The sequence below is a fragment of the Agrobacterium genomosp. 13 str. CFBP 6927 genome (assembly GCA_900012615.1).
GTDB lineage: Bacteria > Pseudomonadota > Alphaproteobacteria > Rhizobiales > Rhizobiaceae > Agrobacterium.
This window is the reverse complement of sequence record LT009756.1, coordinates 2,286,499-2,342,433: the sequence shown is the minus strand read 5'-3', so window position 1 is coordinate 2,342,433 and position 55,935 is coordinate 2,286,499. Positions and strand designations below refer to the sequence as shown.

Annotated in this window: 56 protein-coding genes and 1 tRNA gene (1 of these 57 only partly in view); 27 read left to right on the top strand and 30 right to left on the bottom strand. The window is 59.5% G+C overall.

The features are described from left to right. Both uppI and uppG read left to right on the top strand, forming a co-directional pair. Window positions 1-557, top strand: partial view of a polysaccharide biosynthesis UDP-hexose transferase UppI gene (gene uppI / locus AGR13A_RS11670; protein WP_080835711.1) — the 3' portion only. 511 nt of this gene lie to the left of the window's left edge; only the last 557 of its 1,068 coding nucleotides appear in the window; its start codon lies beyond the left edge, outside the window; it ends in the stop codon at window positions 555-557. 2 nt (window positions 558-559) lie between these two features. Beyond that, window positions 560-1,639 (top strand): polysaccharide biosynthesis glycosyltransferase UppG, encoded by a 1,080-nt coding sequence (gene uppG, locus AGR13A_RS11665; RefSeq protein ID WP_035220031.1) that lies wholly within the window; start codon window positions 560-562, stop codon window positions 1,637-1,639. Between the two features lie 36 nt (window positions 1,640-1,675). On the opposite strand, the gene AGR13A_RS11660 is transcribed toward uppG, so the two are convergent. Further along, window positions 1,676-2,746, bottom strand: coding sequence for a GNAT family N-acetyltransferase (locus tag AGR13A_RS11660; protein WP_167377539.1), 1,071 nt, complete (start codon window positions 2,744-2,746; stop codon window positions 1,676-1,678). A 526-nt stretch (window positions 2,747-3,272) separates the two neighbouring features. On the opposite strand from AGR13A_RS11660, the gene uppW reads away from it, so the two are divergent. Further along, window positions 3,273-4,643 (top strand): Wzy-type polysaccharide biosynthesis protein UppW, encoded by a 1,371-nt coding sequence (gene uppW, locus AGR13A_RS11655; protein ID WP_167377476.1) that lies wholly within the window; start codon window positions 3,273-3,275, stop codon window positions 4,641-4,643. A 36-nt stretch (window positions 4,644-4,679) separates the two neighbouring features. Here uppW and AGR13A_RS25065 read toward each other — a convergent pair whose 3' ends face one another. After that, complete coding sequence (locus tag AGR13A_RS25065; RefSeq protein WP_208612395.1) at window positions 4,680-5,105, bottom strand: hypothetical protein; 426 nt, start codon at window positions 5,103-5,105, stop codon at window positions 4,680-4,682. A gap of 65 nt (window positions 5,106-5,170) precedes the next feature. Here AGR13A_RS25065 and AGR13A_RS11650 point away from each other — a divergent pair, with 65 nt between their 5' ends. Then, complete coding sequence (locus AGR13A_RS11650) at window positions 5,171-7,120, top strand: methyl-accepting chemotaxis protein (RefSeq protein ID WP_080836788.1); 1,950 nt, start codon at window positions 5,171-5,173, stop codon at window positions 7,118-7,120. A gap of 167 nt (window positions 7,121-7,287) precedes the next feature. Here the strand turns inward: AGR13A_RS11650 and AGR13A_RS11645 are convergent, their stop codons facing one another. From AGR13A_RS11645 to AGR13A_RS11585, 13 genes are all read right to left on the bottom strand, one after another. Continuing rightward, window positions 7,288-7,593, bottom strand: a complete 306-nt coding sequence (locus AGR13A_RS11645) for a hypothetical protein (protein WP_080835704.1) — start codon at window positions 7,591-7,593, stop codon at window positions 7,288-7,290. A 154-nt stretch (window positions 7,594-7,747) separates the two neighbouring features. Beyond that, entirely contained in the window at window positions 7,748-8,371 is a 624-nt protein-coding gene (locus AGR13A_RS11640; protein ID WP_080835701.1) for a stage II sporulation protein M, read from the bottom strand. A gap of 349 nt (window positions 8,372-8,720) precedes the next feature. Continuing rightward, window positions 8,721-9,278 carry a TetR/AcrR family transcriptional regulator gene (locus tag AGR13A_RS11635; protein ID WP_080835698.1) on the bottom strand — a complete coding sequence of 186 codons (558 nt, stop codon included), beginning with the start codon at window positions 9,276-9,278 and terminating at the stop codon, window positions 8,721-8,723. A gap of 254 nt (window positions 9,279-9,532) precedes the next feature. After that, a complete protein-coding gene (locus AGR13A_RS11630) occupies window positions 9,533-11,170 on the bottom strand; it encodes an FGGY-family carbohydrate kinase (protein ID WP_080835695.1) in 1,638 nt (545 codons plus the stop codon). Between the two features lie 57 nt (window positions 11,171-11,227). Continuing rightward, window positions 11,228-11,956 carry an SDR family oxidoreductase gene (locus tag AGR13A_RS11625; protein ID WP_080835691.1) on the bottom strand — a complete coding sequence of 243 codons (729 nt, stop codon included), beginning with the start codon at window positions 11,954-11,956 and terminating at the stop codon, window positions 11,228-11,230. Window positions 11,957-11,984: 28 nt separating this feature from the next. Beyond that, a complete protein-coding gene (locus AGR13A_RS11620) occupies window positions 11,985-13,016 on the bottom strand; it encodes an NAD(P)-dependent alcohol dehydrogenase (RefSeq protein WP_080836786.1) in 1,032 nt (343 codons plus the stop codon). Window positions 13,017-13,042: 26 nt separating this feature from the next. Beyond that, window positions 13,043-14,119 (bottom strand): ABC transporter ATP-binding protein, encoded by a 1,077-nt coding sequence (locus AGR13A_RS11615; protein WP_080835683.1) that lies wholly within the window; start codon window positions 14,117-14,119, stop codon window positions 13,043-13,045. A 27-nt stretch (window positions 14,120-14,146) separates the two neighbouring features. Beyond that, window positions 14,147-15,163 (bottom strand): sugar-binding transcriptional regulator, encoded by a 1,017-nt coding sequence (locus AGR13A_RS11610; RefSeq protein ID WP_080835677.1) that lies wholly within the window; start codon window positions 15,161-15,163, stop codon window positions 14,147-14,149. Window positions 15,164-15,177: 14 nt separating this feature from the next. Further along, complete coding sequence (locus tag AGR13A_RS11605) at window positions 15,178-16,083, bottom strand: sugar phosphate isomerase/epimerase family protein (protein ID WP_080835674.1); 906 nt, start codon at window positions 16,081-16,083, stop codon at window positions 15,178-15,180. Then, window positions 16,080-16,898, bottom strand: a complete 819-nt coding sequence (locus AGR13A_RS11600) for a carbohydrate ABC transporter permease (protein ID WP_035220041.1) — start codon at window positions 16,896-16,898, stop codon at window positions 16,080-16,082. Before AGR13A_RS11600 ends, AGR13A_RS11605 begins: the two co-directional genes overlap by 4 nt. Further along, on the bottom strand, window positions 16,898-17,794 hold the full coding sequence (locus AGR13A_RS11595; RefSeq protein WP_080835670.1) for a carbohydrate ABC transporter permease: 897 nt from the start codon (window positions 17,792-17,794) through the stop codon (window positions 16,898-16,900). The genes AGR13A_RS11600 and AGR13A_RS11595 overlap by 1 nt, the downstream gene beginning before the upstream one ends. Window positions 17,795-17,834: 40 nt before the next feature. Then, entirely contained in the window at window positions 17,835-18,386 is a 552-nt protein-coding gene (locus AGR13A_RS11590; protein WP_080835668.1) for an SIS domain-containing protein, read from the bottom strand. Between the two features lie 80 nt (window positions 18,387-18,466). Beyond that, window positions 18,467-19,819 (bottom strand): ABC transporter substrate-binding protein, encoded by a 1,353-nt coding sequence (locus AGR13A_RS11585; protein ID WP_035220046.1) that lies wholly within the window; start codon window positions 19,817-19,819, stop codon window positions 18,467-18,469. Window positions 19,820-20,145: 326 nt separating this feature from the next. Between AGR13A_RS11585 and AGR13A_RS11580 the strand changes: the two genes are divergently transcribed. Next, window positions 20,146-20,967, top strand: a complete 822-nt coding sequence (locus tag AGR13A_RS11580) for an inositol monophosphatase family protein (RefSeq protein WP_080835664.1) — start codon at window positions 20,146-20,148, stop codon at window positions 20,965-20,967. A 444-nt stretch (window positions 20,968-21,411) separates the two neighbouring features. Here AGR13A_RS11580 and AGR13A_RS11575 read toward each other — a convergent pair. Both AGR13A_RS11575 and AGR13A_RS24635 read right to left on the bottom strand, forming a co-directional pair. Next, window positions 21,412-21,488 (bottom strand) — tRNA-Arg (locus tag AGR13A_RS11575). A 72-nt stretch (window positions 21,489-21,560) separates the two neighbouring features. Further along, window positions 21,561-21,803 (bottom strand): hypothetical protein, encoded by a 243-nt coding sequence (locus AGR13A_RS24635; protein ID WP_139786049.1) that lies wholly within the window; start codon window positions 21,801-21,803, stop codon window positions 21,561-21,563. A gap of 205 nt (window positions 21,804-22,008) precedes the next feature. Between AGR13A_RS24635 and AGR13A_RS11570 the strand changes: the two genes are divergently transcribed. Further along, on the top strand, window positions 22,009-22,515 hold the full coding sequence (locus AGR13A_RS11570; protein ID WP_035220049.1) for a MarR family winged helix-turn-helix transcriptional regulator: 507 nt from the start codon (window positions 22,009-22,011) through the stop codon (window positions 22,513-22,515). A gap of 256 nt (window positions 22,516-22,771) precedes the next feature. Beyond that, window positions 22,772-23,047, top strand: a complete 276-nt coding sequence (locus AGR13A_RS11565; RefSeq protein ID WP_080835661.1) for a hypothetical protein — start codon at window positions 22,772-22,774, stop codon at window positions 23,045-23,047. Between the two features lie 52 nt (window positions 23,048-23,099). On the opposite strand, the gene AGR13A_RS11560 is transcribed toward AGR13A_RS11565, so the two are convergent. Together AGR13A_RS11560 and AGR13A_RS11555 are read right to left on the bottom strand one after the other, a co-directional pair. After that, window positions 23,100-23,576, bottom strand: a complete 477-nt coding sequence (locus AGR13A_RS11560) for a hypothetical protein (protein ID WP_080835658.1) — start codon at window positions 23,574-23,576, stop codon at window positions 23,100-23,102. A gap of 72 nt (window positions 23,577-23,648) precedes the next feature. Further along, complete coding sequence (locus AGR13A_RS11555) at window positions 23,649-24,653, bottom strand: LysR family transcriptional regulator (protein ID WP_139786048.1); 1,005 nt, start codon at window positions 24,651-24,653, stop codon at window positions 23,649-23,651. 254 nt (window positions 24,654-24,907) lie between these two features. Between AGR13A_RS11555 and chvE the strand changes: the two genes are divergently transcribed. The 4 genes from chvE to araD1 all read left to right on the top strand — a co-directional run bounded on the left by chvE (window position 24,908) and on the right by araD1 (window position 29,904). Beyond that, window positions 24,908-25,972, top strand: coding sequence for a sugar ABC transporter substrate-binding protein ChvE (gene chvE / locus AGR13A_RS11545; protein WP_035220054.1), 1,065 nt, complete (start codon window positions 24,908-24,910; stop codon window positions 25,970-25,972). A 91-nt stretch (window positions 25,973-26,063) separates the two neighbouring features. Then, window positions 26,064-27,602, top strand: a complete 1,539-nt coding sequence (gene gguA, locus AGR13A_RS11540; protein WP_035220055.1) for a sugar ABC transporter ATP-binding protein GguA — start codon at window positions 26,064-26,066, stop codon at window positions 27,600-27,602. After that, window positions 27,599-28,795 carry a sugar ABC transporter permease GguB gene (gene gguB, locus AGR13A_RS11535; RefSeq protein ID WP_035220056.1) on the top strand — a complete coding sequence of 399 codons (1,197 nt, stop codon included), beginning with the start codon at window positions 27,599-27,601 and terminating at the stop codon, window positions 28,793-28,795. The genes gguA and gguB overlap by 4 nt, the downstream gene beginning before the upstream one ends. A gap of 113 nt (window positions 28,796-28,908) precedes the next feature. Further along, window positions 28,909-29,904, top strand: a complete 996-nt coding sequence (araD1, locus tag AGR13A_RS11530; protein WP_035220680.1) for a 2-keto-3-deoxy-L-arabinonate dehydratase AraD1 — start codon at window positions 28,909-28,911, stop codon at window positions 29,902-29,904. 180 nt (window positions 29,905-30,084) lie between these two features. On the opposite strand, the gene AGR13A_RS11525 is transcribed toward araD1, so the two are convergent. The 6 genes from AGR13A_RS11525 to AGR13A_RS11500 form a co-directional block, all read right to left on the bottom strand. Then, window positions 30,085-30,492: a VOC family protein gene (locus AGR13A_RS11525; RefSeq protein WP_080835653.1), complete on the bottom strand. Its 408-nt coding sequence runs from the start codon at window positions 30,490-30,492 to the stop codon at window positions 30,085-30,087. A gap of 47 nt (window positions 30,493-30,539) precedes the next feature. Continuing rightward, window positions 30,540-31,004, bottom strand: coding sequence for a GNAT family N-acetyltransferase (locus tag AGR13A_RS11520; RefSeq protein ID WP_080835650.1), 465 nt, complete (start codon window positions 31,002-31,004; stop codon window positions 30,540-30,542). Between the two features lie 119 nt (window positions 31,005-31,123). Then, entirely contained in the window at window positions 31,124-31,720 is a 597-nt protein-coding gene (locus AGR13A_RS11515; RefSeq protein ID WP_080835647.1) for a class I SAM-dependent methyltransferase, read from the bottom strand. A gap of 4 nt (window positions 31,721-31,724) precedes the next feature. Then, a complete protein-coding gene (locus AGR13A_RS11510; RefSeq protein WP_080835644.1) occupies window positions 31,725-32,546 on the bottom strand; it encodes a transglutaminase family protein in 822 nt (273 codons plus the stop codon). 21 nt (window positions 32,547-32,567) lie between these two features. Then, complete coding sequence (locus tag AGR13A_RS11505; RefSeq protein WP_080835641.1) at window positions 32,568-33,509, bottom strand: alpha-E domain-containing protein; 942 nt, start codon at window positions 33,507-33,509, stop codon at window positions 32,568-32,570. 3 nt (window positions 33,510-33,512) lie between these two features. Beyond that, the gene (locus AGR13A_RS11500) at window positions 33,513-34,922 is read right to left on the bottom strand and encodes a circularly permuted type 2 ATP-grasp protein (RefSeq protein WP_035220068.1); all 1,410 of its coding nucleotides are present in this window, start codon (window positions 34,920-34,922) and stop codon (window positions 33,513-33,515) included. Between the two features lie 481 nt (window positions 34,923-35,403). Between AGR13A_RS11500 and AGR13A_RS11495 the strand changes: the two genes are divergently transcribed. The 4 genes from AGR13A_RS11495 to AGR13A_RS11480 all read left to right on the top strand — a co-directional run bounded on the left by AGR13A_RS11495 (window position 35,404) and on the right by AGR13A_RS11480 (window position 38,702). Continuing rightward, window positions 35,404-36,300: a DMT family transporter gene (locus AGR13A_RS11495; protein WP_035220070.1), complete on the top strand. Its 897-nt coding sequence runs from the start codon at window positions 35,404-35,406 to the stop codon at window positions 36,298-36,300. Between the two features lie 78 nt (window positions 36,301-36,378). Next, window positions 36,379-36,996 (top strand): L,D-transpeptidase, encoded by a 618-nt coding sequence (locus tag AGR13A_RS11490; protein WP_035220071.1) that lies wholly within the window; start codon window positions 36,379-36,381, stop codon window positions 36,994-36,996. A 241-nt stretch (window positions 36,997-37,237) separates the two neighbouring features. After that, a complete protein-coding gene (locus tag AGR13A_RS11485; protein ID WP_035220073.1) occupies window positions 37,238-37,627 on the top strand; it encodes a DoxX family protein in 390 nt (129 codons plus the stop codon). A 166-nt stretch (window positions 37,628-37,793) separates the two neighbouring features. Beyond that, window positions 37,794-38,702, top strand: coding sequence for a DMT family transporter (locus tag AGR13A_RS11480; RefSeq protein WP_080835637.1), 909 nt, complete (start codon window positions 37,794-37,796; stop codon window positions 38,700-38,702). Window positions 38,703-38,931: 229 nt separating this feature from the next. Here the strand turns inward: AGR13A_RS11480 and AGR13A_RS11475 are convergent, their stop codons facing one another. After that, window positions 38,932-40,404, bottom strand: coding sequence for a DEAD/DEAH box helicase (locus AGR13A_RS11475; protein ID WP_035220075.1), 1,473 nt, complete (start codon window positions 40,402-40,404; stop codon window positions 38,932-38,934). A gap of 462 nt (window positions 40,405-40,866) precedes the next feature. On the opposite strand from AGR13A_RS11475, the gene AGR13A_RS11470 reads away from it, so the two are divergent. Continuing rightward, window positions 40,867-44,571 (top strand): PAS domain-containing hybrid sensor histidine kinase/response regulator, encoded by a 3,705-nt coding sequence (locus AGR13A_RS11470; protein WP_080835635.1) that lies wholly within the window; start codon window positions 40,867-40,869, stop codon window positions 44,569-44,571. 21 nt (window positions 44,572-44,592) lie between these two features. Here the strand turns inward: AGR13A_RS11470 and mnmD are convergent, their stop codons facing one another. After that, window positions 44,593-45,360: a tRNA (5-methylaminomethyl-2-thiouridine)(34)-methyltransferase MnmD gene (gene mnmD / locus AGR13A_RS11465; RefSeq protein ID WP_080835633.1), complete on the bottom strand. Its 768-nt coding sequence runs from the start codon at window positions 45,358-45,360 to the stop codon at window positions 44,593-44,595. On the opposite strand from mnmD, the gene AGR13A_RS11460 reads away from it, so the two are divergent. The 9 genes from AGR13A_RS11460 to AGR13A_RS11420 all read left to right on the top strand — a co-directional run bounded on the left by AGR13A_RS11460 (window position 45,359) and on the right by AGR13A_RS11420 (window position 51,304). After that, the gene (locus AGR13A_RS11460) at window positions 45,359-46,567 is read left to right on the top strand and encodes an NAD(P)/FAD-dependent oxidoreductase (RefSeq protein ID WP_080835630.1); all 1,209 of its coding nucleotides are present in this window, start codon (window positions 45,359-45,361) and stop codon (window positions 46,565-46,567) included. The genes mnmD and AGR13A_RS11460 overlap by 2 nt on opposite strands. 95 nt (window positions 46,568-46,662) lie before the next feature. Beyond that, window positions 46,663-47,370: a DUF1045 domain-containing protein gene (locus tag AGR13A_RS11455; protein WP_080835628.1), complete on the top strand. Its 708-nt coding sequence runs from the start codon at window positions 46,663-46,665 to the stop codon at window positions 47,368-47,370. 204 nt (window positions 47,371-47,574) lie between these two features. Beyond that, entirely contained in the window at window positions 47,575-48,498 is a 924-nt protein-coding gene (gene puuE / locus AGR13A_RS11450) for an allantoinase PuuE (protein WP_080835625.1), read from the top strand. Next, window positions 48,495-48,992: a 2-oxo-4-hydroxy-4-carboxy-5-ureidoimidazoline decarboxylase gene (gene uraD, locus AGR13A_RS11445; RefSeq protein ID WP_080835621.1), complete on the top strand. Its 498-nt coding sequence runs from the start codon at window positions 48,495-48,497 to the stop codon at window positions 48,990-48,992. The genes puuE and uraD overlap by 4 nt, the downstream gene beginning before the upstream one ends. Before the next feature lie 53 nt (window positions 48,993-49,045). Then, window positions 49,046-49,339 (top strand): nucleotidyltransferase family protein, encoded by a 294-nt coding sequence (locus tag AGR13A_RS11440; RefSeq protein WP_080836783.1) that lies wholly within the window; start codon window positions 49,046-49,048, stop codon window positions 49,337-49,339. After that, window positions 49,336-49,698 (top strand): HepT-like ribonuclease domain-containing protein, encoded by a 363-nt coding sequence (locus tag AGR13A_RS11435; RefSeq protein WP_080835619.1) that lies wholly within the window; start codon window positions 49,336-49,338, stop codon window positions 49,696-49,698. Before AGR13A_RS11440 ends, AGR13A_RS11435 begins: the two co-directional genes overlap by 4 nt. Window positions 49,699-49,701: 3 nt before the next feature. Beyond that, window positions 49,702-50,202, top strand: coding sequence for an ureidoglycolate lyase (locus tag AGR13A_RS11430; RefSeq protein WP_080835616.1), 501 nt, complete (start codon window positions 49,702-49,704; stop codon window positions 50,200-50,202). Then, window positions 50,199-50,555: a hydroxyisourate hydrolase gene (gene uraH, locus AGR13A_RS11425; RefSeq protein WP_080835613.1), complete on the top strand. Its 357-nt coding sequence runs from the start codon at window positions 50,199-50,201 to the stop codon at window positions 50,553-50,555. Before AGR13A_RS11430 ends, uraH begins: the two co-directional genes overlap by 4 nt. A gap of 5 nt (window positions 50,556-50,560) precedes the next feature. After that, a complete protein-coding gene (locus AGR13A_RS11420; protein WP_080835607.1) occupies window positions 50,561-51,304 on the top strand; it encodes a metallophosphoesterase family protein in 744 nt (247 codons plus the stop codon). Window positions 51,305-51,307: 3 nt separating this feature from the next. Here the strand turns inward: AGR13A_RS11420 and AGR13A_RS11415 are convergent, their stop codons facing one another. Beyond that, window positions 51,308-52,576 carry a D-alanyl-D-alanine carboxypeptidase gene (locus AGR13A_RS11415; protein ID WP_167377537.1) on the bottom strand — a complete coding sequence of 423 codons (1,269 nt, stop codon included), beginning with the start codon at window positions 52,574-52,576 and terminating at the stop codon, window positions 51,308-51,310. 189 nt (window positions 52,577-52,765) lie between these two features. On the opposite strand from AGR13A_RS11415, the gene AGR13A_RS11410 reads away from it, so the two are divergent. Both AGR13A_RS11410 and AGR13A_RS11405 read left to right on the top strand, forming a co-directional pair. Continuing rightward, window positions 52,766-53,350: a TetR/AcrR family transcriptional regulator gene (locus tag AGR13A_RS11410; protein WP_080835604.1), complete on the top strand. Its 585-nt coding sequence runs from the start codon at window positions 52,766-52,768 to the stop codon at window positions 53,348-53,350. Beyond that, entirely contained in the window at window positions 53,347-53,691 is a 345-nt protein-coding gene (locus AGR13A_RS11405; protein WP_035220097.1) for a DMT family transporter, read from the top strand. Before AGR13A_RS11410 ends, AGR13A_RS11405 begins: the two co-directional genes overlap by 4 nt. Before the next feature lie 210 nt (window positions 53,692-53,901). On the opposite strand, the gene AGR13A_RS11400 is transcribed toward AGR13A_RS11405, so the two are convergent. Next, window positions 53,902-55,035, bottom strand: a complete 1,134-nt coding sequence (locus AGR13A_RS11400; protein WP_167377475.1) for an alpha-hydroxy acid oxidase — start codon at window positions 55,033-55,035, stop codon at window positions 53,902-53,904. A gap of 79 nt (window positions 55,036-55,114) precedes the next feature. Next, window positions 55,115-55,834 carry a sulfite exporter TauE/SafE family protein gene (locus tag AGR13A_RS11395; protein WP_080836779.1) on the bottom strand — a complete coding sequence of 240 codons (720 nt, stop codon included), beginning with the start codon at window positions 55,832-55,834 and terminating at the stop codon, window positions 55,115-55,117. Between the last annotated feature and the right edge of the window lie 101 nt (window positions 55,835-55,935).

The following is a 55,935-nucleotide window of genomic DNA, read 5'->3' as shown; positions in this document are numbered from 1 at the left end:
GCGCGGGTCCGGACGCGATCAAAAAGGCCTTCGAGATCGCCCATGCCGTCGATCCGAAAGCCCAGCTGGTCCTCAACGAATATGATGTGGAATTTTCGGTCGAAAAATCGCCGGCCAAGCGGGGGGCCTTCCGTAACCTCATTCTCGAACTGCTCGAGAAGGGCGCGCCCATCAACGCCGTTGGCCTGCAGGGGCATCTGCGCGGCGGCTGGCCCATCGCCAAGGACGAGCTTGCCGCCTTTACCAAGGAAATGCGCAGTTACGGTCTTGCCGTTCTGGTGACGGAACTGGATGTGATGGACCAGACGCTGCCCGCGCCGGAAGCCGAACGTGACATGCTGATAAACCAACAGGTCCGTGATTTTCTCGAAGCGGCTTCAGAAGGCGGGCCGCTTTCCTCCATCACCACATGGGGCATTTCGGACCAATATACTTGGATCCGCTGGGCTTACCCGCGCCGGGACGGCACCGTGAACCGGCCGCTGCCGCTGGACTGGAGCTTCAACGAAAAGCCGATGATGGCCGTCATCAATGAATTCCGGAACCGTGGTGCATGACTATGAGTGCTGAAATGCCGCTTCCTCCCGTACAAAAGGCGCTGCAAATCAATCTTCATCCCTTCGATGCGCCGCATGCCGCCCTTACCCTTCCGCATCAGCTGCGGGTCTGGGGCGGGCAGGTGGATCGCATTCTCCTGACGGTCGATACCGGCCAGGTGGGGGCAGGGCGTTACAAGGGCAATGGCTTTGCGGCGGCGAGCAAACGTCTGTTCGACATGCTGGAGGAAATGCAGACCAATTATCCGCATCTCCATGTGGATGTCGTCGACTACAGCGATGCTGCGCGACATGCCGTGACGGAGACGTTCTTTTCGCGCTCGCCGATCCCCTATCCCGCCAAGGCCTTCGACGGCGGCCCTTTCCATGTCTATTTCCACGGTCTGAAACGCGCCAATGCCCGTTATGTGATGCATATGGACAGCGACATGATGTTTGGTGGCGGCAGCCAGAGCTGGTTCGATGAAGCCATTGCGCTTCAGAAAGCCAATCCGGACGCGCTCTGCATCACGCCCTTTTCCGGGCCGCCGACCGTGCGCGGCGATCTCGATGTTTCGCGCCATGTCGGCATGCCGGGGGTGCGGAACATTCCCGAACCGCGCAAGCTGCCGTCACGCATTCCCACATGGCGCTTTGCCACCGTTTCCACCCGTCTTTTCATGATCGACATGGACCGTTTCGCAAAGCGTATCGGTTCGCTCGAATTGCTGAGGCCGGATGTCAAACGGCGTATCCGTTCCTATGCCTATAACCAGCAACCGGTCTCGATGCCCGCCGAAGAGGTGCTGAGCACCAATATGATGCGCGTCGGCGTTCACCGGCTGGATTTTCTCGGCACCACAAAGGGCATGTATTCGCTGCACCCGCCCTATCGCTCGCCTGAATTTTACGCGGCGCTGGGCTCCATTGTCGAGCGTATCGAAAAGGGCGATATTCCCGAAGGCCAGCTTGGCGATTTCGACATCAACGGATCGATGGTGGACTGGACGAGCGCGCTTGCCGCCAAGACGCGCTCCAAACGTTATGCGAAGGCGCTGCGCCATCTGTTCTCGGCGAATGTGCAGCGTTTTACCAAGGCCTAAACCGGGCACTTCATCATCGGCGCGGAGGCGCAGGCCTCAATAGTCGGTGATGAGCTTGCTCCAGCTCTCCGAACTCAGCCCGCCAATATAGATATCGCCGGCAAGCGCCCTTTCCCTCAGCGCTTCGTCCCGGGTGGCCATGCAGAAATAACCGCGATGACGGAACGTCATGTGGTTCTGGCGGTAAAGCGCGTTCATGAGAAAGGGCTGTGACATGCCCGTGACATGGGCATAGCCCTGATCGTCGAAATGCCGGAACAGGGCGTTGAGCACGTCGTTTTCGCGGCCGGCGTCGCAGACAAGGTTCAGCACATAGGCGGTCCGTCCCGCCTGTCCGAAGAACAGGGCAGCGCCGATGGCCTGGCCTTCGGCGTTTTCAATCGCGACGCTGCTCAATTCGCCGAGCGTGTCGTTGGCTCTGCTCATTTCTATCAGCCAGTGGAATTCCCCGTGGGACCATTCCGGGCGAACGGAAAAGCGCTCGATCATCGTCAGCGCCGTGCAGCGGAACGTTTCGAAATCCACCGGTCTCACTTTGGTGCCGGCGACCTCCTGCGGTCTGATGCCTTTTTTCCATGTGCGCAGGATGCGGTCGGCAAAGCCAAGCACCATCAGAGCGGGCGTGGATTTGGCCAGCTGCGAACGACGGGGCATGCCCAGCGCTATGGCGCAGAAAGGCTTCAGCGCCTTGTGCCATTGCAGACTTTCCATCGGCAGCATATTGCCGCCGATCGCGATCCAATGATCGGCACTGACGGGGGAAGCGGTGTCCGAAAACAGCATATCGTGTTTCGTCGCCCGCATGCCGCGGGACAGGCGCGCGGCTCCAAGCGCCCCGAGTTTTCCTTTCGACGCGAAAGCGCACAGCAATCTCGCCGTTATGGTTTCTCCGTTCGCGACAAATCGCATGGGTATGGCAAGGATGACGCTTGTGACCCCGTTTTCGCCCGCGTCGTAGACGACGCTGCCGTGATCAGGGTGAAAGGCGGGGCTGCCAAAAAACAATGTCTCGATGTAAGAACGGAAGTCGAAGCTTCCTTCACGTCCGGTCTTCTTGAAAGCGCTATCGAGCACGACCTCGACGGCCGGGACGTCCTCCCTGAGCATGGGGCGAACACCGGTTGCACCCGTCTGAACCGGGCGTTGTGTTGACTGATCGTTGTTGCTATCGTCCATATTGGTGTGTATCGGAACGTCCACCTTAGGTTTCCAGCCCTTTGCGTTTATGAAATCAACAAGCCAAAGATATATCGTTAGTTGTTAATATACGCTAAACAGAGTTTCGGATTATTACTTTAGTATATTCGTAATACAGCAAAATGTCGTCGCCGTTAAACAGAGGCAGGCGACCTCTTTCAGTGGCCTGTGTTTATCAAACAATAGGGAAATCAGCAACTTAAATTTGGAAGATGAAGATGGATCACGATGGAAATTCTATGTATTTCCATATGATTACTTTCAAGTATCGTCTTCGGCTCCGTTCTTTCGGGGCAGGGACAGATCGCGTAAATACTATTCTTCCGTGTATTATGTATAACTAAAAAATAGGATTTTGGCGGGATATTCATATTATCGAAATGACGCATCGGTCACGATGCGGGCAGGCATGGAAAAAGGAAGAGAAAAACCCCTTATGGATGCAGCGCACGAACAGCAGGGGCGTGGCTACTGGCGGGACGTCCTGTTTTATGTGACGTTCCTTTATTTCACGGTCGGCTTTTTGCCCTATGTCTCGCTCTCGTCGACCTATATGGGGTCCGCAATGGCGGCCGGATCCAACCTGCTCAACCAGCTCACCGCCATCATTCTGCTGTTCAGTTTCGTGGCGTTCATGGCAAAGGAACGCTCTTTCTCCATCATCTTCACGCCGCGTCTGCTCATGGTGGCGATTTTCGGCTGGTATGTATTCACCTCGCTGGTGGGCGAAGCGCCGATGTTTTCGCTGCGGCGGCTGTTCATGTGCGCGATCATCTGCGTGCTCGCCGACTGCTTTTTACAGCTGCCGCGCACGGAACGCCACTTCGCCACGCTGCTTGCCACCTGCACGATCATCATCCTGTTCCTGTGCTATTTCGGCGTCGTTGTCCTGCCTTCACGGTCTATCCATCAGGCGAGCGACGCGCTGGAGCCGCTTCTGGCGGGTAACTGGCGCGGGGTTTTCCGGCACAAGAACGAGGCCGCCTCCGTCATGACGGTGCTGATCATCGTTGCGATTTATCTCTGCAAGCGCTGGTCCTTTGTCGGCGGCTTGGCCCTGTTGCTGCTATCGCTGGTCTTTCTGGTCAAGTCGGGCGGCAAGACAGCGCTCGGCCTGTTGCCGATCATTATCGCGACGGGCTGGTTCATCATGCGCTGGCCCCGCTGGCGCTACGCGGTGGTGACCCTGCTTCTCGCCGTCTTCGCCGTGATTATCGTCGGCACCACGGTCGATCCGGTCTTTTCGCAGATGCTGACGAAAATGAAGATCGACGCAACCTTCACCGGGAGAACCGACATCTGGACCGTCGCCATCGATTATATCCGCCAAAGCCCGTTCATCGGTTATGGCTACCAGGCGTTCTGGCGAAGCGACGCGTTGATGACGAGTTTCACCGAGAACAATACCTGGGCGACGACGGCGCCGGATTCGCACAATGGCTATTTCGACCTTCTGCTTGCGGGCGGTGTGCCGGGCCTGGTGCTGGTGCTGATGTGGCTTTATCTGCTGCCGCTCCACTATCTCGGCAAAATGGATGACGCCACGCGCAACAGTCCTTTGACGAGGCTTTATGTCGGTGTGTGGCTCTATGTGCTGCTCTTCGGTTTTCTGGAAACGATTTTTTTCCTCAGTACGGGTTTCGTCTGGTTTTTCCTCGTCGTTGCCGTGATGGGTCTGCGTTTGCAGGCGAATGCCAGCCTCGTCGAGGATGAGGCGGAGCTGGAGCCGGCCCCGACTGCTGCGGGGGCGGATATGGTGCCCGAACATATTCGGCACCAGCCATCCCAGGCCATCCACCCCAGATGATATTTCGACGGCGCGGCTGCATCTGAAGCCGGTGCTTCATTTCCCATGGCTGGATTTCGGGCTGCCTGCACATTGCGCGCGGCTTCGCCAGCCTTTGCAGAATGGCATGCCGTGACGATCCGCAATGCTTCGGGACGGGGAAGCAGCCTCTGTTTTCCATTTTGCTGGGTCATATTTTTTCCGCCCGCCGGGGCATGAAGGAATTATAAAGTTTTTAATCATAATGATTTTGCAGGGCAATGAATTGAGGCGTGGGTGGAAACCCGTTGCTGCACTCTTTTCCCTGAAAACTTGGCTCGGCATTTCAGCTTGCTGGCGATAGTGCCGCACGGCCGGGGGAGAGTGGTCCGCCATTATTTGGAGGGCGGGGCAGGTTGTCTTCGGCGCATGTTTGATGCGGCCGCGACCAAAGCCGATGAGCGGCTTACCGAAGCCTTGATGATCGAGGTGTTCGACGTGCAATGTAAGTCTTGCCGAACACCTCCGGCACGGGGAAGGAGCGGTTTTTCATTGACGTGAGGTTTTCCGTGTCTTTTCTTCAAAATGCCAGCATCCGCACCAAGATCCTGTCGCTCATTCTGCCGCTCTGTATTGTCGGCCTCGGCGCCACCGCGTTCATGTCCAGCCGCTTCAAGGAAGCGGACACGGCCTATTCGTTCTTCATCGCCAATGATAATGCCGGTCTGGTGGAGCTTTCGCGTGCCAACCGAAACCTCGCTGCGGTGGCTTATGGCGCCTATCAGGTGATGGCCTATGATGCGAACGGCCCGGATATAAAGGTTGCCAGGGAATTCTACACCGAAAGCAAACGGCTTTTGGCGGTGCGTCTGAACAATGTCAAAGCGGCTTTCCCGAAAGAAGCGGCGACCATTGACGGTTTCATCGCCAAATCGCAGGAGATCGTCGCAGTCACCGACAAGGCCGTGGAATTCGGCGTCGCCGATCGCAATGCGGAAGCGGCGGCGGAGATGCTGAAGGCCGATAACTCCATTCGTCCGACAGCCAATGATATGGCGGCGTTTCTGGACAAGCTGGCCAAGGGCGTCATCAAGGGAAGTGACGATCTGACGGACAAGACCAATTCGACGATCCTGACGTCACTGGCAGTGATTGGGGTTGTTTTCTCAATCGGCATTATTCTTACGCTGTTCGTCGCATCCCGCGGCATTACGGCGCCCATCGCCCGCCTGCGCGGACGCATGGTGTCGCTCGCCGCCGGCGAGACGTCAGCCGAGATCGACGGCACCAGCCGCAAGGACGAAGTTGGCCAGATGGCAAAAGCCGTTCAGGTGTTCCGCGAAAGCGCCATCGAGCGCATTCGTCTGGAACAGGAAACCGAAGCCAATCGCAGCCTGTCGGAAAAAGAGCGCATCGAGCGCGAGCAACAGAAGGCAAGGGAAGCGGCCGACGTCAAATTCGCCGTCGACAATCTGGCCGCCGGTCTCTCGAAGCTTTCGAAAGGCGATGTTTCCTACCGCATCGGCCAGCCGTTTACCGCGACGCTCGATGCCGTTCGCAATGATTTCAACATGTCCGCTGAAAAGCTGCAGGCCGCATTGACCAAGGTTGCGCAGAATGCCGGCGGCATTGGTGCTGGTGCCAATGAGATCAAGTCGGCCGCCGACGATCTGGCCAAGCGCACGGAACAGCAGGCTGCGGCCGTGGAAGAAACTGCCGCCGCCCTGGAGGAGATCACCACGACGGTGAGGGATTCCACCAAGCGCGCGCAGGAGGCCGGCCAGATCGTGAGCCGCGCAAAGGCGGGCGCCGAACAGTCGGGCGAAGTGGTGCGCCGCGCCGTGGTCGCCATGGAGCAGATCTCCAAATCAGCCAATGAGATCAGCAACATCATCGGCGTGATCGACGAGATCGCCTTCCAGACCAACCTTCTGGCGCTGAATGCAGGTGTGGAAGCCGCCCGCGCCGGTGAGGCCGGCAAGGGTTTTGCCGTCGTCGCCCAGGAAGTGCGCGAGCTTGCCCAGCGCTCCGCCAATGCGGCCAAGGAAATCAAGGCGCTGATTACCACCTCCAACGATCAGGTACAGCAGGGCGTTCAGCTGGTGGGCGATACCGGCAAGGCGCTGGAAACCATCGTGCTCGAAGTGCAGGAAATCAACCGCCATGTCGTCTCGATCGTGGAATCCGCGCAGGAGCAATCCTCGGGTCTCCAGCAGATTAATACGGCCGTCAACCAGATGGATCAGGACACCCAGAAAAATGCGGCGATGGTGGAGGAAACCAATGCCGCAAGCCACAACCTCGCCAAGGAGGTGGCTTCGCTCAACCAGCTGCTCTCGCAGTTCAGGCTTGCCGATACCGCCTATCAGCAGAGAAGCCAGCCCGCGCCGGTTCGCAGTGCCGGTGGCAACGACAAATATGTGGCATCGCCCGTGCGCGCCCTTGGCCGCAAGATCGCCTCGGCATTCTCGGGCAGTGCCGCGGTCGATACGTCGAAGGACGACTGGCAGGAATTTTAAGACCGTCTGCCAGGATTATAAGATGCCGGTGGAGCTGATCTCTGGCCGGTAACCAGCAAGATGCCGCACAAGACCTGATCTCTTGTGCGGCATGTTGGCATTTTCATGCCTTCCGGCAAGTCTGACCGCTGCATGCGATTGCTTGCCGGCATGGCAGTTTTCGCAGGTCACCTCTTATTACCCTCACGCAGCCTCCGCATCATTTCCATGTTGTTGAGTGACGTCTCCGACGTGGCGCGCATGGTTTCCATGGCGATCAAACCTTGCTGGTCCCGGCGCTGCTGCTGCTGGAGCATGCATTGGGTATAAGACTGCGAACCATAATGCGAACCGAAATTGGCGCATGTGTTTCCGTCCTGGTACAGATTTGCCCGTCGCTGCTCTTCGGGCGACATGCATCCGGTGAGCGCGAGGGTGAGGGCGAGCAGGCCGAGTGTCGTCCGGGTAAGCGTCTTCATTTCAAGATTGGCCATTTGGTTTTTGATCCTTGGTTGTGATTGTTGCTGAAGCCCGCCGCAGGTCGATGACGATGTGGAAGGCGCAGGTGATCGGCAGCGCACCGGGAGTGCGACTTCGTTTTCGTCGAGGGAATGATCAGTGGGTAATGTGGCCGCGACGGCCGCCCGCTCAGATGATGCGGGGAATGATGTATATTGCTTCCAGAACCTCGTAGATCGCGGCAACCGCAAGGGCGAGGATGACAAGGCAATATATATTGGCAAGGGGAACAAGCCCGGCTTTCCAGGCTTCCCAGCGGGTGCTGACCCGATATTCGCTTATCCGTAGAAATGTGCGTCCATGCACATAGGCGCCGAAAGCGGCCAGCACATAGGCCTGCCCCTCGATCAGAAGGGTTATGGAATGGGGTATGAGCATGGCCGTATGGGGGCCGAGGGGTGCGAACATGATGCCCCACAGGATACCGCGATGTAACGTCGCCAATATGCCGATGAAGGGGATGATCAGCGACGGCAAAGTCGTCATGACAAAGGCGACCAACAGGTTGATGATGAAGGTCATGCCCATCGCCTTGGGAAGATTCTGGGTGCCATAGGCTTCGGCGACGGTATTGAAGACACCTGGGCGCAGGTAAGCCTCATCAATACCGGTTTTCAGATAGGCCTGTATCTCAGGCAGCAGCATCGTCATCAGCATCGAGACGGCGAATAGGCCGTAAAAAGCTATATTGAGTGTGAGAAAAGCTCTCCTGTGCTTTCTGATGACGGCGACGGGACCATGTAAGACGTCCATTGGAGGTTCCATTGATTTTCAAGCGAGAGACCGGAACGGCCGTTACGGCCATATGATAGGGCCCATACAGACTATATTGGTCTGTAATGGACCATTTTGGTCTATATGGGATTTTTTTGCCCGTCAAGTCTGGCGCGCTGGCGCTTTTTTCCGGGAGGAAAGCCGCGGTTTTCTCTTTGTGGTGGGATTTTTCCGGTAAGGGGCAACGCCATTCCTTCCGCAAAACCGGTGTGGGACAGGCGGATAGTGTCGGCCGCGCACAGCAAGGTTGCGTGGTTTCGCACACGCAGAATCCCGCTGCAGACAGGGAATGGTCAGCGGTCAGGCAGGGTGGCCGGTAGGTCTGGGCTTATGCGGCGCGGTGGCCCAAGGCATCCATTGCCGCAGTGACGATCAGCCCGCGCCATTCCTGGGTCAGCTTTGTGCCAACCGCCAGGCTGGCACAGACGCCCAGGCCAGAAAATGCGCTGGTGACCCGGATCAACCGCTCCATGTCGAGCTTGCCCATATCGATGCCCAGCGCCTCATACATCATGAACCCGATTTCGTTCATCTGTACGTCTTCCGGATTGGGATCCAGCGCTATGCGGTTGGAAAGTGCCGACACTCCCGGTTGGCGAAAGGCAAAATCGACAGCCGCTTCCACGACGGCGAGATCGCGTTCCCGGCCGACAGGCAGGGATTTGACGTTGTCACGGACTTCCTGCGCATGTTCCCGGAGCGCTTTGACAACGGCGTCATACATCGCCTGCTTGCTGGGAAAATGGTGCAATAACCCCGTCTTGGAATAGCCGACCGTGTCCGCGATTTGTTGAACCGAAGTATGCGCGAAGCCATGCTTCGCAAACAGTCCGGCAGCACAGTCGATAATCTCGGCTTCAATCTGGGATTTCGTCGGTCGGAGCATGTCTTGAACGTTTTATTCGATGATTGAGCATGTGACGGACACGTCGTCCGCATGCGCAGCATAGGAGAGTGGGCGGTGTTTGTCTTTCGATTATTCTTCGCAGACAAACGACGGTTCGCTTCGCGATAGGCTTAAGTGATGAGGAGCGTTGCGGACATTGGCATCGCGTGGCGAGCAACGTCTCCAGATAGTTTTGTGAAACGTCCGGCAGTCTCCGCCATCGCCAAAGCCGCTACTCTCTCGCTGGCCCCCATTCACGGCACGCTGGAACGGTAAAGGTTCTGAAAACCCTCGAACATGGCGAAGCGTCTGTCGTGCCAGGCGGCGGACGGTGCGGAAGGATTGTAGGCGTTGCCGAGCACCGACATCCTTCGCATTGCGGTAACGAGATCCGGCTGGTGGCCGCTTGCAACGGCAGCGAGGATGGCGGAGCCCAGCAGTACCGGCTCGGCGGTGCCCGCAGCGCGGATGCGCAGGCCGCAGGAATCTGCCAGGACCTGCCGGACGAGATCGCTTTCCCCGGCGCCACCGCTGATGACGATGGTATCGACCGTCAGGCCTGCTTCCGCCTGTGCCCTGAGAATCTGGCGAAGGCCGTAGCCGAGGCCGCAAAGCCCGGCAACATAAAGCCCGATCAGGCTCTCAAGACCGTCGTTGAGGTCAAGACCGGCAATAATCGCACGTGCATCGGGATCGGCATGTGGGGCGCGATTGCCGAGGAACTCCGGCACTACCATGATCTCACCCGCCAGCAGGGGGGCTTCGGAAAGGTTATCGACCCTTTCCAGGATGCGGTCGATCAGCCAGGCTGGCAGTGACTTTCCGGCCGTGCGGGCCTCGGCATTCGCTTCGGCTGACATCGGATGCATTTTCAGGAGGTGAGCGATCGCCGCACCGGCGGCAGACTGGCCGCCTTCATTCAACCAGAGGCCCGGCACCATTGCGGAGGCATAGGGGCCCCAGACACCCGGAACGAAACTGGGTTCGACGGAGGAGCTGAGGGTACAGGCCGAGGTGCCAAAGACATAGGCCATGCGTTGGGCCGGACCTGCGCCCTCGGCCTCTGCCCCAACGGTGCCAATCCCGCCGGCATGGGCGTCGATCAATCCAGCGCCCACGGGGATGCCTGCCCGCAATCCGAGTTCTGCGGCGGCCTTTTCGCTCAGCCCGTCGCCGACCGGAGCGCCGGCGTCCAGGATCGTCGTGCCGATGCGGCTGAAATCCTCGTCCGCCAGTTCACCGAGACCGATGGCCCTGAAATAACTGGCATCCCAGCGCTTCTCATGGGCCAGATAGGTCCATTTGCAGGTCACGGTGCAGACGGAGCGCGCGTCGTTGCCGGTTGCGCGCCAGGTCAGGAAGTCGGTGAGGTCGAAAAACGCACCGGCGCCCTTGAAAATTCCGGGTCGATTTTCCTTCAGCCATAGAAGTTTGGGCGTCTGCATTTCGGGCGAGATATGGCCGCCGACATAATCGAGCACCGGATGTTTGAGGCTGTTGATATGCGCCGCCTGTGGAATGGCGCGATGATCCATCCAAACGATAACATCGCGGTCGGGGTCTTCCGACGGGCCGACCGGAAGCGGATTGCCGGCCTGATCGAGCACGACGAGCGAGCAGGTGGCGTCGAAACCGATGCCGCCGATATGATCCGCGCTCAGGCCGGCTGCCTGCAATGCTCCTTGAACCGATCGGCACACGGCATGCCAGATTTTTGCGCTCGATTGTTCTACGATGTGGCTGCCCTCGCGATAGAGGGGAATGTCGTGCTTCGCCGTGCCGAGGAGGACGCCGGCCGTATCGAAAATACCGGCGCGCGCGCTGCCCGTACCCACATCCACACCGATAAAGCAGGGGGCGCCGGTGGCGCTGTCCGTCGTTCCTGTCACCATAATCCTGCCCGACCCTGCCTTGACGGCGGCACGCAGCCGCCGAAACCTCCATTTCGTCTATAAATCTACATTATTGGGCAGGATGACAAGATCGCGGATGACGACATTGCGCGGACGCGACAGCATGAACAGCACGGCCTCCGCGACTTCTACGGGCTGCATCAGGCTGCCATTGGCCAGAGCCTCGGCCATTTTTTCCTTCGGCCAGTCGTCCAGAAGAGCCGTTACCACCGGGCCCGGCAATATTGCCCCGACCCGCACGCCATGGGGTGAGACCTGTCGGCGCGTGGTGTGGACGAAGGCCTGCACCGCGAATTTCGAAGCGGTATAGACAGGCTCCCAGACGACAGGGACCACCCCCGCCACCGAACTGGTGAAAAGGATGTCCCCTGATTTCTGCTCCACCATGTAAGGCAGAACCGCGTGCACGGAACGGAAGGCGGCGTTGATGTTGAGGTTCAGCATCCGGTCCCAGGCGTCCGGATCGCCCTCCGTGACCGGTCCTCCGACATAAGCGCCGGCATTTGCGTGGAAAATGTCGAGCCGGCCGGTACGGTCGAGAATGCGGGGCAGAAGGCCCGAACACTGCGCGGTGTCGAGCAGGTCCGCGACCAGCGGCACCGCCCGTTCGCCGATGTCGTCGCAAAGCGCTTTCAGCCGCTCGCCGGCGCGGTCGATCAGGACGACGGTTGCCCCTGCCGCCGCCAGTGTTCTGGCGCATTCCAGCCCGATACCCGAAGCCGCGCCGGTGATTGCGGCGACCTTGCCTTTCATGATCTCAGCCATTTCTCGATATCCCCCCGGTCGTTCCCGCTCAGAAACGGATCTGCAGCTTCACATCTTCCGGCAGCCCCTTGGCGGCCCGCTCGAATGCGGCGATGCTGTCCTTGAATGCGAAGGTGTCGGTAATCAGCGGTTTCAAATCCACCTTGCCGGATGCGATCAGGTTGACAGCGCGGTCGAAATTGTTGGCGTAGCGGAACACGGTCTCGACGCGTGCTTCCTTGATGATGGCACCGGCGACATCGAAGGCCGTCTGTTCCACCGGCAAGCCGACCAGTACCACGGCAGCGCCCGGACGAAGCAGATCGAAGATGCCGCTATACGCCTTTGGGCTGCCACTGGCCTCGAACACGATATCGGCGCCCCAGCCGTCTGTTGCCGCCTTTACGGCCTCGGGCAGCGAAGCCCGCGTAATATCCACCGTCTCGATGCCATCATATTGCGCGGCGATTTTCAGCTTCGGAACGGAAAGGTCCGAGATGATAACGCGCGAGCAGCCGCCCGCCAGCGCCGCCAGCGCCGTCATGATGCCGATGGGGCCGCAGCCGATGACGACAGCCACATCGCCGGGGGTGATGCGGGCGCGGGTCGCCGCCTGCAAGCCAACGGCAAAGGGCTCGACCATGGCGCCTTCCGCAAAGGATACATTGTCCGGCAGCTTGTAGGTGAAGGCGGCGGGATGGACCACCTCCGGCGTCAGCACGCCATGGATCGGTGGCGTTGCCCAGAAACGCACGTCGGGATCGACATTGTAGATGCCGAGCTTGGCGGCCCGCGACGAGAGATTGGGTACGCCCGGTTCCATGCAGACGCGGTCGCCGACCGCAAATCCTTTCACCCGGTCGCCAACTGCCGTAACCGTACCGGCCGCCTCATGGCCGAGCACCATCGGTTCGCGCACCACGAAGGAGCCGATGGCGCCGTGGGTGTAATAATGCACGTCGCTGCCGCAGACGCCCACTGTATGGATGGCGATCTTGACGTCATCCGGGCCGACCCTGCTCGGCAGATCGATGTCCCGGAGCGACAATTCGCCTTTACGTTCGAGTACAAGAGCAATCATGGTGTATCCGCCCATTCTTCCGGAGATCAGAGCGCCTTGCCTTCGGCGTCGAAAAGATAAATGTGGCCCGCCTCGATGCCGGCGGTGAAGCTGGTGCCGACAGCAAGGTCGGGCCGGCCGGGGGCGACGATGATGATCGGCGTGTCATGCGCCTTGACATAGATCTGCGTAGCGCCGCCGAGGTTTTCGGAAAAATCCGCCTCAAGGGCGAGAATCGCCGTGCCGCCATTGATCACCAGATGTTCGGGGCGCAGGCCGACGGTTACGGTGTCACCGACTTTGGCGCGCGTGGCGCGCTGCACCGTTAGCGTGCCGCCGATGAAGGCGGTGTGGGCAAGCGTCAGCGTGCCATCCGTGACCGCCGACACGCTGGCTGCGATGAAATTCATCTTCGGCGAGCCGATGAAACCTGCGACAAAGGTGTTGGCGGGGCGGTCATAGAGTTCGGTCGGCGTACCGATCTGCTCGACCAGGCCCGCCCGCAGAACCACGATACGGTCGGCCAGCGTCATCGCTTCCACCTGATCGTGTGTGACATAGACCATGGTTGCGCCGAGATTGCGGTGCAGCTTGGCAATTTCGACGCGCATCTGGGTGCGCAGGTCAGCATCGAGGTTCGAAAGCGGCTCGTCGAACAGGAAGATTTTCGGATTGCGAACGATGGACCGGCCGATTGCCACCCGCTGCCGCTGGCCGCCGGAAAGGGCGCGCGGCTTGCGCTCCAGAAGCTGTTCGAGCTGGAGGATGCGGGCTGCTTCGGCAACGCGGGCCTTGATCTCGTTTTCCGGTAGCTTTGCCATCCGCAGGCCGAAAGCCATGTTCTCGAACACGCTCATATGCGGGTAGAGCGCATAGGACTGGAACACCATGGATACCTCGCGCTTGGCGGGTTCCTCATAGGTGACGTCCTTGCCGTCGATGGTCAGAACGCCGTCGCTGACGTCCTCCAGCCCCGCGATCATGCGCAGGAGCGTTGACTTGCCACAACCGGACGGGCCGACGAAAACGACGAATTCACCTTTCGTTGCGGAAAAGCTCACGCCCTTGATGACGGAGATTTCTCCGAACTTCTTCTGAATATTATTGAGTTGCAGGAACGTCATGGATTTCAAACTCCGGATCACTTGGCGTTACGGCACATCGCCGGCGGGAAGGCGCGGGTTTTCGCCCGCGCGCTCCAGCAGCGCTGCCGCACATTCTTCGTCAGTCACGAGCCGTCTGATGTAGCCGGCCTTGATGATGGCATGGATAACGGGCACCTTGTGCAGTCCACCCGAGGCAAGGATGGAATGCCGCACGTTCTTGAGTTCGAGGAGACTGAGCGAGAGAACCCGCTCATTCAGGGGGTGATCGACCGGATTGCCATCCGCGTCGAGAAAGACCCCCAGCAGATCGCCGACTGCACCGGCCGCGATCAGAGCGTCGACATTTTCGGCCACCGTCGGGACTTTGATCAGCAGCGAGCGCTCGGTCATGTCGCCACAGGACAGAAGCGCCACATCAACTGCCCTGGCCCGCCGCATGGTTTCACGAATACCGTGATGCGAGAGCAGGATTTCGCGGCTTTCGACGGTCGGGAAGTAGAGCGGCGCAACCAGGTAATAGCAATCCGCCGCGATGATCCGCGCATAGCCTGTCGCCACTTCGAAGGTGCTGGAGCCGGAGCCGCGTGTCACGCCGCCCATCAGCGAGGTTACCCAGCTATCGGGCAGCGAACGGGGCGTCATGCGGCGCAGGCCGGCGGCAAGCGTCTTGCCCCAGCCGACGCCGAGACCCATGCCGTTTTCGAGAAGGCTGTCGAGCAGAGTGCCGGCGGCGTCGCCAATCACCCGCTGCTGCTCTCCGGCGTCGGGCAGGGTGGGCACGACCGTGACGTGATCCAGCCCGAAGCGGGTCTTGAGCTGTTGTTCGAGGTTGACGCAATTGACCAGCGGGAGACGTATATCCACCACGACTGATCCATCGGAGCGAACCTGGCCGAGGATCTTGTTCACGCGCAGGCGCGTCACGCCCACCCGGTCGGCGATCTCCTGCTGTGTCAGGCCGCCGACGAAATAGAACCAGGCCACGCGCGCCTTGAGCTGCTCGGCTTCCATGTCCCGCACGGTGCCGGTGTTTGCGTCGAAATTATTGTTGCCATCGTCCATGTCTGGTTCCGTTCTCATGCAAAAGCGTTGCGGAGAAGCGACGCGGATTTTTCGACGGCGTCAAGGATGGAAGCGTCATCCTGTTCGAAAGGATAGAACACTTCGAGGAAGACGGGCGCACCCGCCAGCCCCGTTCTGCGGACGAGCGACGCCACCTCCGCCGGATCGACCCGGCCCTGCGTGGTGAAATCCCAGTGGCGATCGAACTGGAAATCGGTCTGCTGGATGTGCAGCGCGCTGACGACATCGCGAAGGCCGCTTAACCACGGCTCCATGTCTGCGCCGGCTTTGCCATAGAGCGGCTCCACAGTTCCGTGGCCCCAGTCGAGACAATAGTTCCAGGCTACGGCGCTTGCCGAAACGTCGTCCATCATCCGCCGCGCCTGCGCCACCGTCCACGGCCATTCGCGGCGCAGGGGGGTCGGTTCGACATAAAGACGGGTCAGGCCTTCGGTTTTTGCCCGATCCGCAAGACGTATCATGCGGGCGATGAGGTCGGCATAGTCCGCGTCGGGGATCGCATCCGCCTCCCTGCCGTCAATCCGCGAGGCCGTCGCCCCGAGCGGACCGCCGACGCTTTTTATTCCGGCCCTGGCGGCAAAGGCATAGGCACGACCGAGCCACGCTTCGGCATAGTCGCGTACATCCGGATCCGGATGAAGCAGCTGGTTGAAGGTGTAATGCGCAAGCCCGATGAAGGCGCTATGGATGGTGATGCCGGTGACGGCTGCATCCCTGCGGATCGTATCGGCATGACGGTCCAGCACGGCGGATGGCCACATGGGATCGACGAGATCCAGCGAAAACTGCACGAGATCGGCTCCCATGCGCTCGCGCACCAAGGGAGCCCAAAGTCCGGATGTAACCCAGCGCTTGACGCAGAAGGAAAGGTTGAGGCCAAAGGCGATGGGATCCGTCACTTGGTCGCCCCCATGGTCAGGCCGCGCACCATATGGCGCGATACGATGAGGGCAAAGATCGTGACCGGCAGCACGATCACCGTTCCGGTGGCCATGATTTTGCCCCAGGGCAACTCGTAACCGGACATGAAGCTGGTCGCGATTACGGGCGCTGTCTGCACGTTGCGGCGGGTCAGCACCAGCGCGTAGAGCAGCTCGTTCCACGAGAAGATGAAGGAGAAGATGGCCGAGACGGCAATCCCCGGCGCACCGAGCGGCAGGTAGATTTTGCGGAAGATGGTGAACTGATCGGCGCCGTCCAGTCGTGCCGCCTGCTCCAGGTCGGAAGGGATCGACTTGAACTGGTCGGTGCAGATCCATACGACGATCGGCAGGTTGAAGGTCAGATAGATCAGGATCAGCACGATATGGGTATCGAGCAGATTGGCCTGCATCGCCAGCAGATAGACCGGAAGCGCAAGCACAATCGGGCTCGTCATGCGGTTCGAGATGAACCAGAACCACAGGTCCGACTTGCCGCGAAATTCATAACGGGCCAGCGCGAAGGCGGCCGGCGCACCGAGAATGACCGCAAGAATGGTGGTGGCTGAGGCGATCAGCAGTGAATGCCCCACCGCGCCGAGCACCTTGGAATCGGCGAAGATGGCCTCGTAATTCTCCAGAGTGGGGGTGAAAAACCACATTGGCGGCGAGGCGAGAATATCCGATTGCGTCTTGAAGCTCGCAGCCACCATCCAGAGGAATGGGAAAAGCGAGAAGAGGACAACTGCGGTCAGGCCGATGGCATGCAGGATGGTGCCGGATGAGAGACGCATCAGTTAACCTCCTTGTAGAATACGCGAATATAGAGACGGCTGATCAGCACGGTGAGGATGAGCAGCAGGATCGCCTGCGCCGAGGCCGTGCCAAGGTCGAAGATGCGGAAGCCGACGCGCTGGATGTAGATGGACACGAGATCGGTCGCGGAACCCGGCCCGCCGCGCGTCATCACGAACACCATATCGAACAGTTTGAGGACGTCGGCCGAGCGAAGGATCATCACGGCGGTGAGGCCGGGCATGAGGTAAGGCAGCTGCACGTAGCGCAGCAGCGAGAGTTTCGACGAGGTCTCAAGTCTCGCCGCTTCCTCGATTTCGCCGGGCACCATGGAAAGGCCGGCCAGGAAAATGAGGGCGCAGAACGGTGTCCACTGCCATACATCCATGATGACGATGGCGGCGAAGGCGCCGCCGGGCGAGCCGAGCCAGTCGAAGCTTTCAAAACCGAACATGCCGAGAAACTGGTTCGCCACGCCGAAATCGCGGTTGAAGATCAACCGGCCGATAAGGCCGACGACGGCATAGGTGGTGGCAAGCGGCACGACGAGCGTAACGCGGGCCAGCGATTTCAGAAGGCCGAGACCGGTCTTGTGGAGCAGCAGGGCCACCCCCATACCAAGCGCGATTTGGATCGGCAGCACCGTCACGTAGAATTTGGCGGTGAGGAAGAGGCTTGCCCAGAAGGTGCTGTCCGTCAGAACCGAGGCGTAGTTTTCAAAGCCGATGAAGGGAAAGCCCTCACGCGGGCGAGCGATGTTGTATCGCCGGAACGAGGTGACGAGCGCAAAGAGCGTGGGGTAGATGCCGATCAGGAACAGCGCGACAACCGCGGGCGCCAGAAACCATGCCGGCGTCCAGCGTCCATATCCTCGGTTTGGTTTGGTTGGAATCATAACGTCCTCTCAGGCACCGGGTGCGGCCGCATCGGTGAAGTCACTCGAGATTGGTGTGGTTCGCCCGCATGGCGTCGGCGGAAATGCCGAGGCGTGCACGAAGCGAAAGGATCAGAAGTTCGAAGAGCACATAAAGTGCTCCCTCATAGAGCGAGCCCATGGGCAACACCGATATGTCGGAGCCCTGGTCGTTCGCCATGGTTTGCGCCGGAACAGTGAGAATGGTGTCGGCGCGGCGCGCGGCCTTGCCGTCTGCCTGCGCGGTGACGAGCAGGATGCGGGCACCCGCCTCATGCGCAACGCCCATCAGGGCGGAAACTGTCGAGAAGTCGCCCGGACCGGCCGAAACGACCAGAAGATCACCGCTGCCGAGGCTCGGCGTCGTCATGTCGCCGACGACGGATGCGGCAAGGCCGAGATGGAACAGCCGCATGGCCAGCCCCCTGATCTGAAGTCCTTCGCGACCGACGCCGTAAAGCGCGATCCTGCGGGCATCGGCAATTTCGCGGACGCTGGCGTCGAAGTCGGCGGGATTTATCCGTTCGAGGCTTTCGGCGATTTCTTCAAGGGCCTGTCGGGAATATTCTAGCATTGCGGGTCAACCGGAACTCTCGTGAAGAAGGAGGAAAGGACGGCGGGGGATGAGACCCGCCGTCCTCCGGGAGGTCGGGATTACTGCAGCAGCTTCTTCTTGCCGTCGTAATAACCATCCTTGCCAAGGATTTCCTCGGTGCGCGTACCGATTTCCTTGGCGCCGTTTTCCACGGTCACTTCACCAAGCTGCATCTTTGAGCCCCATTCGGCGACGACTTCGGAAATGGCAGGCCAGGCCGGGAAGCGCGGACGGAACTCAGGGACGCCGGCCTGCCAGGAGGCGACCATCGGGTCGACGAACTTATACTTCGCCTTGATTGCCGGGTCGTCATAGACAGCCTTGCGGCCGGAAACGCCGCCAGCTTCAACATAGTCCTTGGCGATGGCTTCCGACGTTGCCCATTGAATGAACAGCCAGCTTGCCTTCTTCTGCTCTTCGGAGGCCTGTTCGGCGACGGCGAGAGAGAAGCCGCCAAGCGCAGGCAGGCGACCGGCCGGGCCGGCGGGTTCGGGCGCAACCGCAAGGCAATCGCCGAGCTTCGATGTCGCCGGATCGACCAAGGTACCGTAGAACGCCGACCATTCGGTGATCATCGATACCTGGCCCTGCGCAAGCGCGTTGACCGCCTCCGCGTGATCCCAGCTTACGACGCCCGGCGGCATGTACTTGGCCAGATCCTGACGGAAGGTCAGGCCGGTCTGGCTTTCCTTGCTCAGAAGATTGGACTTGAACTCCTTGGTAAGCAGCGAGCCGCCGAATGGCCACAGGAAGCGCATGAAGCTGTCGGCCGATTGCGTTTCGCCGCGACGGGACTGAAGGGCATAGGCATACTGGTTCTTGGAAGCGTCCGTCAGCTTGGGGCCGTAGACGTCCTTCAGTTCCTGCCACGTGGCCGGCGGCTTGTCGAAACCCGCTTCCTTCAGCTTGCACGAATTATAGAATAGCAGGCCGGAATAGTTGTCGAACGGCAGACCGTAGGTGGTGCCGCCCCATGAACCGAAGGCGTCGAGCAGCAGCGGGAAGAAGCCATCGAGCTTGAGGTTCGGGTCGGTGATGGATTTGTCCTTGGTCAGATCGTCGATCGGCACGATCCAGCCGCTTTCGGCAAATTCGCCGATCCATACGAGGTCGACCAGCGCAAGGGTCAAATCCCCGCGTGAGGTGAAGTTCAGCACCTGCTTTTCGCGGGTGTTCTCATAGGGAACGATCTCGTAGTTCACCTTGATGCCGGTCTTCTTTTCGAATTCCGGAAGTAGCTTGATGATGGCGCGGTAGCCGGGACGATCCAGGAAAATGCCGCTGATTTCGGTGCCCTTGAGCGGCGCCGCCGCCGTTTCCAGCCAGTCCGCCGCGGACGCGACGGACGGCAGGCTCGAAGACGCGACGGCAATCGCCAGAGCGCTCACAATGGTGCTAAATTTTGCTTTCATTTCTTTCCTCCTTCGTGCCGGCTGCTTTCGGGCTGGCCTGGCTTTCTCTCCGGTAATTGTCAGTTCAACCTGATGCTGCGCGGCATTTTTTGCAGGGCGTTAATCCTGCGGAAGCACCGTTCAAAAGCAGTCCATGGTTGGGTTTCGTCTGATGCGGAGCAAAGCTCCGCCCTCCGCAAAAGACGGATAGTTTATGAATTTCAGTTGTTTATAAAAATGCATTCTTCACATTTCCACTATTCGATACATTTGTATTTTAAAATTTGCAATAGCATCGATCGTAAAAATATGGCATCAGAGCGCGGTAGGGGGAGGAATGGTAAAAGATGCTTCCGAAGCGCAATTCCACAGATGAGATCGGCGTTCGTGCGGCATTCGCGCGCAAGATCGCCCGGCGCGCCGGTGGCAAGGCAAAGCGCCTTTTCTCCCATCCGAGGCGGTTGACCGCCCAGGTCAAAAGCTCGCCGCAGGATCTGGTCAGCGAGGCGGACCGGTCGGTCGAGGCCTATCTCCGGCACCAGATTTCCAGCCATTTTCCTGATGATGCGATTATCGGCGAGGAAAACGCCCCGACCGACGGCCGCTCCGCCTTCAAATGGGTTATCGATCCGATCGATGGAACGATGGCCTTTCTGACGGGCCAGCCCAACTGGACGGTTTCAATCGCCGTCCTGGAGGGAGACGAGCTTGTCGCCGGGGTCGTTTTTGCGCCGGTTCTCAGGGAAATCTACCATGCGATGCGGGGGCAGGGCGCCTGGCTCAATGGCCGGCAACTCCTTATGCGGGACGATTGGGCGATCGCCACGATCCCCGTTGGCTTCGGCGCGACGGAACGCGCGGACGCCGATCAGGCCGGAGAGTTCGTGACCAGGCTTTATCGTGAGGGTGGCGTGATTTTCCGCGTCGGCTCCGGTGCATTGATGCTCGCCTATGTCGCGGCCAGCCGCTTGTGCGGCTATTATGATCCACGTCTTTTCAGTTGGGACTGCATGGCGGGCCTGCTTCTTATCCGGGAGGCTGGAGGGCAGGCGGAATTTACCGGAACCCTTTTGGATCCGGGACCAATTTGGGCGGGAAATGCCCATGTTTTCGCCGATCTGAAGCGTATAAGCGAAGCCGCTGAGCCGGAGGCCGAGGCGAGGAGATAATCTGCCGTCTGGTTGACGCGCCTTTCTCTACGTTTCAATCGTGTTTTCGATAGTTGCAAGAAAGGCCTTGTGAGAGTGAACAGCTTCGCAATGGGCCTTCAGCGATGAGCAGGGTGGCTTTCTAGAAAAGTCCCGCTGTACCGAGTGTCTCCACAAGGTCTTTGCGCTTGGCGCCATTGGCGCTGACACGCACGCTTTAAAGCGTCCAGTCTCGGTATTGATGAGCCCGGGGACGTGCTGTTTGGTATGCCTGGGTGCGGGTTTTCTGCCAGCTCCTTTTGGGAGGCACTTTCTGAATCCCTAGATGCCAGAGCTTCGCTGCTGCATGTAGGTGATTCCTGCCAAAGACTGTGCGGCCCCTGTGATAGCGTTGTGTGCCAGACGGCTATCCCTAAGGTCCTGAAACCCTAGATGTTTTGGCGTTTCAATGTACTAGGAAATTGATGGCGCACCCGACAGGATTCGAACCTGTGACCTTTGGAATCGGAATCCAACACTCTATCCAGCTGAGCTACGGGTGCAGCGGTCACGCTTGAATCGCGTGCAGCGGTTGGTTCATACCCCAGCTTTCTTTTTGCATCAATGTCTAAAAATCAAAGATTTGCGAAAGGGTGCCTGTTTTTCTGCAGGGTGAGGTTGGGGCCTGTTTCGGGGTCGAGGCATTGGTCGTTGCCTGAAAGTGGCGATGTGTTGTCTGACGTATTGCGTTTTTTGTGGAAAATTTTTTTCCCTTTTAAGTAGTATGTTATCGCCAAATCCGGCGGCGCTTTCGGCACGGTCGTGCGCAGGTGGCCGAATTGATGCAATGCCTTTGAAACAAGGCGGGTGAAATGCATTCAGCCCCTTAAAATCGGCGGGTAAATAGTCATACTTTTCTTATTCGCGAGATGTTGATCTGCTGGCAGAGTTCAGTTATCCGGGGATTAACTGTCAAATTATTATACAATATTAGTATCATCTACATTTATTTGGGATACAGTTTCGCAACATTGTCGGTTATGATTTCGGCAGGGTAAAGGAACGAATCAGGCGGGGGATCGGATGGCTTTGCGATTGGCACATAGCAACGGGCCGCGAGCGGAAAAGGCTGAAAGCGGTGGCACGGAGGCGGCGCATCCTGCGGCAATCGACTATGGGTTGCTGACGACTGCGATCGGTTATCATTTGCGGCACTCTCAACTTGCCGTGGCAAACGGGTTCTCCGATGTGCTGGCGGAACTGGGATTGCGGCCGGCCGATTTTTCCGTTCTCGTCATCGTTGGCGGCAATCCGGGGCTCAAGCAGAGCGATGTCGCCGAAGCGCTTGGCATCCAGCGTGCCAACTTTGTCGCGATTGTTGACAGCATGGAAGAGAAGAAGCTGCTTGTCCGCCGCAGATCGGAAGAGGACAGGCGCGTTCATTTTCTCGATATGACAGATGAAGGCGGTCGCCTTCTTGACCGCCTGTCTGACGCATGGCGGGACCGTGAGGAAAAGCTGATCGACCGGATTGGCGGCAAGAAAGCCCGTGACCAGTTGCTGGCGCTGCTCGGACGCCTGCGGGACTAAAACATCGATCACGCGACGCAGTTGGCAATCACGGAGTGTGCCTCGCACAGTGCCGTCTTTGGGCCGTTTCTGACCTGTTGCGGCTTTCGGCGCCAGGCCAATCTTCAGCTTTCACGACAGCCTGATCGGCTGCGGATTGATTTACATTGCAATTTGCCTGTGAAACGGCCAAGACGCACTAGCCTGTCTGCGCCCTGACGCGCCGCACGATGGCAATGCAATGTAACGTGATGGGAAGGCCCGGACGGGGGACGCCATGCTGAATATCGATACGAGCCATCCGCTTTATCGCCCGCTGTGGGTCAGGCTGCTGATCGTCGGCTTTTGTGCGGCATGGGCCGTCATCGAATTCGTCAATCGCGAGTTTTTCTGGGGAACGATCGTCGGCGGCGTTGCGGCCTATGCGGCCTATGAGCTGTTGGTGAAGTTCAAACCAGCGAATAGCAGCGATGTCAGCAAGGATGACGCAGGGAAGGCTGCATCGGATGATGCCGCCGAAAGCGCGCCGGCGGAGAGGAACGATGCCGGCTGAGACACTCCTTATCTCTGGCCTGCACATTTCCGGGGCCTGACGCGGGATATTTTTACCGGAAATGCGCCCGCGTCCGCAGCATTCGGATCGCCTGGTCGATCAGGAGATTTGCCGCGGTCATGCGCAAGGTCGCATTGTGCCGGAATTCCGGCTTCACCCCATCGGGATGATTGAGCCGGGCAAAAGCGCGGCGTTTTTCCGCAAGTGTTGCTGCCGTATCGGTTTCATCGATTGCCAGCTCCACTGAGACGTCGGCGAGCGACGTCTTTTCGAGATAAGCCGGCATCGGCTCGGGCTCAGGCTCGCTTTCCGGCTCCGGTGGCGGAGCGGGATCCGGCAGAAAGGCGAGATAGGCGTCGAGATTGCCGTTTCCGGGTGGCGGCGCCTCAGGATGCGTGTCGGCGACGAAACCCGAACTGAAACCGGCGATGCGATGGCCGGCGGGCGGCGGCTGCTCCGCGCTTTCGTCTTCTTTTTCCTGTTTCAGTCTTTCGACGACCGACTGGAAGACGGATTGTCCGAAGAGCATGCGGCTTTTCCCTGCATCAGCCTGAATAAATCCGGCCTTATATAGAATGAAGTTGGCGTCTGGCTTGCCGCGTCAGATTCCAGTGAGTTTACGGCTTTCATCCAGAACCAGATCATAAAGCAGGCGGGCGCTGGGCGGCAAAACGCGGCCTTTGGTGGTGATGATGCTATAGGGCTTGACCACGAGTTCGAACTCCGTCGGCAGGATGCGCGTGCGGCCGATATCGGCCTGCTGGCCCGTCACGAACTCGGCCATATCCTGGGCGATCGGCGCTATCGCATCGGTGTTGCAGATGAGGGCGAGCGTCAGGAGCATGGAGGGCGTGTTGATGATGTTGCGCGGCATGGCGACGCCATGGGTGAGAAACACGTCTTCCATCGTTCTGCGCAAGAGCGCGCCGGGCGGCTGGAACACCCAGTCATAGGCGGAAAGGTCATTGAGGGTAACGGGTTCGCTGCCAAGCAGGGGGTGGCCCTCACGCACCACCAGACAGGCGCGCTCTATGCCGATTTCATGGACGGAGAACAGGCCGGGATCGAAATCATCCGGAATGCGGCCAATGATGAAATCATGCCGTGCGACCAGCAGTTCACGGGCCAGCACGTTGCTGCTTTCCACCTGCACGTTGATCTCGATGCCGGGATAGGTGTCCATCGCCCGTTTTATGGCGGGAACAACGAGGCTGACGGCCGGTGCGGTGACGGAGCCAATATAGACCGATCCGCCGCTGCCGGATTTCATCTGGTTGAGTTCGCGGCTCGCCTCGCGCAGTTCCAGCAATATGGTACGGGCCCGGCGGGCCAGCGCCTCACCGAATTTCGTCAGCACCACGCCGCGCGAGGCTCTTTGACAGAGCGGGCTTTTGACGATCGCTTCCATTTCCGAGAGCATGCGCGACGCCGCCGGCTGCGTCATGTTCATGGCTGCCGCCGCCGCGCTGACCTGTCCGTGCTCCTCGATCATGACAAGCATGCGAAGATGGCTCATCTTCAATCCGGCACGCAGAAGCGGGTTGTCTTCAAAGACAAAAAGCGCGTCCGCTGTTTGCGTCTGCTCATACACTTTCTGGTTGTTCATGCGCGACCTCATACCCCTCTATGGTTATTGTATCGATTTAATATATCACAATTGATATATGTAAGCCGATATATTCTATTTGACAGTTATATGGATTCAGAACAATTTGCGAAATGCCGGGGAGGAGCGGCATCTGTTCCATTTCGCATCTGCGAGATTGGAGCGGGCTAAATGCGGCTTCTTCCTCTGACGGCATGAATTTCATGGTGCACCGCAGCAAGCGGCACCAGAGAAGGGTTCAAGGGAGAGAGTTAATGAAGTCCATTATTTCGCTGATGGCGGCTTGTGCCATCGGTGCTGCTTCCTTCGCAGCGCCGGCTTTTGCGCAGGACAAGGGTTCCGTCGGCATCGCCATGCCGACCAAGTCTTCCGCTCGCTGGATTGATGACGGCAACAACATCGTCAAGCAGCTGCAGGAAGCCGGTTACACCACCGACCTGCAATATGCCGACGACGATATTCCGAACCAGCTTTCCCAGATCGAAAACATGGTCACCAAGGGCGTCAAGGTCCTCGTGATCGCGTCGATCGACGGCACGACGCTGTCGGACGTTCTGAAGCAGGCTGGCCAGCAGGGCATCAAGGTCATCGCTTATGACCGCCTGATCCGCAACAGCGGCGACGTCAGCTACTACGCCACCTTCGACAACTTCCAGGTTGGCGTTCTGCAGGCGACTTCGATCGTCGACAAGCTTGGCCTGAAGGACGGCAAGGGCCCGTTCAACATCGAACTCTTCGGTGGTTCTCCGGACGACAACAACGCCTTCTTCTTCTATGACGGCGCGATGTCGGTTCTCCAGCCTTACATCGACAGCGGCAAGCTGGTCGTAAAGTCCGGCCAGACCGGCATGGACAAGGTCGGTACGCTGCGTTGGGATCCGGCAACGGCCCAGGCCCGTATGGATAACCTGCTGTCGGCCTATTACACCGACGCCAAGGTTGACGCCGTCCTGTCGCCTTACGACGGTCTGTCCATCGGCATCATCTCCTCGCTGAAGGGCGTTGGTTATGGCACGAAGGACCAGCCGCTGCCGGTCGTTTCCGGCCAGGACGCTGAAGTTCCTTCCGTCAAGTCGATCATTGCCGGCGAACAGTATTCCACCATCTTCAAGGACACCCGCGAACTCGCGAAGGTGACTGTTGGCATGGTCAACGCCGTTCTGCAGGGCAAGGAGCCTGAGGTAAACGACACCAAGACCTATGAAAATGGCGTCAAGGTCGTTCCGTCCTACCTGCTGAAGCCGGTTGCCGTGACCAAGGAGAACTACAAGCAGGTTCTCGTTGACGGCGGTTATTACAAAGAAGACCAGCTGAAATAAGCCTGAAGACACATGCGGGGATGACTTGGCGTCATCCCCGTTTTTCCATAAAAATAAAAACGCCGAAATTAATCGGGCGCTGGATTGCGATATGGCCAATACCATTCTCGAAATGCGGAACATCACCAAGACGTTTCCGGGCGTGAAAGCGCTTGAGAACGTCAACCTCAAGGTTAAAGAGGGTGAGATCCACGCACTCGTCGGTGAGAACGGCGCGGGAAAGTCGACCTTGATGAAGGTCCTTTCCGGTGTTTACCCCGCCGGCACCTATGAGGGCGAAATCCACTATGAAGGCGCAGTGCGGAATTTTCGCGCCATCAATGATAGCGAAGATATTGGTATCATCATCATTCACCAGGAACTGGCATTGGTGCCGCTCCTGTCGATTGCGGAAAACATCTTCCTCGGCAACGAGGTCGCTTCGAACGGCGTCATCAGCTGGCAGCAGACGTTCAACCGGACCCGCGAACTTTTAAAGAAGGTGGGCCTGAAGGAATCGCCGGAGACGCTGATTACCGATATCGGTGTGGGCAAGCAGCAGCTGGTGGAAATCGCCAAGGCGCTGTCGAAGAGCGTGAAGCTGCTCATCCTCGACGAGCCGACGGCTTCGCTGAACGAAAGCGATTCCGAGGCGTTGCTCAACCTTTTGATCGAATTCCGCAAGCAGGGCATGACCTCGATCATCATCACCCACAAGCTCAATGAAGTGCGCAAGGTGGCCGACCAGATCACCGTTTTGCGTGATGGCATGACGGTGAAGACGCTCGACTGTCATCAGGAAGAAATCAGCGAGGATGTCATCATCCGCAACATGGTGGGGCGCGATCTCGAGGATCGTTATCCGCCGCGCGACGTGCCGATCGGCGAGACCATTCTCGAAGTAAAGAACTGGAACGCCTATCACCAGCAGCACCGCGACCGGAAGGTTCTGCACGATATCAACGTTACCGTCCGCAAGGGCGAAGTCGTCGGCATTGCCGGACTGATGGGCGCAGGGCGCACCGAATTTGCGATGAGCGTGTTCGGCAAGTCCTATGGCCACAAGATCAGCGGCGAAGTGCTGATCGACGGCAAGCCGGTCGATGTCAGCACCGTGCGCAAGGCCATCGATGCCGGTCTCGCCTATGTGACGGAAGACCGCAAGCATCTCGGTCTCGTGCTCAACGACAACATCCTGCACAACACCACGCTTGCCAATCTGGCTGGCGTGTCGAATGCCAGCGTCATCGACGACATCAAGGAAATGAAGGTGGCGAGCGATTTTCGCACACGCCTTCGCATCCGCTCCTCGGGCATCTTCCAGGAAACGGTCAACCTCTCGGGCGGCAACCAGCAGAAGGTGGTGCTCTCCAAATGGCTGTTCTCCAATCCCGACGTGCTGATCCTCGACGAGCCGACACGCGGTATCGACGTCGGTGCGAAATATGAAATCTACACCATCATCAACCAGCTCGCTGCCGACGGCAAAGGCGTTCTGATGATATCATCGGAAATGCCCGAACTGCTCGGCAATTGCGACCGCATCTACGTCATGAACGAAGGCCGTATCGTCGCTGAATTGCCGAAGGCAGAGGCGAGCCAGGAAAGCATCATGCGCGCTATCATGCGCTCAGGGGAGAAGAACTCATGAGTTCGGCAAACACAACAAGCGAAGAAAGTAACGTCATCTCGGTCGCGTCCTATATTCGCTCCAATATCCGCGAATATGGCATGTTGATCGCGCTCGTCGCCATCATGGTTTTCTTCCAGTTCTATACTGGCGGCATCCTGTTCCGTCCGGTCAACCTCACCAACCTCATCCTGCAGAACTCGTTCATCGTCATCATGGCGCTTGGCATGCTGCTCGTCATTGTGGCAGGCCACATCGACCTGTCGGTCGGTTCCATCGTCGCCTTCGTTGGCGCGATAGCGGCGATATTGACCGTGCAATGGGGCATGAACCCGTTTCTGGCGGCGCTGATTTGTCTCGTCATTGGCGGCATCATCGGTGCGGCCCAGGGTTACTGGATCGCTTACCACCGCATTCCCTCGTTCATCGTGACGCTGGCGGGCATGCTGGTGTTCCGCGGCCTGACACTCTTCGTGCTCGGCGGCAAGAACATCGGTCCGTTCCCGACCGATTTCCAGATCATCAGCACCGGCTTCCTGCCCGATATCGGCGGTATCGAAGGTCTCAACACCACGTCGATGATCCTGACGGTGCTGATCACGGTCGTGCTGTTCTATCTCGCATGGCGTCGTCGCGTCGTGAACGTGAAGCACGGCATCGATGTCGAGCCCTTCGGCTTCTTCATCGGCCAGAATATTCTGATCGCCGCTGCCATTCTGTTCCTCGGTTACCAGCTGTCGACCTATCGCGGCCTGCCCAACGTTCTGATCGTGATGCTGGTGCTGATCGCGCTCTACAGCTTCGTGACGCGCCGCACGACCATTGGCCGCCGCGTTTACGCCATGGGCGGCAATGAGAAGGCGACCAAGCTTTCCGGTATCAACACCGAACGCCTGAGCTTCCTCACCTTCGTCAACATGGGCGTGCTGGCCGGTCTTGCCGGCATGATCATCGCGACCCGCCTCAACTCGGCGACGCCGAAGGCGGGTGTGGGCTTCGAGCTTGATGTGATCGCGGCCTGCTTCATCGGCGGCGCTTCGGCATCCGGCGGCGTGGGCAAGATCACCGGTGCGGTCATCGGCGCCTTCATCATGGGCGTCATGAACAACGGCATGTCGATCGTCGGCCTCGGCATCGACTTCCAGCAGATGGTCAAGGGCCTCGTGCTGCTCGCCGCCGTGTTCTTCGACGTCTACAACAAGAACAAGGGCTGATCGCTCAACCACATGGCAAGTCAAAAAAGTGGCCGGTTTCCGGCCACTTTCATAAGGTGCAGGCGCAATCGCCGAAGAAGATAAGGCGCGTGGCGCCAGAGGAAGGAAATCCCGTGCTCATTTCACAGATCAAGGATTCTAGCGGCGCGATCGTCGTGGCCGTTCGCGAAGAGGGCGGCGAAGCGCGCGCCGTCAAGGGTGCCCAGTCGGTTTACGCCCTCGCCATGGAAGCCGCCAATGGCGGCAAGAGCCTTGCCGATGTCATTTCCGCCCATGGTCTCGGCGATGCCGTCGATCTCGAAAAGGCCTATGCCGAAGGCCGTTTCCTGCCGCCGATCACCCATCCCGATCCCGCGCATCTGCATCTGACCGGCACGGGCCTTACCCATCTCGGTTCCGCCGCGACCCGCGACAGCATGCATAAGAAGACCACGGAAGCGGCGGAAGAAAGCCTGACGGACTCCATGAAGATGTTCCGCATGGGTCTCGAAAACGGCAAGCCGAAGGCTGGCGAAAAGGGCGTTCAGCCCGAATGGTTCTACAAGGGCAACGGCCATGTGGCTGCAGCGCCCGGTGCGGCTCTCACCTCTCCGTCCTTCGCGCTCGATGGCGGCGAGGAGCCGGAAATGGCCGGCATCTACGTGATCTCCGACAAGGGCGAAGCGGTTCGTATCGGCTTTGCTGTCTCCAACGAATTTTCCGATCACGTCACCGAGCGGATCAACTATCTCTACCTCGCCCATTCCAAGCTGCGCCCGGCAAGCTTCGGCCCGGAAATCCGCGTCGGCGCCCCGCCGTCCGATATTCGCGGCACCTCGCGCATCCGTCGCGGCGACAAGGTCATCTTCGAAAAGCCCTTCGTTTCGGGTGAGGACAATATGTCCCACACCTTCGCGAATCTCGAATATCACCACTTCAAATACGGCCTGTTCCGCGCGCCGGGCGACGTGCATGTGCACATGTTCGGCACGGCCACACTCTCCTTTGCCGATGGTATCAAGCCGGAAGCGGGCGATGTGTTCGAGATCGAGGCCGCCGGTTTTGGCCTGCCGCTGAAGAACCCGCTGGCGTTGCAGGCGGAAGAAGAGATCGCCGTTCGGCAGATCTGATCTGCGGGTCGGGTGAAGTTGGTCGAGGAGGCGCCTTGCTCTCTCCCTCGGCGTCATCCTCGGGCTTGACCCGAGGATCCACAACCCGGCGTGACCATGGATCCTCGGGTCAAGCCCGAGGATGACGGGGGAGGGGTCTTCTGGTTCCCCCACCCGTTGCTGCCTGACGGCAGGGAGGGATCAGACCCCCCAAAGCTTTCCTTCACCGACCTCAACCGAATTACCCGCCGGGTCTCGGATATAGACGGAATAGCTGTCATTCGGCCAATGGTGATAGTGTTCGATGGCGATGCCTAGCTCTTCGAAGCGCGCCTTCCAGCCGTCCACTTCCGCCTTGTCTTTCGCATAAAAGCAGAAATGGCCTTGCCCGGTTGCGCCATGGCGCGGGATCGGATTGTCCGGCGTGGCCTTGCGTGATTGTTGCGGATCGAAGATCAGCAGCATCTGCCGGCCGCATTTGAAGAATACGAACTGCCCGACTAGCCTGCGCACCACCTCCAGCCCGAAGACATCACGGTAAAAGGCCTCGGCGGCGTCGAGATCATCCGCGTAGATCGCGGTTTCCATAATGGCGGCTGGCGGGCGCATGGTTTCCTCCGGTCGTCCATGGGCTGTCCGGCGCGGGACAGACGGCTTCAAGTTTTCGTGCTGTAGGTCAGCACGGTCAGATCGTGTTTGCCGACACCGCGTTCCAGGACGGTCCAGCCGCAATTGATATAGTAGGTTTCGAGATCGCGTTCACAACACAGATAGCTGATGTGGTGACCGAGTTCGGCCGCCCTTTTCGTCGCGGCTTGCATCAGCGCCCGGGCGACGCCCGAGCGCCGGCGGTCTTCCTCCACCCAGAGGGCGGCGACCCATGGCAGATATTGCGGACGTTCTTCCAGATCGCAATGGATGAGGAAGGCGGAACCGACGTAGCCGTTGTCATCATGGGCGACGAAGCCGGTTGGCAGGGCATGAGGATTGGTCATGTCCTTCAGATGTTCCGCAACATCGCCGACATGCAGGCCGCTATCCTGCCACCATGCCGTCCAGACCCGTTCAGCGATGATGGGCGCATGGGACTGGCAGTCCCGATAGTCGGAAATCCTGTACAAAATTGTCTCCCGGCCGTCTTCTCGCCCATGGGCTGAAGCCGGACCATGCCATGTAAATCAATGCCGTGATTTAACCGGTCGAGACGCGCTTTCGCAACCTGCGAGTTCCTGAAAAAAGATCAGGACTTCGTTGCCGTGACATGCAGCCAGTCGGTCGGGACCTTGTCATATCCGCTGCCCTGCCGGGCCTCTATCTCCAGGCTTGTCCAGCCAAGCTGCCCGTACAGGTTTTCCAGCCAGGCTTTCGAAGGATAGTTGTAATAACGGCCGAATGTGTCGCGGCCTTCTGCTTCTCCCGCCTTGAAGCTGGCGTAAAAAACGCCGCCCGGCCTCAGCGCCGCATGGATGCGGCCGATGATGCCGGGGAGGGCGGGGCGGGGCACATGCAGCAGGCAGGCATTGGCCCAGATACCGTCATAACGGTCCCTGTCGCCAATATCCTCGAACAGCAATGTTTTGACGGGAATGCCAAGCCGGGCTTCCGCAGCCCTGGCGATATCGGGTGTTCCATCCGTCGGGTGGACGTCGAAACCCGAAGCCAGCATGAATTCGCTGTCCTGTCCGCCGCCGCATCCCAGTTCGAGGATACTTGCGCCAACCGGCAGGCGCGACAGAAACTGATCCAGATGAGGCCGGTCCGGCGCCTGTCCCCTTGATGTATAGGCGCCGGCATTATCGGTGTAAAAGCCGATGGTATCGTCGTCTCTGGCGGTCATTGTCTCAACTCTGCGACTGGCTCTGGCTTTGTGTTTCCTGCACCGTCACCGAAACGCTCAGCGTTTCGCCGGCCGGGCCGATGCGCATGCCTGATATCGGCGCGCAATCGCGGTAGCAGAGGCCGGATGCGATGCGGACATAATGATCATCCGGGCAGATGTTGTTGGCGGCGTCGAAGCCGACCCAGCCAAGTCCCTGAAGATGCACCTCGGCCCAGGCATGGGTCGCCGTCTGTTCCGCCACGTCATCCATCATCAGATAACCGGAGACGTAACGGGCAGGCAGGCCGATCAGCCGGGCGGCGGCAATCAGTATATGGGCATGGTCCTGGCAGACGCCCTTGCCGGCTTCCAGTGCTGCTTCCGCCGTCGTTTCAATGTCGGTCGAACCCGGCACATACTCGACCTTGCGGTGGATATTTTCCATCAGGTCATGCAGGCGGGCAAGCTCGCTGTCGCCGGTGCTTGCCTTCACCAGTTCGCGTACCAGTTTTCCCGGCTTGGTGCGCGGTGTCTCCCGCTGGAAAAGCCAGAGTGGCGCATTGCCTATATGGTGACCGAAGACCCCGGCCTTGTCCTCGGTGCTCACGGTGCCGCTCGCCACCAGCTTGACACGCTGCTGCGGGCCTTCCGTTTCCACAAGGGCGACGCGGTTGCCGAAATGGTCGTCATAGGTCACTTCGACGGTGGCGCCATCGATTGAGACATCCCAGTTTTCCACCGTCTGGCTGGGGCCGGTCTGCGGCGTCAGGCGCAGCCGCTGCAACGCATAGGGCATCGGCTCGTCATAGACATATTCCGTCGTATGGGTGATTTTCAGGCGCATAAGCTGTCCCCGTCCACGCGCTTATTGATAGAAGCGGTAGCCTTCCGTGATTTCCTGTCCCAATTGGCCGTTGCGGTTGACAAATCTCTCCAGAAATTCGTGCAGGCCCTCATCCATCACTCGACCGATGGTGGTCGCGCGCAGGCTGTCGCGAATGCTCTCGGCCGTGTCATGCGCCTTGTGCCGCTCGCCGTAATCCTCGGCGATGTAATTGAGGTTGCTGGCGATCTTTTCGTAGCAATAGGCGAGCGAGCGCGGCATGCGGCCGTTGAGAATAAGGAAATCGGCAATATTGGCCGGTTTGTATTCCGCATCATAGACCCAGCCATAGGAGCGGTGGGCCGAGACCGACCGCAGGATGGATTCCCACTGCGCATTGTCGAGCGAGGAGCCGACATGGGCCACCGCCGGCAGCAGCACGTAATATTTCACGTCCAGAATGCGGGCGGTATTGTCGGCACGCTCGATGAAGGTGCCGATGCGGGAGAAATTATAGAGATCGTTGCGCAGCATCGAACCATGGAAGGCGCCGCGCACCAGACCGGCGCGATGCTTGATGACATCGATGGTCTGCGGCAGTTCGGCATGGTTGAGCTTGCGGCCGAGAATGTTCTTCAGCTCGATCCAGAATTCATTGGTGGCTTCCCACGTTTCGCGCGTCAGCGCCGTGCGGACCATACGGGCATTGTTGCGGCCCGCCTCGATGCACGACATGACGCTGGAAGGGTTCGCCTTGTCCCGCAGGAGGTAATCGATTGCATTGGCCGCCGTTACCTTCTCGCGCGTTTCGAGAAAGGCTTCATGGACGCCTGCACTTTGCAACACGCCGTCCCAGTCCTCATCGCCGCTGCCTGAGCGCGTCAGCGAAACGCGCAGGCCCGCATCGATCAGCCGGGCGATGTTTTCAGCGCGCTCGATATACCGGAACATCCAGTAGAGCCCGTTTGCCGTTCTGCCCAGCATGGCTTAGTCCTCCAGTACCCAGGTATCCTTGGTGCCGCCGCCCTGGCTGGAATTGACCACCAGCGAGCCCTGCTTGAGGGCAACACGGGTCAATCCGCCCGGAATGATCTTCACCTTGTCCGACACCAGCACATAGGGACGCAGATCGACATGGCGCGGCGCGATGCCGTTCTTCACCATGATCGGTACGGTGGAAAGCGAAAGCGTCGGCTGCGCAATGTAGTTGGAGGGGCGGGCTTTCAGCTTGTCTGCAAACAGCGCCCGTTCCTTTTTCGTCGCGGTGGGGCCGACCAGCATGCCGTAACCGCCTGAACCGTGAACTTCCTTGACAACGAGATCGGCAAGGTTGTCGAGAACGTATTTCAGGCTGTCCGGCTCCGAACAGCGCCAGGTCGGCACGTTTTCTAGAAGCGGCTTGCGGCCGGTATAGAATTCGACGATTTCGGGCATATAGGAATAGATCGCCTTGTCATCGGAAATGCCGGTGCCGGGGGCGTTGGCGATGGTGATGTTGCCGGCGCGGTAGACATCCATGATGCCGGGCACGCCAAGCGCCGAATCCGGCCGGAAGGTCAGCGGATCGAGGAAGTCGTCGTCGACGCGGCGGTAAAGCACGTCGATGGCCTCATAGCCGCGGGTGGTGCGCATCTTGACCTTGCCGTCCATGACGCGCAGGTCGGAGCCTTCCACCAGCTCCACGCCCATCATGTCGGCGAGGAAGGAATGTTCGTAATAGGCGGAATTGTAGATGCCGGGCGTCAGCACGGCGACGCGCGGCTTGCCGGAACAGCCGGGCGGTGCGAGCGAGGCGAGCGACTGGCGCAGTAGATAGGGATAGTCCTCCACCCGCCGCACGCGGTTTTCGTGGAAGAGTTCCGGGAACATCTGCATCATCGTTTCGCGGTTTTCCAGCATGTAGCTGACACCGGACGGTGTGCGGGCATTGTCTTCCAGAACATAGAACTGGTCTTCGCCGGTGCGGACGATATCCGTGCCGACAATATGGGTATAAACGCCGCCGGGCGGAGTAAAACCGATCATTTCCGGCAGGAAGGCTTCGTTTTTCTCGATGATTTCGCGGGGAATGCGCCCGGCGCGGATTATTTCCTGCTTGTGGTAGATATCGTCGAGGAAAGCGTTGAGAGCGAGAACGCGCTGTTCGATGCCCTGGGCCAGTTTGCGCCACTCACGGCCGGAAATGATGCGTGGGATGATATCGAAGGGGATCAGTTTTTCTGAACTGTCGGCATGGCCATAGACTGCGAAAGTAATGCCGGTTTTTCGAAAGATGTTTTCCGCGTCTTTTGATTTCTGGATCAGGTGTGCCCTGTCCTGCCGGCTGTACCACTCGTTATAGTTTTCATATGGGCTTCGCGGCGTTTCGTCCGCATTTATCATTTCGTCAAATGCCAACTTCGATGTCCCCTTTTTTACCATATGAATACAACGCCAAATGCAATGCAAGAACTATGCGGAGGCCGTCGTGAAGATTTTTCAGCGCCCTAGAGTTTTAAAAAAGAAGCGTTTTTTGAGTTTCAGCCTATAAATGCGGCATCGGCAAATTGGTTGCGCGGCGTGGCGGGGCGTAACCGGGTGGTGGCGTTGTGCGCGCCATGGGCGAATGCATAAATTTTGTTCGTTCGCTTTCGGTTGATGGCTTGCTGGAGCTGCATCAGAAAATCTGAAAGATGGTATCACGAAAAGGCCTTTGACCTTTTGCGGGGGTAGAGATATCGCCTTGCAGAGATGGCTCCGGTTTCTCCGCGGGGTGTTTGCCCGGCACCCGGCCCGCTCATTTTCCGGTTTGCCGAAGCCGCAGAAGTATCAATTCTCCGCATGTCTTATCGTCCGGGCCATGTCCGGTGACCATGTCATGCGGCACAGGGGATGTCCCATGTCGCTCGACCGTCTGGCTCCGGCCATCTTCGTCTTTCTGTGGTCGACCGGCTGGGTCACCGCCAAATATGCCGTCTATTATACCGGACCGCTGACGTTCCTCTGTCTGCGTTACATCCTGGCCGGTGCGCTGCTGTGGGGGATCTGCCGGCTCTCCTCCATTCCGTGGCCGGAGCGGCGGGCCGACGTTTTCCGGGCGATCCTGTCCGGCGTTTTCCTGCATGGCCTTTATCTCGGCATGATCTGGTGGGCGATAGGGCAGGGCGTGCCGGCGGCGATTGGCGGCATCATCGCCGGTTTGCAGCCGTTGATGACGGCGGTGGCCGCCCGTTACATGATCGGCGAAAAAATCTCGCCGCTGCAGAGGGCTGGCCTGCTTATCGGCTTTGCGGGCATCGCTATCGCGGTTCTCCCCAAAGTCATGGCGACGGGTGCGCTTGGCCTGTCGGTGCCGCTTTACGCGGTGGCGGTGAATGTGCTGGGCATGACGTCGGTGACCTATGGCACGCTCTACCAGAAGAAATACGTCCATGGCGGAAACATCATGGCGGTGGCCACACTGCAATATGTCGGCGCGCTTCTGGTGACGGTTCCCTTTGCGCTGCTGCTGGAGGATGGGCATGTGGACTGGAGCCTCGGGCTTGCCGCCACGCTTGCCTGGTCTGTCGGAGCTATCTCCATCGGCGCGGTGGCGCTGCTTCTTTACCTGATCCGGCGCGGGCAGGTCTCGCGGGCCGCCTCGTTGATCTATCTGGTGCCGCCGCTTGCGGCCGTGGAAGCCGCCCTGCTTTTCGGCGAAACGCTGACGCCGGCCATGATTGCCGGCACGGTTCTGGCGGTGACGGGGGTTTACCTCGCCAATCGCAAGCCTGCCGCAGCGGTTGCGGTACGTTAATTACCACAACCTCATATTAGGGGTTTGTTAACCATAAAATTATACCTCTCGTTAATCTAGAGATTTGGCGGGGGTTACATGTCTATTTCACGTCGTGGTGTTCTGTTCGGATTGCCGCTGTTTCTGGCCGGCTGCGCCAATACCGGCATCGGCCAGCAGAGGCTGAATTATGGGGCGAAGCCGGAGGAGAAATTCCCGCTTCCCGCCATGCATCTGGACAAGGTCAAGCCGGAGCTGCGCCGGCAGGAAGTCACCTATGACACTGCGCATCCGGCCGGAACGGTGGTTGTGGATACGCCGGCGCGGCGGCTCTATTATGTGCTGGGGGATGGCCGGGCCATGCGTTACGGCGTGGGTGTCGGTCGTCAGGGTCTAGCGCTGAAGGGCGATGCCTATATCGGCCGCAAGGCGGAATGGCCCTCCTGGACGCCGACCGCGAACATGATGCGTCGTGATCCGCGCAACCTGAAATTTGCCGGCGGCATGGCGGGCGGCCCGAACAATCCGCTCGGCGCGCGTGCCCTTTATCTTTATCGCGGCGGCAACGACACGATGTTCCGTCTGCACGGCACCAACCAGCCGCAATCCATCGGCCACGCCATGTCGAGCGGCTGCATCCGCATGCTCAACCACGACATCATCGATCTCTACAGCCGTGTGCCGGTCGGCTCTAAGGTGGTTGTGTTGCAGGCTTGAGGGAGAGGCGGATTTTTCCGCCTTTGCCACACGAAAAAATGTCTGAAGCCCTGAGTTGATTTTTCCGGATCGATGTGAGTTTTATACGGTGAAATCAACTATTTGTTGAAAATCGACTTTTGCTTATTTTAGGTAGTCCTGCAATATCGGAAACGTGATTTCCGCTCTTCGGGACGTGTATCCATAAACGTGCCAGCGCGCTCTGACAGGCGCTTCATCACTTCAACGGGGACACATCAACATGGCAGCTTTCGACAATCTCTCCCGCTACCGACCTTACGCCCTTGCGGCGCTGCGCATCATCGCGGCGCTGCTTTTCATCGAGCACGGAACACAGAAGCTCTTCGGCTTCCCGGCATCGCAGATGCAGGGTTCGCTGCCGACAATGCTGTTGGTGGCGGCGCTTCTGGAACTCGTCGGCGGCATTCTCGTGCTGATCGGCCTGTTCACGCGTCCGGTCGCCTTCATTCTTTCCGGCCAGATGGCTGTCGCCTATTTCATGGCGCATGCGCCAAGCAGCTTTTTCCCGGCCCTGAACGGCGGTGACGCTGCCATCCTGTTCTGCTTTGTCTTCCTTTATCTGGTCTTTGCCGGTCCGGGCGCTTTCTCGGCGGATGAACGCCGGGCCTGATCTGCGACCATTGTTCACCGGTCTCTTTTACCAAAGCCCCGCATGGTGATGGCCATGCGGGGTTTCATGTTTTCAAAGGGTGAAAACTTCGGCCGTCGCCGAAGCATAGATGGTTGTTTTCGGAGTAGGAACGGTTCATCCTGAACGCTGTTGGAAAAATCGATCCGTGACCTCTCAAAATCCCATTGCCCGCGAATTGTTGTTACTCGCCCTGCTGTCCACGCTGTGGGCGGCATCCTATACCTTCATCAAGATCGGGGTGGAGACGATACCGCCGATCACCTTCATCGCCTCGCGAACCCTGATCGCCGGGCTTTTGCTGCTGGCGGTCATCCGGCTGCGCGGGCTGCGTTTGCCGAGGGATTTTGCGACCTGGCGGCTTTTCTTCATTCAGGCCTGCATCAACAGCGTGTTGCCTTTCACGCTGATCGCCTGGGCGGAACAGAGCATCGATGCCGGTCTTGCCGTCATTCTCAATGCGACGACGCCGATCTTCACCTTTCTTCTCACGGCCCTCGTCATCCGTCACGAACAGGTCAGCGGGCGAAAGCTGTTCGGCACCATTGCGGGCATGACGGGTGTGTGCCTGATCATCGGTCTGGATGCGCTTGGTGGTGCGGGCGAGGCGCTATGGGGCCAGCTTGCGATGCTGACAGCAGCCTTTTCCTATGCCTGCGCCGCCATTTTCAGCAAGAACTTCAAGGGGCTCGATCCGATCATGCCGGCTGCCGGCTCGATGATTTGCGGTGCGGTCCTGCTATTGCCGGTTAGCCTGATCGTTGACCGGCCCTGGACATTGTCGCCTTCATCCGCGTCGCTTATCGCGCTTGTGTGCCTCAGCGTCTTTTCAACCGCCCTTGCCTTCATGATCTATTTCCGGCTGATGCAGACGCTGGGTTCGGTCGGCACCACCTCGCAGGCCTATTTGAGGGTCCCGGTGGGTGTCGCCATCGGCATGGTGTTTCTGGGTGAAGTGCCGACGACCGCCATGTGGGCGGGGCTCGTCTGCGTGATCGCCGGTGTGCTGGCCATGACCTTGCCATCGCGGCGTCGCCCGGTCGTGCAGGGCGGGTGAGAGGGCAAGGGTAGAGATATACCGAGAGGGCACCCCTCATCCGACCCTTCGGGCCACCTTCTCCCCGGCGGGGAGGAGAAACGCGCGACAACGCCGCGCCCGGAAAGATTTGCGCCCTTTGTCGTGCAGGGCGTTTGAAGGAAAAGAAAAACCCCGCTGGCGGTGGCCAGCGGGGTTCGATTGGTGAGCGAGCGATTGCGTCTTGTCGCCTTCTCCCAGGCAGGGCAAGTTAGCGGTTGCGGCCGCGATTGCCATTGCCGGAAGCGCGTTTTTCCTGGCCGTTGCCGCCAGCAGGCGCGTGGCGGTTGGCGCCGTTGCCGCCGGGCTTGCGGGCGGGGCGGCGGTGCTTGCGGGGGCCGGCGGGACGGCCTGCGTCGCCTTCAGCCTGCTTCACGCGCTTGAAGTCCGACGTGACTTCCAGATCGTTATCGGCATCACGCGGCGCGTGGTTGCGGGAAGGACGGGATTCACCATTGTGGCGTCCGCCTTCGCGGGGACCGCGCTGCTGGTGGCCGCCATTGTTGTTGCGGCCGCGGTTGTTGTTCGGGCGCGTCGGGCTGGCGAGACCGGCCGGGCGTTCGCCTGATGCAACCGGAATATCGATCTTCATCAGCTTTTCGATGTCGTGCAGCAGGCGGGTTTCGTCCGGTGCGCAAAATGCGATGGCGATGCCGTCGCGACCGGCACGGGCGGTACGGCCGATGCGGTGAACATAAGCATCAGGCACTTCCGGCAGGTCGTAGTTGAAGACATGCGTTACGGCCGGAATGTCGATGCCGCGGGCGGCGACGTCGGTTGCGACCAGTACCTTGATGTCACCATCCTTGAAGCCCTTCAGCGCCCGCTCGCGCTGGCCCTGGCTCTTGTTGCCATGGATGGAGGCGACCTTGAAGCCGATATGTTCGAGATGCTTGTAAAGCTTTTCCGCGCCATGCTTGGTGCGCAGGAAAACGATGGCGCGGCCATCCGGGTTCTCGTTCAGCGACTTCTTCAGGAGATCGGTCTTGTCGTTCTTGCCGGCGACGAAATGCACGTACTGCTCGACCTTGTCGGCAGCCTTGCCCGGAGGGGTCACTTCCACCTTGACCGGATCGGTCAGGTAGCTGTGCGAGAGATCGGCGATCGCCTTCGGCATGGTGGCCGAGAACAGAAGCGTCTGGCGCTTGGCCGGGACCATTCTGGAAATCTTGCGCAGGTCGTGGATGAAGCCGAGGTCGAGCATCTGGTCAGCTTCGTCAAGCACCAGATAGGTCACCTTGGAGAGCGAGATGGCGTTGCGGGCGATGAGGTCCAGCAGGCGGCCGGGGGTCGCCACCAGAATATCCGTGCCCTTTTCGAGCTGAAGCTGCTGCTTGTTGATCGACGCGCCGCCGACAACCTGGTTGATGCGCAGCGGCGTCTTCTTCACGAAGGAGCGCAGGTTGTCGCCGATCTGGTTTACCAGTTCGCGGGTCGGTGCGAGGATGAGGGTGCGGGCGGTGCGGTTTGCCGGACGGTCGGCCTGCTTCATCAGCATTTCGATGATCGGCAGGCCGAAGGCGGCCGTCTTGCCCGTACCGGTCTGTGCGAGGCCGATGAGGTCACGGCCTTCGAGCAGCAGCGGAATGGCCTTTGCCTGAATGGGGGTGGGAGTGGTGTAGCCAAGCTGGGTAACGCTGGCCACGATCTTTTCGGAGAGGCCGAGTTCGCTAAAACTGGTCAATATAGTGCCTTTCGGGGCGCCAAAACAAACTCAGCCGGAACAGGGCTGCTGTCCGGTGGTTTCGGCGTCAAGAACCCCGCGTGAATTGGGAACTTGTGGGTTGGAATAACTTTCTGCGCATCAGTGCGGCAAATGCCGTCTTCTGTATTCGTTGCGCTTTTCCTTCATGCGGGCCAGGTCTTCCTGATCATACGCTGCAGCTCACGCGGCTGCCGAAGGTGAAAGCTTGACCGGCATGTGGGCGTTTTGTCGGTTAAAGTCAAGCAATAGTTTTGTAACGCCGTTGCCCGGCGGCGCATGGCAGCCATGCGCAAGGTCGGTCGTTTACGGTCGGAATGGTGCGGCCGGGGTGAATAATTATGGTTAAAAAAGGGTAACGGTTCCGTCTCGTACATAGCAAAGAGCGATTTTCTCACATAACGTTTTTTGCAACGACGTCCGGAAATATTTGATTCGACAGGGATGGAACTGCACGGTGTGGAGTATCGATTGACCGAAGGCAGCGGGTTGCTGGAAAAAGCTTACAGGGCCGTTGCGGCTCTGGACCTGCCCGCGTGCATCAAGGACAGCGAGCTTCGCTATCTCATGGTCAATTCAGCCTATGCCCGGGTCATGGGGCGACCGGCTGCGGCGTTTCCGGGCCATACCAGTTTTTCCCTTTCCGCCGACATTTACGACGCCGAGCGTGAGGACAGGGAGCGCCGCTCGCTGGTCTTTGCTACGGACGAGGTGATCAGCTGCCATGGCGCGGCATCCTCCGGTCCTCACAGGCTTCGCTGCGAGCGCTTTATCGGCGACGATGGCAATCTGTTCCTGTTTGAAGTGTTCGAGGAAATGCCGTCTGCAATCGTTGAAGGTTTTCCGGGCGGTGGCGGCAGTGCCTTTGACCTGTTGTTCGGCAGCGGCGTCATCGATCTCATCGATGCCGGCATCGTGATTTATGACCGTGACAACCGGCTGATCTATTGCAACACGCGCTTTGCGGAATTCTACAGCGCCTTCGGCGTCGAGCTGAAGCCTGGCGTGCGGCTTGAGACGTTGATGGAGGCGGTCTATTTTTCGAGCGGCTACAGCAGCGGGAAAAAAGACGATTCCGCATTCGAAGGGTGGATGCGGGAGCAATTGCGGGATTTTTCCCTGCCCTATCTCGAAAGGGTAGAGCAGTTTGCCGACGGCCGCTGGGTGCGCATGGTCAACAAGCGGCTGGAAAACGGCATGCTGGTCGGGCTGCGCGTCGATGTGACGGAGTTCAAGGCGCACGAGGCGCTTCTCAGCACACAGATCCGCGAGACCTGGCTGCTACGGGCGGCGTTGGAGCAATTGCCGGTGGCGGTCTTCCTGCGGGACGATGAGCGTCGCCTGACCTTTGCCAATACGGCTTACGAACAATTCCTCGGAGGCGATCTCACCCGCTATATCGGCATGACCGAAAGCGAGATGTTTCCGGATGACAGCGAACGGTTCCGGATCGAAAACGAGCGGCTTCTTGCAACCGGCGAAGCGATAGAGAAAGCAGAGACCCTGCCGTTGCCGGATGGCGGCTCCGTTCCCGTGATAACCCGGGTTGGCCGGGTGGCGACACCCGACGACGAATATTATCTGGTCGGCTCCATCACCGATGTCAGCCTGCTTGATGAGCGGGAAAAGGCGCTGATCGCCGCACAGGCGCAGGCTGAGGCGCTGCACCGCCAGCTGGAGGCGGTTCTCCACGCCCTGCCTGTCGGCGTGCTGCTCCTCAACGCCGATCTCGTCATCGAATATGTCAATCCGTTCTTCCATGAAGTCTGGGGCGAAATCGGCGGCGAGAAGTCGCTCGTCGGCAAAAGCTATCGGGAATTCATGGAGATGAATTTCGACAGCGGCCTTTACGACTATGGCGACATGCCCTTCGAGGAGCTTTATAACCAGCGCGCGGAGCGGCTTCTCAAGGAAGAGGTTTTCACGCCGCGCGAGGTTCGCAGCAAAAGCGGCAAGGTGACCGTCATTTCGAAAACCCGTCTTGATGGTGGGAAAATCCTCAGCACCTATGCGGATGTGACGGATGTGCGCATGCGCGACGCCGAGATCAGCAAGGCGAAGGCCGAGCTGGAGCGTGTCGGCGAATATATGCAGGGCGCGACGCGCGCCATGGCGCAGGGGCTTGTGCTTGTCGAGCAGGGCACGATCATCATGTCCAACGAGGCCATGGCGCGAATGTTCGACGTGCCGCCACATTTGCTGGAAAAAGGCAGGAACTGGTCTGGTTTCTTTGCCCATTGCGCCGGGCGCGGGGATTTCGGCAGCGACGAGGCGGCAGCAGGGACGCTCGCCGCCTGGAGAGAGAATATCGCCGCCAACAGGCCGTTCTCCTGGCTCATTCATGTCGCCGGCAAGACCTGGCTCAATCTGGAGGCGACAAACAGTTCCGGCAATTACTGGCTCATCATCGTCACCGACGTAACCGACATGAAGATGCGTGAGGAAGAATTGCAGCGGCTGCTCTCGCGGGCGGAGGCTGCGGACCGCGCCAAATCGGAGTTCCTGGCCAATATGAGCCACGAAATCCGCACGCCCATGAACGGCGTGCTCGGCATGGCGGAGCTGCTGGCCAAGTCCAATCTCGATACGCGCCAGAAGACCTTCACCGATATTATCGTCAAATCCGGCAATGCGCTTCTGACGATCATCAACGACATTCTCGATTTCTCCAAGATCGAGGCCGGGCAGATGCGGCTGCGCAGCGTGCCTTTCGATCCTGCCGAGGCGGTGGAGGACGTGGTTTCCCTGCTATCCTCGGCGGCGCTGGAAAAGGACATCGAACTGGTCGTCCGGATCGATCCTTCGGCTTTCGGCAAGGTCATGGGTGACGCCGGACGGTTCCGCCAGATCGTCACCAACCTTGTTGGAAACGCCGTCAAATTCACGGAAACGGGGCATGTGCTGATCGAGCTTTCGGCGCAGTCGGCGGAGGCGTCCGAGGCGATCCTGTCGTTGCGGGTGGAAGACAGCGGCATCGGCATTCCGGCCGACAAGCTGGAAACGATCTTCGACAAGTTCAGCCAGGTGGACGGTTCAGCGACGCGCCGGCATGAGGGAACGGGACTGGGGCTGGCGATCACCGTCGGCCTCGTCGGTCTTTTCGACGGCGTGATCAATGTCGTGAGCGAGATCGGTAAAGGATCGACCTTCGACGTCAATATTCCTTTCCAGCTCATCGAAAGACGGCGCGATGTTCCGCTTCCGGTCATGGCGATCGACGATATCAGGGTGCTCGTCATCGATGACAACGATGTCAATCGCCGCATATTGACCGAGCAGCTGAGGACATGGGGTATCGACGGCCATGCGGTTGAGGATGGGCCTTCCGGCCTTGCCGTGCTGCAGGAGGCCGCCGCCCTCGGCTTTGCCATCGATGCTATCATCCTCGACTATCACATGCCCGTTATGAACGGGCTGGATGTGGTCGAGAGGATCAGGGCGGATCGTCGATTCGACGACATCGCCATCGTGTTCCTGACCTCAATGGATGTCGTCGGTGACGAAACGCTGTTTACGGATCTCAGCGTGCAGGCGCATCTCATGAAACCGGCACGGGCGCGTCTTTTACGCTCGACCCTGTTCGATGTGGTGCGGGATGTGCGGTTGAAGCGCGCCCGTCAGCATCCGTCCGCACCGGGCGGGGCAGAGGGCGGCACTGCGCCTGTCCGGCCGGAAAGCGGCCCTGCCGAAAAGAAGCAGAAGGCTGTCCCGGCGGCGGCATCCAGCCGGCGTCGGCCCTGTCTTGTCGATGTGCTGGTTGCCGAGGACAATGACGTCAACCAGATCGTCTTCACCCAGATATTGCAGCAGGCCGGTTTGCGCTTCCTGATCGTCGGCAATGGCAAGAAGGCTGTTCAGGCCTGGGAAGAGTATAATCCCGCCGTCATCCTCATGGACGTTTCCATGCCTGTCATGAACGGGCATCAGGCGACACTGGCGATCCGGGCCGCCGAACAGGTCGCCGCCGACGGCCGGCATGTTCCGATCATTGGCGTTACCGCCCATACGCAGGACGCGGATCGCGAGCTCTGCCTTGCGGCCGGCATGGATGATTATCTGTCGAAGCCCATCAGTCCTGAAATCCTTGAGGACAAGATCGCGCAATGGCTGGGAGACAGCGGTGCGCGCCGCGACGCACCGAGCGTCTGATGATCCGGCAACGCGGGCAACTTAGCCGGACCGCTTGGTGCCGCAGAGCATTTCCCGCTTTCCCGCAAAACCCTTGCGGCGCTCCAGGTCAAAACCGGCAGCGATGAGATTGCGGCGGACGAAGCCAGCGGCGGCATAGGTGGCGAATGTGCCTCCCGGTGCTGTCTTGCCGAACAGCGTCTGCATGATTTCCAGCGACCACATGTCCGGATTGCGGGCAGGCGCGAAACCATCCAGAAACCAGGCGTCGAAGCTTTCGGTTCGGCTTGCAATGCCGGCGAGCGCTTCGCCGCACACCACCGTCAGGCGCGTGTCTGCGTCCAGCTCGATCTCGACTTCGCCTTTGGGTTCCTCGGGCCAGCGGGCAACCAGCGCCCTGCGTTCGGCATCCACTTCCGGCCAGCGGGAAAGCGCCCGGTCGATCTCGTCGGCCTTCATGGGGTATAGTTCGAAGGACATGAAATGCAGTGTGGAACGGCCGTTGTGTGCTTCTTTCCGGGCCTGTTTCCATTGGCGCCAGGTTTCGCAGAGATTGAGGCCGGTGCCGAAGCCGAGTTCACCGATGCGGAAGACGCCCTCCCGCTCAAGCCAGCGCTGCGGCAGGCCGTTTCCGGAGAGGAAGACATGGCCGCATTCCAGCCTGCCATCCGTCTGGCAATAAAAATGATCGTCAAAGGCCAGCGAATAGGGCATATCCCCCTCACGCCAGTCGAGGGCCGTCTGGTTTTTTCCGGTTGCCGAACCTGTAGCCGGGCCGGTCTCTGCGATAGTTTCGTTGGAATGTTTCATGGCTAAAGCCGATAATCCCGCTTTCGAACAGGGTCAATCGCCAAGATTGCAGGGCTCCGTGCCGCTGCTCATCGTCGGCGGCGGTATCATGGGCCTGTGGGCCGCCATCAAGGCGGAACGGCTCGGTATCGATGCCCTGCTGGTGGAAGCGGACCGGACTGGCGGCGGGGCGAGCGGCGGGCTTCTGGGCGCGCTGATGCCGCATATGCCCGACCGCTGGTCGGACAAGAAGCAGTTCCAGTTCGATGCCCTTGTCGCGCTCGAAAAAGAGGTCGCCGATCTGGAGGCTGAGACCGGGCTTTCCGCAGGCTATCGGCGGTGCGGTCGGATCATTCCCCTGCCGAAACCGCATCTGCGTACGATTGCCGAACGGCACCAGCGGGATGCCGGGGAAAACTGGATATCCGGAGAGCATCGGTTCCATTGGCATGTCGGTGACAGCCCTTCCGTTGCCGGATGGGTGGATGATGCGGCGGGAGAGGCGGGCTTCGTGCTCGATACGCTGGCGGCGAGGGTTGCCCCGCGCGCCATGATCACCCTTCTCTCGGCTTTCCTGGGTAAGGCCCGGCATGTCAGCGTTGTCGAACAGTGCCGTGTTGTTTCGCTCGATCCGCATAGCGGACGGGCAATGCTGTCGTCGGGAGACGAGCTGCTCTTTGGCCATGTCATCGTCGCGAATGGGCATGGTTCTTTCCCCATGATCCGCGATGCGCTGGGTCTCGAAGCCGGTGTCGGGCTTGGTCAGGCGGTGAAGGGGCAGGCGGCCCTTCTTGACGCGGCGGCCGATCCGGCCATGCCTGTCGTGTTCCTGAATGGGCTTTATATCGTGCCGCATGAGGACGGCACCGTCGCCATTGGCAGTACCAGCGAAGATTGTTTTTCCGAGCCTTTCAGTACCGATGAAAAGCTGGAAAAATTACTTGCCGAGGCCTGTCGGGTGGTGCCCTCGCTTGCCCATGCGCCAGTGCTGGAGCGCTGGGCCGGTCTGCGGCCCAAGGCGATTGGAAGGGACCCTATGGTTGGGTCGGTTGCCGGCTATCCGACGCTTGTTGCGCTGTCGGGCGGCTTCAAGGTCAGCTTCGGCCTTGCCCATTTTCTTGCCGATGCGGCGCTGCAAACCGTGTGCGGTCACACACCTGTCATCCCTTCCGGGTTCCGTCTTCAAGAACACGTGAGTATTGCCGTTGCGGACTTTAGAAAGTCCTGATCAGGCCCGCCACGTCGTTAATCTGTCACGCAAATCACTTATCTGCTGGCCTGCAACGAGGCCGTTTTGGCCGTTTTGCGTCGAGGTGACAGCGCATGCGATACGCCATTCATTTCACGCCTTCCCCCAATGACCCCCTGACGCAGGCGGCAGCTGCGTGGTTGGGGCGCGATGCCTATTCCGGTCAGGCGGTGGAGCCGCCCGGCATGATCGATCTCGGCATGCAGGAGATTTCCTACCATACGGCACTGCCGCGCCGTTATGGTTTCCATGGCACGATAAAGGCGCCTTTCCGGCTTGCCGAAGGCCATTCGGAAGCCGCGCTTCTGCGCGACCTGATGTATTTTTCCGGTAAGCAGGAACCCTTCGTGTTGCCACAACTAGTGGTGGCAAGGCAGGAGAATGTTTTCAGCCTCGTTCCCGAGCGTCCTTGCGAAGTGCTGCATTTTTTTGCCGCCCGGGTGGTGCAGGAATTCGACCGTTACCGCGCGCCGCTTTCCGAAGCGGAAATAGAGCGGGCGGATCCCGACCGGCTTTCTGCTTCGCAGCTGACCAATCTGCATCGCTGGGGCAGCCCGCATGTGATGGATGAGTTCCGCTTTCAGATGTCGCTGACGGGTGGCGTCGAACCCTCCAGCAGCCAGAGGATCGAGCGCGCCGTGCGCAAGGTTTTCGAGCCGCTCCTGACGCGGACGCTGCCGTTTTCCAGCCTCGCGCTGTTCATCGAGGATGAACCTGGTGCGCCTTTCCGGGTGCACTCGCTTCATCCCATGGGCCGCGTTTCCGCCCGCAGGATCGCCTGACAAACGCCGCACAGAAATCGTACACAAAAAAGCATCGGAATGTCGGCAAAATTCATCTCGACATTCCGGATGCGGATGCTACCGTCGCCGCATCGCATGTCTGAAGCGTGTCGAGTTCTCCCGTTTCCGGGATCGGGCTCTTCAGAGGCTTGTTTGCTTCCCGAGAGCGGTTTCCGCTTTGGGAGAGATGTTTTGGGTGGCTGAATGATTTCCGAGAACTATTCCCGCAATCTGGTGGGCTACGGTCGCAATGTTCCCGACCCGAAATGGCCGGGTGGCGCGCGTATCGCAGTGCAATTCGTGATCAATTACGAGGAGGGTGGCGAGAGCTGCATTCTCGACAATGACAAGGCGTCGGAATCGCTGCTGTCGGAAATCGTCGGTGCTCAGCCCTGGCCTGGCCAGCGGAACCTGAACATGGAATCGATCTATGAATATGGTTCGCGCGCCGGTTTCTGGCGGCTGTGGCGCATGTTCACCGGTCTCGGCGTCACCACCACCGTTTATGGCGTGACCGCCGCCATGGCCCGTAATCCGGAAGCCGTTGCGGCGATGAAGGAAGCGGGCTGGGAGATCGCCAGCCACGGCTATCGCTGGCTGGAATACAAGGATTTTTCCGAGGAGGAGGAACGCAAGCACATAAGCGAAGCCGTGCGCCTGCATAAGGAGGTTACCGGCGAGCGTCCCTACGGCATGTATCAGGGCAAACCTTCGGACAATACGCTGCGCCTTGTCATGGAAGAAGGCGGTTTCCTCTATTCGTCGGATTCTTATGCGGACGATCTGCCCTATTGGGTGAAGGGCGTGAAAGACGAGCCGTTCCTGATCATTCCCTATACGCTTGAAACCAACGATATGCGTTTTGCCACGCCGCAGGGCTTCAATTCCGGCGACCAGTTCTTCACCTATCTGAAGGATGCTTTCGACGTGCTTTATCAGGAAGGTGCCGAAGGTGCGCCGAAGATGATGAGCATTGGCCTGCATTGCCGTCTTGTCGGCCGTCCCGGCCGTGCGGCGGCTCTTCGCCGTTTCATCGAATATGTGCTTGGCCACGAGAAGGTGTGGATCCCGCAGCGCATCGAGATCGCGCGTCACTGGCATGAACATCACAAGCCGGAGACGCTTTGATGACGCGTGAGGACTTTGTCAGCCGTTTCGGCGGCGTGTTCGAACATTCACGCTTTATCGCCGAACGGGCTTATGATGCTGGCGGGATCGGTGCTGCCTTGACGGCAAAGGCGGTTCACGCCGCGCTCACCGCGCAATTCCGCGCCGCTTCAGAGGCCGAACGGCTTGGTGTATTGCGGGCGCATCCCGATCTTGCCGGCAAGCTGGCGATTGCGGGGGAGCTGACCGCCGATAGTCGCAATGAACAGGCCGGTGCAGGGCTAGACCGGCTTACCCCGGGAGAGCACGCCCGTTTTACCGCATTGAACGGCGCCTATACCGAAAAATTCGGCTTTCCCTTCATCATTGCGGTCAAGGGGCTGAACAGGCACGATATTCTTTCCGCCTTCGAGACGCGCATCGGCAACAATGCGGCCGAAGAATTTGAGACGGCGACGGCGCAGGTGGAGAAGATTGCCTGGCTGCGCCTTTCCGCGATGCTGCCGGAAGGCTGAATTGGCGAGTGGTGGCCGTTCTGCTAGAATCGCGCCGTCTGGAGATTGAGACCATGAGACCTTCCGAGGTGCTGGAAAGGAACAGGGAAGCGATTCGCGAAGCGACGAAACGCTTCAACGCGGCAAACCCGCGCGTGTTCGGCTCCGTCGCCCGCGGCGAGGACCGGCCGGACAGCGATCTCGATATTCTGGTGGATGCGCTGCCGGGGGCAACTCTGTTCGATCTGGGCGGCCTGTTGGAAGAGCTATCGGCCATCATGCGCGGCACAGAAATTCATCTGTTGACGCCGGGGGACTTTCCCGAGCGCGTCCGTGTGAAGGTTCTGCAGGAAGCGAAGCCTGTATGAGCGTCGAGCGGCTGCACGTTTATCTTCAGGATATCAGGCAAGTTGCTTCGGAAACCATCGACTTCGTTCGACTAAAAACGAAGGATGAATTTTTGGCTGATCTCGTCCGCCAACGGGCAGTCGCTATGAACCTTCTGATTATCGGCGAAACGACCGCGAGGATAATGGAAGAGTTCCCCGCTTTCGTGGCGGATTTTCCCGATATCCCGTGGGTTAAGATGCGCGGCATGCGAAACAGGATCGCGCATGGTTATATGAGCATCAATCTGGAAACGGTCTGGGATACGACACAGACGGCGATACCGGATCTTCTGGATAGACTCTCCCTCCTCCGAAACTGGCATGCCCAAGGTGAATGACATTTGACTGATTTTCTTGACATAAAACCTCTCACCAAAGAGGCTTTCGCATCCTTCGGCGATGTGATCGAAACGACACCCTCTTCCATGCGGCATATCAATGGCGGCCAGACCGAGCGGCATCATGCGCTCGCAGCCCCGGAGGCGGCGGGTGAGGGCGCGCGTATCATTCTCAACATTTTCCGTGGACAGCCGCGCGCTTTTCCCCATGCAATAGAGATGATGGAGCGGCATCCGCTCGGCAGCCAGAGTTTTTCGCCGCTTTCCGGCAGACCTTTCCTCGTCGTCGTTGCGGAAGATGACGGCGGCCGGCCCGCGCGGCCGCAGGTGTTTCTGGCGCGTGGCGATCAGGGCGTGAATTACCGCCGCAATGTCTGGCATTATCCGCTGATGCCATTGCAGGCGGTTTCGGATTTTCTGGTTGCCGACCGCGATGGGCCGGGTAACAATCTGGAAGAGTATTTTTTCGACAAGCCCTATATGATCGCGGAGCCCAATCCATGACCGGTCTGACTACTCATGTCCTCGACGCCGCCCATGGCACGCCCGCCGAAGGGCTGACCATCGAGCTTTACCGGCTTTCCGGTGATCGCCGCGAGAAGCTGAAGACGGTAAAGACCAATAGCGACGGCCGTGTGGATGGCGGGCCGCTGCTTTTGGGTGAGAGTTTCAAGGCCGGGGAATATGAACTGGTTTTCCACGCCGGCGATTATCTGCGCGGCAGGGGCGTCCAACTGGCGGAGCCGGCCTTTCTCGACATTATTCCCATCCGTTTCGGCATTGCCGATGAAAGCGGCCATTACCATGTGCCGCTCCTGCTTTCGCCCTATAGCTATTCTACCTATCGAGGAAGCTGATTGCCATGATCTTTGCCGCCATTGCCGATATTCACGGAAACTGCGCCGCTCTCGAGGCTGTGCTTGAGGATATCGCCAGGCTTGGCATCAAGGACATCGTCAATCTCGGCGATTGTTTCAGCGGCCCGCTGGAAGCGGGGTTTACCGGCGATGTGCTTGTTAGCAACTGGATTCCCAGCATTCGCGGCAATCATGACCGGGAACTGCTCGAGCGGGCGCCGGAGGAGATGGGAAGCTGGGAAAGACCGGCGCATGCGCAGCTGAGCGCCGCCCATCTGGACTGGCTGCGCACCCTGCCGTTCAGCATGGTTTTCAAGGATGTCGCTTATTGCTGCCACGGTTCGCCGCGCGGCGATCTGGAATATTGGCTGGAGACGCTTTCGCCGGAAGGCGTGCTGAAACTGCGGCCGCTGGCGGAGATCGAAGCTATCGCTGACGGCATCACCCAGCCGCTGATGCTCTGCGGTCACACGCATATTCCTCGTGCGGTACAGCTTTCCGACGGCCGGCTGATCGTCAATCCCGGCAGCGTCGGTTGCCCCGGCTGGAAGGACGACATGCCTTTCGACCATCACGTCGAGGCGGGCCATCCGCTTGCGACCTATGCCGTGCTGGAAGAGACAGCGCGCGGCTGGCAGGTCTATTTCCGGAACATCCGCTACGACAATCTGGCCATGGCCGAGATGGCGAAGGCCAACGGGATTCCGTATCTGGCCGATGCTCTGGCGAGCGGTTGGCTGAAGCGGTAGAGGTCACCCCTCGCTGGTCATCACCACACAAGCATAGGATTGCGCCTTCAGTTCCTTGCAGGCGGAAACCGCTGAGGACTGGTCTTCAAAGCCGGTGAAGCGGGCGCGGTAGAGCGTCGCCGATCCGCTTTGCACGGCTTCGGTATAGGGGGCGATCCCGGCATAGCTGCCGATGTTGGAGCGGGCATTGGCGAGCAGCGAGCGGGCGGCGGCTTCGCTGTCGGTCGCGGCAATCTGTACTTCCCAGCGGCTTCTCTGGCCGGTGGGCTGGCCGATGGCAGCGGCGGGGGCGGGTTTCGGAATGGCCGAGACCTGGATCATATCCGCCATCTGGTTATTGGCCGTGGCGATCTGCATGGCGACCGGGTCGGAGCGGCGTTCGGCGAACATCGGCAGTGGTACGGCTGCGGGCGGCACATCGAAGGTGCGGCTGACATTGGCGCTGGCGACGAGCTGTTCCGTGTTGCGGCTTTTCGATGCCTGCGGCACGGCCTTGTCGAGAAGCGCGGCCATCTGCGCATCGCGGCTGCGTGCCGTCTTGCCGCCCAGCACGACGCCGACAACGCGGCGACCATTGTGATTGATGGCGCTGACAAGGTTGAAGCCGGAGGCGTTGGTGTAACCGGTCTTGATGCCGTCCATGCCCTGATAACGATACATCAGATTATTGTGGCCACGGATGCGCTTGCCGCGGAAACTGAAGGATTCCATGGCGAAGAGGCCATATTCCTTGGGAAAGTCGCGCTGCAGCGCAAGGCCGAGCCTGGCCATGTCACGCGCCGTCGTGACCTGCGATTTGCTGGGCAGGCCGGAAGCGTTGCGGAACACCGTTTTCGTCATGCCCAGCTGGCGGGCCTTGCGGGTCATCATCTCGGCAAACCTTGCCTCGGAGCCGCCAAGGTGATCGCCCATGCCTTCTGCCATGTCGTTGGCGGATTTGACGATCATGCCATAAACGGCCTCACGCACGGTGAAGGTCTGGCCCTGGCGCACATAAAGCTTCGAGGGGATGGTGGCTGCGCCGTTCTTGGACATGGTGATCTTCTGGTCCCAGCGAAGCCGGCCGGCATGCAGCGCTTCGAAGGTCATGTAGAGCGTCATCATCTTGGTCAGCGAAGCGGGGTGGTTCAGCACATCGGCATTGCGGGCTGCCAGAACCTTGCCAGTATTGGCATCCATGATGAAGTGGGCGTAGCCGGCCTGCGCAGGCGATGCCTGCAATGAGAGGATCGCGCAAAAGAAGGTGAGTGCGAAGACCCATGCACCCGCCATTCCCCGTTTGACCGTTCCCGACATAATCCACCCCTTTTGTTCGATCGCCGCAATGAGCGAAGTTTTACTGACACTTTCCGGCAGCAAAACCGCTAAAACTTTAGAGATCGCTTTCATGCTTAATTAAGAATGAATTTCAACCCGCACGCGGCCTCCACAATTTCCTTGAAAAGAAACCATCCATCCGGTATGTTTAAAAGCATGACAAATGCACATGAACGTAAGAAGCAACCCGAGGTCGTGCGTCGCAATCTTCTGGATTGCGCGGCGAAACTTGCTGCTGATCAGGGTGTTGCCGCACTTTCGGTGCAGGCGGTGGCCAATGCGGCCGGGGTGACGAAAGGCGGACTGTTCCACCATTTCGCCTCCAAGCAGGTTCTGCTGGAAGCGGTGATGGCGGACCTGATTTCGGCGCTGGATGCGGAAATCGATGCGCTCATCTCACAGGATTGTGAAGCTTACGGATGCTTCACGCGGGCCTATGTGAACGCGGTTTTTGCCGATCGCGGCCGGGATTCGGGCAGGCAATGGGCCGCGCTGTCGGTTTCCATGGTCGGTGAACCGTCGCTTCGGCGCATGTGGACCAGCTGGTTCGAGGGGCGCCTGAGCCGTCATAAAGAAACGGATGACCGAGTGGTACTGGAACTGGTGCGGCTTGCGGCTGACGGCATCTGGTTTGCCGATCTTCTGGCCGATGATGGCAGGGCAGGTGGTGACAGGGCGGCTCTCAAGACGCAGATGATCGCCCAGACGAAAAAGGAAATGGAACGATGAATGCGGCTGTCTTTACCTATGGAGCGCTTGTAGCGGCCATTGTCTGCGAGGTGATCGCGACCTCATTCCTGCAGCAGTCGCAGCAATTCACCCGGCTTTTGCCGACAGTGCTGATGGCGCTGTTTTATGGCGCGGCCTTTTATCTGCTGTCGTTTACGCTGCGGGCCATGCCGGTCGGCGTGGCCTATGCGATCTGGAGCGGGCTCGGCATCGTGCTGATTTCCGGCATCGGCTATTTCGTGTTCCGCCAGACGCTGGATTTCGCCGCCGTGGTTGGTCTCGGGTTTATCGTGACGGGGGTGGTGATCGTGAATGTGTTTTCGAAGACGGTGGGGCATTGAGACTGGCTGCTGAGGTCCTTCGCGAGGATAACATCCGCACGCCGTCACCCCGGACCTGATCCGGGGTCCAGCGATTAAGGACTTGATCGCATAATACGCTCTTCACGGCGCAGACGCGCCGTGGCTGGATGCCGGATCAAGTCCGGCATGACGGCAAAGAATGGAGCGACCTCCGACGTATCGCCGCAGCGCCTTCTGCCTTGTCCAACATCACGCCAGAATGCTGCGGTCCACATCCGTAATCAGCCTTTTGCCGCAAAGCGCCATGCTGACATCCATCTCCTTGCGGATGATTTCGAGCGCCGTGGTCACGCCCTGTTTGCCGTCGGCACCGAGGCCATAGAGGAAGGGTCGGCCGATATAGGTGCCTTTGGCGCCGAGCGCCACGGCTTTCAGCACGTCCTGGCCGGAGCGGATGCCGCCATCCATATGCACCTCGACTTTATCGCCGACGGCATCGACGATCTTCGGCAGCATGGCGATGGAGGAGTGCGCACTGTCGAGCTGGCGGCCACCATGGTTGGAGACGATGATGGCGTCGGCGCCGGTATCGAGCGAGGCGCGTGCATCTTCCTCGTCAAGGATGCCCTTGAGGATCAGCTTGCCGCCCCAGCGTTCCTTGATCCATTCGACATCCTTCCACGACAGGCGCGGATCGAACTGCTCCGCCGTCCAGGAGGAGAGCGAGGAGAGGTCGGAGACATTTTTGGCGTGGCCGACGATATTGCCGAAGCTGCGGCGCTTGGTGCGAGCCATGTCCATGCACCACTTCGGCCGGGTCGCCATCTGCCAGATATGTTTCGGGGTGAATTTCGGCGGTGCGGAGAGGCCGTTGCGAAGGTCCTTGTGGCGCTGGCCGAGAATTTGCAGGTCGAGTGTGAGCACCAGCGCCGAGCAGCCGGCGGCCTTGGCGCGGTCGATGAGATTATTGACGAAGTCCCGGTCTTTCATCACGTAGAGCTGGAACCAGAAGGGTTTCGAGGTGACGGAGGCAACATCCTCGATGGAGCAGATGCTCATGGTGGAAAGCGTGAAAGGCACGCCGAATTCTTCGGCTGCTTTTGCGGCCAGCATTTCGCCATCGGCATGCTGCATGCCGGTGAGCCCGGTGGGGGAGAGCGCCACCGGCATCGAAACCTTCTGGCCGATCATTTCGGTGGCCAGCGACCGGTCGGTCATATCCACCAGCACGCGCTGGCGTAGCTTTATCTTGGAAAAATCATCCTCATTGGCGCGGTAGGTGCTTTCCGTCCACGCGCCGCTATCGGCATAGTCGAAAAACATTTTTGGCACACGGCGCTGAGCCTGTTGCTTCAGGTCCGCTATGGTCAGGATTTTGCCCATGGATAAAGCCTTCACATTTGAATGATGGCTTCACATAACATGAATGGGACGGCTGCAACATCAAAATCGACGGGGTGGATCACCAGAAAGCCCGCAAAAACAGCTCGGCTCCCAATAAAAGCAGGCAGATGAGGAACCAGCGCCGGAATGTTGCCGGGCTGACGATGTTACGGATCTTCTGTCCGAGCCACATGCCGAGAAGCGCGGGCAACACGACGAGTGCGGAAAGCGACAGATGTTCGACGCGGAAGGCGTCTTGAGACGCAAGGCCGGCTGCAAGTGCAATGGTCGAAACCGTGAAGGAAAGGCCGAGCGCCTGCACGAGATCGTCGCGGTTGAAACCGAGCGACTGGATATAGGGCACGGCGGGCACGACGAAAATTCCGGTGCCGCCGGTCAGCAGGCCGGTTGTCAGCCCGATGGCCGGCGAGAGGCTGGATTCCAGCCGTGCCGGAACGGAGAGGGGTTTGGCGAAGAGGCTGTAGGCCGCATAAGCAGCAAGGCACAGGCCGAGCGCCGAGGTGGTCCAGATGCCGGTGCCTGCCGTCATCAGCCGGATGCCGATGAGAGTGCCGCCGGCGATGGCGATCATCATCGGCCACAGCCGCGCGACGATGGCCCTGAAATCCGGCCCGGCCAGCAATTGCCAGATATTGGTAACGAAGGAGGGCAGGATCAGCAGCCCTGCGGCAAGGACGGGCGGCATGAACAGGCCGAGCACGCCCATGGCGACGGTGGGCAGTCCCATGCCGGTCACGCCCTTGACGATGCCCGCGACGGTGAAGGTGGCAAAAACCATCAGCATGGTGGTTGTGTCTAAATCCGGCACGGCGCACTCCAGAGGTCATTTGCATTTCGGCCGGTGTGGCGTCAGCTTGTCGTTAGAAGCGAGCGGACGCG

What these genes read in the sequence shown, in the direction of transcription:
- AGR13A_RS11615 (WP_080835683.1), bottom strand. Translation starts at nt 14,119, where the DNA reads ATGACGTTCCTGCAACTCAATAATATTCAGAAGAAGTTCGGAGAAATC.
- AGR13A_RS11410 (WP_080835604.1), top strand. Translation starts at nt 52,766, where the DNA reads ATGTTTAAAAGCATGACAAATGCACATGAACGTAAGAAGCAACCCGAG.
- AGR13A_RS11620 (WP_080836786.1), bottom strand. Translation starts at nt 13,016, where the DNA reads ATGATTGCTCTTGTACTCGAACGTAAAGGCGAATTGTCGCTCCGGGAC.
- AGR13A_RS11555 (WP_139786048.1), bottom strand. Translation starts at nt 24,653, where the DNA reads ATGAACAACCAGAAAGTGTATGAGCAGACGCAAACAGCGGACGCGCTT.
- AGR13A_RS11490 (WP_035220071.1), top strand. Translation starts at nt 36,379, where the DNA reads ATGTCTATTTCACGTCGTGGTGTTCTGTTCGGATTGCCGCTGTTTCTG.
- AGR13A_RS11625 (WP_080835691.1), bottom strand. Translation starts at nt 11,956, where the DNA reads ATGGCTGAGATCATGAAAGGCAAGGTCGCCGCAATCACCGGCGCGGCT.
- AGR13A_RS11435 (WP_080835619.1), top strand. Translation starts at nt 49,336, where the DNA reads ATGAGCGTCGAGCGGCTGCACGTTTATCTTCAGGATATCAGGCAAGTT.
- AGR13A_RS24635 (WP_139786049.1), bottom strand. Translation starts at nt 21,803, where the DNA reads ATGCATTTCACCCGCCTTGTTTCAAAGGCATTGCATCAATTCGGCCAC.
- gguA (WP_035220055.1), top strand. Translation starts at nt 26,064, where the DNA reads ATGGCCAATACCATTCTCGAAATGCGGAACATCACCAAGACGTTTCCG.
- AGR13A_RS11495 (WP_035220070.1), top strand. Translation starts at nt 35,404, where the DNA reads ATGTCGCTCGACCGTCTGGCTCCGGCCATCTTCGTCTTTCTGTGGTCG.
- AGR13A_RS11395 (WP_080836779.1), bottom strand. Translation starts at nt 55,834, where the DNA reads ATGGTTTTTGCCACCTTCACCGTCGCGGGCATCGTCAAGGGCGTGACC.
- AGR13A_RS11610 (WP_080835677.1), bottom strand. Translation starts at nt 15,163, where the DNA reads ATGGACGATGGCAACAATAATTTCGACGCAAACACCGGCACCGTGCGG.
- AGR13A_RS11525 (WP_080835653.1), bottom strand. Translation starts at nt 30,492, where the DNA reads ATGCGCCCGCCAGCCGCCATTATGGAAACCGCGATCTACGCGGATGAT.
- AGR13A_RS11420 (WP_080835607.1), top strand. Translation starts at nt 50,561, where the DNA reads ATGATCTTTGCCGCCATTGCCGATATTCACGGAAACTGCGCCGCTCTC.
- AGR13A_RS11460 (WP_080835630.1), top strand. Translation starts at nt 45,359, where the DNA reads ATGGCTAAAGCCGATAATCCCGCTTTCGAACAGGGTCAATCGCCAAGA.
- uraH (WP_080835613.1), top strand. Translation starts at nt 50,199, where the DNA reads ATGACCGGTCTGACTACTCATGTCCTCGACGCCGCCCATGGCACGCCC.
- AGR13A_RS11565 (WP_080835661.1), top strand. Translation starts at nt 22,772, where the DNA reads ATGCTGAATATCGATACGAGCCATCCGCTTTATCGCCCGCTGTGGGTC.
- AGR13A_RS11560 (WP_080835658.1), bottom strand. Translation starts at nt 23,576, where the DNA reads ATGCTCTTCGGACAATCCGTCTTCCAGTCGGTCGTCGAAAGACTGAAA.
- uppG (WP_035220031.1), top strand. Translation starts at nt 560, where the DNA reads ATGAGTGCTGAAATGCCGCTTCCTCCCGTACAAAAGGCGCTGCAAATC.
- AGR13A_RS11585 (WP_035220046.1), bottom strand. Translation starts at nt 19,819, where the DNA reads ATGAAAGCAAAATTTAGCACCATTGTGAGCGCTCTGGCGATTGCCGTC.
- AGR13A_RS11510 (WP_080835644.1), bottom strand. Translation starts at nt 32,546, where the DNA reads ATGCGCCTGAAAATCACCCATACGACGGAATATGTCTATGACGAGCCG.
- puuE (WP_080835625.1), top strand. Translation starts at nt 47,575, where the DNA reads ATGATTTCCGAGAACTATTCCCGCAATCTGGTGGGCTACGGTCGCAAT.
- AGR13A_RS11415 (WP_167377537.1), bottom strand. Translation starts at nt 52,576, where the DNA reads ATGGCGGGTGCATGGGTCTTCGCACTCACCTTCTTTTGCGCGATCCTC.
- AGR13A_RS11470 (WP_080835635.1), top strand. Translation starts at nt 40,867, where the DNA reads ATGGAACTGCACGGTGTGGAGTATCGATTGACCGAAGGCAGCGGGTTG.
- AGR13A_RS11630 (WP_080835695.1), bottom strand. Translation starts at nt 11,170, where the DNA reads ATGGTGACAGGAACGACGGACAGCGCCACCGGCGCCCCCTGCTTTATC.
- AGR13A_RS11515 (WP_080835647.1), bottom strand. Translation starts at nt 31,720, where the DNA reads ATGACCGCCAGAGACGACGATACCATCGGCTTTTACACCGATAATGCC.
- chvE (WP_035220054.1), top strand. Translation starts at nt 24,908, where the DNA reads ATGAAGTCCATTATTTCGCTGATGGCGGCTTGTGCCATCGGTGCTGCT.
- mnmD (WP_080835633.1), bottom strand. Translation starts at nt 45,360, where the DNA reads ATGAAACATTCCAACGAAACTATCGCAGAGACCGGCCCGGCTACAGGT.
- AGR13A_RS11645 (WP_080835704.1), bottom strand. Translation starts at nt 7,593, where the DNA reads ATGGCCAATCTTGAAATGAAGACGCTTACCCGGACGACACTCGGCCTG.
- gguB (WP_035220056.1), top strand. Translation starts at nt 27,599, where the DNA reads ATGAGTTCGGCAAACACAACAAGCGAAGAAAGTAACGTCATCTCGGTC.
- AGR13A_RS11400 (WP_167377475.1), bottom strand. Translation starts at nt 55,035, where the DNA reads ATGGGCAAAATCCTGACCATAGCGGACCTGAAGCAACAGGCTCAGCGC.
- AGR13A_RS11440 (WP_080836783.1), top strand. Translation starts at nt 49,046, where the DNA reads ATGAGACCTTCCGAGGTGCTGGAAAGGAACAGGGAAGCGATTCGCGAA.
- AGR13A_RS11590 (WP_080835668.1), bottom strand. Translation starts at nt 18,386, where the DNA reads ATGCTAGAATATTCCCGACAGGCCCTTGAAGAAATCGCCGAAAGCCTC.
- AGR13A_RS11595 (WP_080835670.1), bottom strand. Translation starts at nt 17,794, where the DNA reads ATGATTCCAACCAAACCAAACCGAGGATATGGACGCTGGACGCCGGCA.
- AGR13A_RS11405 (WP_035220097.1), top strand. Translation starts at nt 53,347, where the DNA reads ATGAATGCGGCTGTCTTTACCTATGGAGCGCTTGTAGCGGCCATTGTC.
- AGR13A_RS11660 (WP_167377539.1), bottom strand. Translation starts at nt 2,746, where the DNA reads ATGCTCAGGGAGGACGTCCCGGCCGTCGAGGTCGTGCTCGATAGCGCT.
- AGR13A_RS11640 (WP_080835701.1), bottom strand. Translation starts at nt 8,371, where the DNA reads ATGGACGTCTTACATGGTCCCGTCGCCGTCATCAGAAAGCACAGGAGA.
- AGR13A_RS11635 (WP_080835698.1), bottom strand. Translation starts at nt 9,278, where the DNA reads ATGCTCCGACCGACGAAATCCCAGATTGAAGCCGAGATTATCGACTGT.
- AGR13A_RS11505 (WP_080835641.1), bottom strand. Translation starts at nt 33,509, where the DNA reads ATGCTGGGCAGAACGGCAAACGGGCTCTACTGGATGTTCCGGTATATC.
- AGR13A_RS11570 (WP_035220049.1), top strand. Translation starts at nt 22,009, where the DNA reads ATGGCTTTGCGATTGGCACATAGCAACGGGCCGCGAGCGGAAAAGGCT.
- AGR13A_RS11485 (WP_035220073.1), top strand. Translation starts at nt 37,238, where the DNA reads ATGGCAGCTTTCGACAATCTCTCCCGCTACCGACCTTACGCCCTTGCG.
- AGR13A_RS11455 (WP_080835628.1), top strand. Translation starts at nt 46,663, where the DNA reads ATGCGATACGCCATTCATTTCACGCCTTCCCCCAATGACCCCCTGACG.
- AGR13A_RS11600 (WP_035220041.1), bottom strand. Translation starts at nt 16,898, where the DNA reads ATGCGTCTCTCATCCGGCACCATCCTGCATGCCATCGGCCTGACCGCA.
- AGR13A_RS11580 (WP_080835664.1), top strand. Translation starts at nt 20,146, where the DNA reads ATGCTTCCGAAGCGCAATTCCACAGATGAGATCGGCGTTCGTGCGGCA.
- uppW (WP_167377476.1), top strand. Translation starts at nt 3,273, where the DNA reads ATGGATGCAGCGCACGAACAGCAGGGGCGTGGCTACTGGCGGGACGTC.